The organism is Niallia sp. FSL W8-0177 (genome assembly GCF_038006285.1).
Classification (GTDB): domain Bacteria; phylum Bacillota; class Bacilli; order Bacillales; family Cytobacillaceae; genus Niallia; species Niallia circulans_A.
Genome location: NZ_JBBOUX010000001.1, coordinates 519,043 through 576,713 on the forward strand (window position 1 = coordinate 519,043; position 57,671 = coordinate 576,713).

Below are 57,671 nucleotides of genomic sequence, written 5' to 3' on the forward strand. Positions count from 1 at the left end.
ATCGCGAACACTTGTTGATCCAGCTTATCTCCTCGTTCTGCTATTAGGTCAATCATTCTGCGCAGGAGTTTCTTTTTGCCGCGAATTTTTTCAAGAGGAACTAATTTCCCGTCTTCAACATGTAATAAAGGTTTTATATTGAGTAATCCGCCAAGGAATGCAGAGGCCTTCGAAACACGTCCGCCTTTTGCTAAATATTCTAGATCTTCGACAGTAAATAAGTGCTCCATATGCTCGCATAAGAATTGGAGTCGTGGTATAATTTCACTTACGTCTTTACCTTGATCGCGGAGTTTCACTGCTTCTTGAACCACTAAACCAGCACCTAATGATGCACATTTGCTATCAATGATGGTTAAAGCAAAGTCGGGATATTCCTCCTTTACTTGCTCTGAAATCATTACTGCTGTTTGGTATGTTCCAGATAATTGCGAAGAAAAAGCAATATAAATACCTTTTTCATTATTTTGAGCTAATGTTGTAAAAACATCTTTAAATAAAGCTGGCGAAACTTGTGATGTTTTTGGAACTTGTCCACTGCGTATAGCATTATAAACAGTAGCTGGTTCAATCGTTTTTAAATCCTCGTATTCTTTACCGTCTAAGTTAACCTTTAGCGGTAATAGTGTAACCTCGTTCTTCTCATAATAGGATAGAGGTAAATCACTCGCACTATCTGCTAGGATTTTAAAAGTCATATTCATTCCACTTCTTTCTTTTTTTTATAAAAACATATGGTTATTGGAGTACGGTTATGATAAATAACGATAATCTCTTTGAAAATGCCTTGTTTTTTGAAAACAAGGCATACTTATTTGTAGTTTATAAAACTTTTAGAGAAAAAACAAATGAATAGTTAAAGTGAAAATAGTAAAAATTACTATATATCGTATTGGAGGACACTTATGTATTGGTTATTAACAAAAAAATTAATCGTTGTTATCTTTGGAGCGCTATTAAATGCGATTGCTATGAATTTTTTCTTGATACCTGCTGATGTATATGCCAGCGGTTTTGCAGGAGTGGCTCAGCTTATATCCAAAATTACGCCTATTTCTACAGGGCTTTTACTATTTATCCTGAATGTTCCAATTGCAATAGTTGGTTGGATTAAAGTCGGAAAATCATTTACCTTCTTTAGTTTTTTAAGTGTTGCTTTTATGTCTTTATTTATGGAAATCATTCCGGAAACAAGCTATTCCCATGATATATTGTTAAATGCTGTATTTGGCGGTGTCATTGCGGCTGTGGGGGTTGGATTAACGTTAAAGTGGGGTGCATCAACAGGAGGCATGGACATTATCGCTATGATTCTGTCCCGTGTACAGGATAAGCCTGTCGGTACTTATTTCTTTATTCTAAATGGAGCTATTATTATCACAGCAGGTGCTATGTTCGGATGGGAAAAAGCGTTATATACGCTCGTTAATCTATATGCAGCAACGAAAGTGATTGATACGATACATACAGCCCATCAAAAATTAACGGTAATGATTATTACGAAGAAAACAGCTGAGCTAAAAGTAGCAATCCATGAAAAATTAGTAAGAGGAATTACGATTTTGCCAGCAAGAGGAGCATTTTCCAATGAGCCAAAGGAAATGCTAATGATTGTCGTGACTCGTTATGAGCTATTTGATATCGAACGAATCATTAAAGAAGTGGATCCCCAAGCATTTACAAATGTTGTGCAAACAACAGCCGTACTAGGTTTCTTTAGAAAAGCTTAAAGGAGGAACGATATTGAAAAAAACGACTGTCGTATTCTTATGCATGTTAATTAGCAGCTTCCTGCCGTTTCTTACCATAACAGCAGCAGCTAACTCAGGAAAAGAGCAAGTCAAGATAGAAGATGTAACTGTTAGTGGTACAAGAGGGAATTATCTTGTGGAAGGAAAAGCAACTACGACAGGCACCATTTTTTATTCTGTCGAAGATGGTCACAATGAATTCATCGCAAACCAGAAATTACAAGTTAGTAATAACCAATTCTCACTGCAAATTCATATAGAGGAAAAAGATTTACCGACGAATGGAACAATCATTATATTTTTTTCTGAAGAGGGAAGAGATCCCTATTCCGTAGTGCTAGAAACATTTTCGTAATTGATATAAAAAAGCGAATTGCTACTCCGGAGTAAACTTTCGGTAATGAAAAAGCAGCCCCTAAAAGGCCGTTCTCCCAAGCATTTGTTTTTCTATCGCTTATGGAGGGTTCCTTCTTGGACTGCTTTTTTATTAGTGTGTCTGAATTTGCTCTAGCTCTTTTTGTAATGCAGCTAATTGGTGTTGTTCGGCTGATGTGGTATTTGCGTAAGCAGAGCTTATGGCATTTTTTGCTTTATCCACTAAGCCATCATTACCATTTCCATATTTAGCTGCCTCAACTGCTTGTCTGGCTTCTTGAAAAAGTCTATTTCCCATTTATTCTAATCCTCCATGAGACTGTCTTTCATTTGACATTTTATAGCTCTCAGCTTCAGCATATGTCATATGATAAGGGATACGTTCGGAATGCTTGGATACGGAATCTACTCCTTGTTGTACGAAGCGTTTCGATTTATTTCGTTTTCCCATTGATGATCCCTCCGAGTGTTAGAGTATAATTGGAAAGACAGAAAGAAGCATTGATTTTCCCGGAAACAGTAGTGACTGTTTCGCTTATAGTATGGACGATATTTTAGTCTTTAAAGACGGTAATGATAACCAGCTTTAGCGAACACGAAGATTTAAAGCTTCGTTTAAATATACAGCAATTCCGTCTTCTTCATTGGATAAAGTAACATCCTTAGCAAGGGTCTTTAGTTCATCAATCGCATTTCCCATAGCAACACCTTTACCGGCATACTCAATCATTTCAAAATCATTGTCTTCATCGCCGAATGCGATAATATTTCTTTGTGGGATTTGGTAGTAATCAGAAACTTTTTGTAAGCCAATCGCTTTATTTATTCCTAATTTAACAATTTCGATTACATGAAATGGATCTGCCCAGCGGCGATGTTCAATTAGATCGGCGTGAACTTCAGATAAATGCTTGCGAATGGCTGCAACATGTTCTTCCTCCGCATGAATAAGGATAGAAGTAGGTGCTGCTTCTAAAAATTCTAATAAATTTCCGACAGTTACTTTTGGATTTCCTAATGAAAAAATATCAATCAATTTCTCATCGTGATAATGATAATAAACCTCATCCATTACTTCCGCAATAATATTGTGAAATGAGTAATCATTGCAGGCGGCGACAATATCCCTTGCTGTTTGTATATCAAGGGGAGAATGATAAAAGCCCCAATCGGTATCCTTTGGATGATGAATAAAAGCTCCATTAAAGTTAACGATAGGAGTATGTAAATTTAATTCATGATAAATCGCTTCACTTGCGCGGAAGGGTCTTCCTGTTGCAATCATTACTTCATGACCATCCTCCATTGCTTTTTGGATGACTTTTTTGGTAAGAGGAGAAATAGTTTTATCGTCTTTTAATAACGTTCCGTCAAGGTCTAAGGCAATTAGATGTTTTTCTGTCATAATGTCTCCTTTAGTGTCAATATAGTAATTTTTATTCTAGCTTTAAGGGGCGTAATTTTCGAAAAAAAAGCCACTTCATGTTACACTTACTTATACATATAAAATATTATTACACTTTATTCGTTAATTCTACTTTCACTTATGTTAAGTTATGTAAAATCAATGATAGAGATAAATCCCTTTCTATTCTTTGCCGTTTTTTCGCTTATGGCATGATTAGGGGGAAATAACAGTCCTTAAAGTCCGATTGGTTTCCCTAATCATCAAAGAGGAAGTTATCCTTTATTTTACATGAATCATTTATTTTTTTCCAAAAAGGAGGGCTGAACGATGATTTTGGTTGAAAAATTACATATAGAGGAAATACCTGTACTGCATATTGTAAAAAAAGACCACTATGATCAAAAACGACCATATATTCAATTTACCCATGGCTTCACTAGTGCAAAGGAACACAATCTTCATTTCGCTTATCATTTAGCAGAGAAGGGGTTTCGTGTTGTATTGCCTGATTGTTTGTATCATGGAGAGCGAGACCAAGGATTATCAGCGATGGAATTAAACATGCATTTCTGGAATATCGTGATGAAAACGATTGAGGAAATAGAAGTGATAAAAGATTATTTCAGCGAAAAAGAGCTAATCGATGAACAATATATTGGGATTGTAGGAACAAGTATGGGGGGAATCGTTACATTAGGTGCATTAAGAAAGTATCCTTGGATTAATACGGCAGTAAGCTTGATGGGAATGCCATATTATGAGAAATTTGCCCATTATACCATTTCGGAAGTAAAGAAGAGGGGCTACGAGCTTCCATTAAGTGATTATGAAATTGAAGATTTAATTAAACAGTTAGAGGAATTGGACCTAAGTAAGGCACCAGAAATGTTACAAAAACGTCCTCTTATGTTCTGGCATGGTAAAAAAGATGAAGTTGTTCCTTATGCTTATTCCCACCAATTTTATGAGCATATAAAACCTTTATATAAAGATGCGCCAGATCGCCTAAAATACCTTTCTGAAGATAATACTGGCCATAAGGTAAGCAGAAGAGCCATGCTGAAAACGGTGGAATGGTTTGAGAAACATTTAGCAGAAGGATTAGTAAAAGCGTGATTCAAATCCTTTTTTTAAATCATAATTATTTGTTATAGTGTAACTATAAAGATAAAGCTTCCTTTTTAGAAGATAGATAAATACGTTTTACCATAAATAAAAATAAGGGGTGCCTTTGAATGAATGAAGAATTAAAAGACAGTATAATGGGTGCACTAGAGCTTGTTATCGATCCGGAGCTTGGAATTGATATTGTAAACTTAGGATTAGTTTATGACTTAGAACTGAATGATGAGGGATTATTGGTTGTAACCATGACGCTAACTGCAATGGGATGTCCGCTCGCAGGCGTTATTGTGGATCAAGTAAAAGCAGCTTTAACAGATATTCCAGAAGTTAAAGATACAGAAGTAAATATCGTTTGGTCGCCAGCTTGGACAAAAGATAGAATGTCCAGATATGCAAAAATTGCCTTAGGCGTACGATAAACCGTGAGTGAGGAAGAAGGGAAACCTTCTTTTTTTCTTTGTTTTTAATATACTGTATATTATGAAAAATGGTATGATAAAAAGATAAATGTGAAACTTTGGTGAATGTATAGGGAAAGGGAGTAAGCATGATATGAAGGATCTTTTAAATCGCCCATTGAGAGATTTGCGCATTAGTGTGATTGATCGTTGCAATTTAAGGTGTCAATACTGCATGCCGAAAGAAATTTTTGGTCCAGATTATCCCTTTCTTCCTCCAAGTGAATTATTAACTTATGATGAGATAGAAAGAATAGCTAGGATATTTGTAAAATTGGGAGTCGAGAAGATTAGGTTAACTGGTGGAGAACCATTGTTACGCAAGGACTTGCCAGTGCTAATTGCCAGACTTATTCAACTAGAAGGTCTAGAGGATATTGCATTGACTACAAATGGAATTTTTCTTCCTAAATATGCCCGTGATTTAAAGCAGGCTGGTCTTAAGCGAGTAAATATTAGTTTAGATAGTATAAATGATGAATTATTTGGTCAGATGAATGGACGCAATGTAGGGGTAGCTCCCGTAAAAAAAGGAATAGAGGCAGCGCAAAATGCTGGCTTAAGTATAAAAATAAACATGGTAATCAAAAAAGGAATGAACGATTCCGAAATAATTCCAATGGCAACCTATTGTAAAGAAAATGAGCTAGAACTTCGGTTTATTGAATATATGGATGTTGGCAGTACTAACGGATGGAAAATGAAGGATGTTATTACCAAAAAAGAAATATATGCGAAATTACAAGAGTCTTTTGAATTGGAGCCTGTAGAGGCTGATTATTTTGGGGAAGTAGCTAAAAAGTATAAATATAAGGATGCAAGTGTGCTGGTCGGCTTCATTACCTCCGTTTCCGAATCGTTTTGCTCTAGCTGTACAAGAGCGCGGCTCTCTGCAAATGGCCAACTATATACCTGTCTTTTTAATGGGAATGGCCATAATATTCGTGATTTTCTTAGAGAAGGAGCAGATGATCCAGCTTTAGAAGGCTTTATAAAAAACATTTGGGAACAAAGAAGGGATCGTTATTCCGATGAAAGAACGGAAGAAACAGTAAAACAGCGAAAAAAAGTCGAAATGTCTTATATAGGCGGATAAAATGTCGCAAATTAAATGACAAAATCAACAGAAGAGATTTGGAGGAATGGTGGAAGGATATACATCATTCTTTTTGGTTCATGGAAATAAGGAGTGAAAGTCGATGACAGTGGAAAATAGAGTTCCTATCCTAATAGAAGAGGCAATAAGCAGAGTGATGGAACACAAGAGAGAAGGAGAAAAGGAATATGTTTCAATCTATCATTGTAATGGCCGTTATTTAAGTGAAGATATAAAAGCAATACATGATGTGCCTAAATTTAATCGTTCCAGCTATGATGGATTTGCAATACGAGCAAAAGATACAAATGGAGCATCATGTGAAATGCCTGTTGAGTTTGAAATAATTGATGAAATTGGTGCTGGGCAAGTTTCGACCAAAAAAATAGGTGAGTACCAAGCAATCAGGATTATGACAGGAGCCATGTTACCACGTGATGCCGATGCAGTAGTTATGCTTGAGAAGACGGTAGAGCGGAAAAAAAATGGCCAAACATATATAAAAATAGATCATATGTTACGTAAAGGAGAAAATATCTCTTTTCAAGGAGAGGATGTAAAAAAGGGGGAAGTCTTATTAAAAAAAGGAACTAAAATCAATCCAGGAGTAGTGGCGGTTTTAGCAACATTTGGTATAGAACAAGTTCCAGTTGCCAAAAAACCAACTATAGGTTTATTTGCAACTGGAACGGAATTATTGGAAGTGCATGAGGAACTGGAGGAAGGAAAAATAAGGAACAGCAATGCCTATATGATACTAGCACAAATTGAACGAGCAGGAGCGGTTCCTCGCTATTTCGGCAAGTTGCCAGATGTCATGGAAACAAGTTTTGAAGCTATTCGCCAAAAAATAGATTCGGTTGATATGTTGATAACAACAGGTGGTGTTTCAGTTGGCGATTATGATTTATTGCCAGAAATTTACCGTAAGCTTGGAGCAGAAGTTCTTTTTAATAAAATTGCGATGAGGCCTGGCAGTGTCACTACGGTAGCGAATTTAAATGGAAAATTATTATTTGGACTTTCAGGGAACCCATCTGCTTGCTATGTTGGTTTTGAGTTATTTACAAATCCGATCATAAAAAGCCTTTTATTTATAGAAAACCCGCGCTTACCTATTGTGGACGCGGTATTAAAAGAGAATTTCCCAGATGCCAATTCCTTTACTCGACTTATTAGAAGTAAGGTATCTATTGTAAATGGAAAGATAGAAACTCGGACTAGCGGTATGGACAAATCAAATATTGTTAGTAGTTTGGCATCTGCCAATGGGCTTACAATTTTGCCAGGAGGGGAATCTGGATACAAATGTGGGGATATAGTAAAGGTAATACTGTTGGAAGAGGTTCAGAATCAATTATTATTGTAGATCGGAAAAAGAAGAGCATTTTCATCTAAGAGACTGCTCTTCTTTTTAATTTTTTTAAGGGATCATCCAAGAAAGTACATTGTGTTGCAGGAAAGTAATGAGACATACTATTAATAGTAGGAATACACTATGTTTTAAGGTAAAGCGTAGTAGCTCGGATTCTTTACCAGCAAGACCAACAGCTGCACAAGCTACAGCGATAGATTGTGGAGATATCATTTTTCCAGTAACTCCTCCACTTGAGTTAGCTGCAATAGCAAGGACAGGATCCATACCAACAGACATTGAAGTTACTTTTTGCAGATTTCCAAACATTAAATTGGCAGATGTGTCAGATCCAGTAATAAATACACCAAGCCACCCCAATACGGGAGAAAAAAATGGAAATAAAGCTCCTGTCTTAGCTAAGGTCATTCCAAGTGTTGTCGACATACCAGAGGCATTTGTTACATAGGCAAAACCGACTACAGATGAAATGGTTAAAATTGGAAATTTCAACTCATGAAGGGTCTCCTTTGCTGTTGCATACACATCTTTCCAAGAAAGGCGGGCAATATATTTTGTTACAATACAAGAAAATAAAATGGCAGTTCCGGCAGCTCCTAACACTTCTAATTTGAAAATAGCTGCAACTGCTTCACCAGTGCCATTAATAATTTTATTGTTAAGTAATGGAACTTCTGGCAGAAAAGTCAATCGTTCCCCCAACCCATTAATACCTTTTAAAATAAAATTTGTCCCTTCATAATGGCCAGTTAGTGCATTTTTTATAACAGGTATCCCCCAAAGGGAAATGAAAGCAGTTAATACTAAAAAAGGAGACCATGCATGAAAAATCTGACCAGGAGAGTATGTAGGATCTGGAGCTTTTTTTATCTCAGCTGAAGCGGCTGTTTCTAATTCAACTTTAAATCGGAAAATTGTTTTTGGTTTCCAGAACTTTAGTAAAATAACTAATGCAAATAAGGAAACTAACGCAGATAAAATATCAGGCAATTCAGGTCCGAGGAAGTTAGAAGATAAATATTGTGTAAGTGCAAATGATATACCTGATACTAAAATAGCAGGAAGTACTTCCCATACACGTTTAAAACCCGCCATAATAATGACAAGATAAAATGGAATGAATACGGAAATAAAAGGCAATTGTCGACCAACCATTTTTGATATTTCAAAAGCCGGAATACCAGTTGGTCCCTCAACAGCAGTAATTGGGATACCTATCGCTCCGAATGCAACAGGTGCCGTGTTAGCTAATAAACAGATGCCTGCAGCATATAATGGATTAAAGCCTAATCCAGCTAAAAGAGCAGCAGAAATAGCAACAGGTGCTCCAAAGCCAGCAGCGCCTTCTAAAAATGCCCCAAATGAGAAAGCTACAAGCAATGCTTGAAGTCTACGATCCTCTGTAATAGACAAAATAAAATTTCGTATGATAGAAAATTGTCCGCTTTTCACTGTTAATTTATATAAAAGCACTGACGTGACAATAATCCAGCCAATAGGTAATAAGCCATAAACAATGCCTTGGCTCGCAGACATAATACTCATTCCAACAGGCATATTGAAAGCGGTTACGGAAAGGAGTAAAGCAAGAAGCAGGGTTGTAATTCCAGCCATATGTCCCTTCATGCGTTTGATGGCAAGTGCCCAAAAAAAATATAAGATTGGAATTACGGCAGCTATCGCGGATAATGCTAAATTGTCGCCAACAGCAGTGAAGTCTTGAGTAAACGTCATTATTTCAGCCCCCTTAATTTTTTACTTACGATTTCTTTCTAATGAATGTTTGATCTAAATTATCAGATGAAGTAATCGTTATCATAAATAAATTGTAAAATATTAGGTCATCTGATGACTCGATGAACCTATTATAAAATGAGAGTTTTTAAAAAACAACATAAAATTGACAATATTATGTCTTTTTTTATGCAAAATGTAACTTTTAGCAGTATAATAACAATAAAAAGGATGAACGCGTTGGAGGTAGAACGATGGAATTTAAGCAGATCCGTCCAAAAAAAATTTATGAAGAAATTGCAGAAGCCTTGCATGAAGGAATTCGCTCAGGAGCTTTAAAGCCTGGAGAAAAGTTGGCATCTGTACAGCAGCTTGCCGAAAACTTCCAAGTAAGCCGTTCAGCCGTAAGGGAAGCACTTTCCGCATTAAAAGCTAAAGGGTTAATTGAAATGAAGCAAGGGGAAGGTACTTATGTGAAAAGGTTTGAAGCCGATCAAATTTCTTTTTCTTTTCCTACAGCAATTTTGATGAAGGAAAAAGATCTAAATCACCTCCTTGAAGTAAGAAGGATTATGGAGGTAGGTGCTGCAGCTGCAGCAGCGAATAAACGTACAAACGAAGATTTGCAAAAAATGAAACAGGCGCTAGAAGAAATGAAACAGGCAAATGGAGTAGAAGAATTAGGTGAAAAGTCAGATTTAAACTTCCATTTAGGCGTAGCAGCAGCTTCACAAAATCCTTTTCTGGTAAATTTATTGCTCAACGTTTCTGATATAATGCAGGAAGCAATGAAAGAAACAAGACGTTTATGGCTGTTTTCTAAACAAACAACAACGGAACGACTTTATGAGGAACATCTTACTATTTATGAGTCTATTTTAGAAAAAAACGCGGAAAAAGCGAGTGAGGCGATGCTTTATCATTTACAAAAGGTAGAAGCAGTGCTTCAAAAGTATTTTGCTGAAAAAGAACAGAAGGTATGATCCGCTATTGCAAAATTGATATTTGCATTTTTTATTCTTGCAAATTTTAGCGACAAAGTCTATATTAATGAAAGCGCTTCATGGAAATATTTATTTAAAATTACTGTAATGAGGATGGAACATAAAATATATAGGACTTGGTATAAACCGCTGTTTATTTAGACATACATAATCTCAAATGTCTCACTAATCCCAGCTGAGTATGCTTGTGTTCTGGTTGTTCCAACCTTCCAACTAATTCATTTTTCTAAAATCTACTAATTTTTAGGAAGTAGTCTAAATAAGCAAAATCAAATAGGGGGGAAGTATGTAACTCTTTTTATCTATTTATCGTGAGCCAGTCTTATTGTAAACAAGTCATCTGATGACCTGTTCATAGGAATATAAACATCAAATGGGTAGTACATTTATTCTTAAAAAGGGGGATATTTAGGATGAAAGTGACATTATTTGCTACATGTCTAGTTGATATGTTTCAAAGTGATGTGGGAAAAGCAACGGTGGAATTATTAGAAAGACTAGGATGTGAAATCGATTTTCCTGCGACACAAATATGCTGTGGCCAGCCATCTTATAATAGTGGGTATGTAAAGGAAACAAAGGAAGTGATGAAAACAATGATGAAATCCTTCCAAGATGCAGAATATATTGTCTGCCCTTCTGGTTCTTGTGCCTATATGTTCCATGAGTATCAGCATATTTTTAAAGGGGATCCAGTATGGGAGCCCATTGCAAAAGAACTTGCTGCTAAAACATTTGAACTAACACAGTTTATTGTTGATGTTTTAAAAGTGGAAGATGTGGGAGCAACTTTCAATGGGAAGGTCACCTATCATACATCCTGCCATATGACGAGATTACTAGGGGTAAAAGAGGCTCCTATTAAGCTATTAAAAAATGTAAAAGGAGTAGAGTATACTGAATTACCATTAAAAGAGAATTGCTGTGGTTTTGGAGGAACTTTTTCTGTGAAAATGGGGCAAATATCTGAGCAGATGGTGGACGAAAAGGTAGCTTGTGTAGAATCAACAAATGCCGAGTATGTAGTTAGTGCAGATGCAGGCTGCTTAATGAATATTGGGGGAAGAATTACTCGCAAGGGTAAACCAATTAAAGCTTTACATATAGCAGAAATTTTAAATAGTCGAGCCTAACAGGGGGATGAAAAGCTATGTCGATGAAAACAAGTTCACAAAAATTTAAAGATAGGGTGTCTACAGAACTAGGAAATGACTTTATGCGTGGAGCTGTCTCCAAAGCACAGCAAACGATTCAAACGAGAAAAAACAATGTGACAGAGGCAATGGGAAACTGGGAGGATTGGCGTTCGCACGGGGAAGAAATTCGCCAGCATGTTTTAGAAAATTTAGATTATTATTTATATGAATTAAGCGAACAGGTGGCAAAACGTGGCGGTCATGTCTATTTTGCTAAAACGGCAGAAGAGGCAAGTGCCTATATTGAACAAGTGGCAAGAGATAAAAACGTGAAAAAAGTAGTAAAAGCAAAGTCTATGGTAACGGAGGAAATCTCGTTAAATCAAAAGTTAGAAGAGGCAGGCTGTGAAGTAATTGAAACAGATTTAGGAGAATATATTCTGCAAGTAGATGACCATGATCCTCCATCTCATATTGTGGTTCCGGCCTTGCATAAAAATAAAGAACAAATCCGGGATGTATTCACAAAAAAATTAAACTATACAAATACTGAAAAGCCAGAAGAATTAGCATGGCATGCAAGACAAGTGCTTCGAAAACAATATTTAACGGCAGATATGGGAATTACAGGCTGCAATTTTGCTGTAGCAGAAACAGGCTCGATTACACTCGTAACAAATGAAGGTAACGCTGATTTAGTTGCAGCACTTCCGAAAACACAAGTTGTCGTAATGGGAATGGAGCGCATTGTTCCCACGTTTAATGAAATGGAAGTATTAGTGGGGATGTTGACAAGAAGTGCCGTTGGCCAAAAGCTTACAAGTTATGTAACAACATTAACGGGTCCAAAAGAAGCTGGGGATGTGGACGGACCAGAGGACTTTCATCTAGTGATTGTAGATAATGGTCGTTCAGATATTTTAGGTGGAGAGTTTCAATCTGTTCTCCAATGTATTCGCTGTGCAGCATGTGTAAATGTTTGCCCTGTATATAGACAGGTTGGTGGACATTCCTATGGCTCTATTTACTCTGGACCAATTGGAGCAGTACTTTCTCCACTATTAGGTGGATATGAAGAATATAAAGAGCTTCCCTATGCTTCTACTCTTTGTGCTGCATGTACAGATGAATGCCCAGTTAAAATCCCGCTTCATGAGCTGCTGCATAAGCATCGACAAGTAATAGTCGAAAAGGAAGGGAAAGCCCCAATCTCTGAAAAAATGATATTCAAAGCATTTGGCATCGGTGCTTCTTCGCCAAAGCTGTATAATATAGGCTCGAAAATCGCACCAGCTATGACGAAACCATTAGTAAAAGGAGACAAGATTACAAAAGGGATCGGAATGTTAAAAGAATGGACAGATATTCGTGATCTTCCTGCCCCAAATAAAGAGAGATTTCGTGATTGGTTCAAGAATCGAGAGAAGGAGGAGGAAAAATAATGACAGGAACAATCCATAACAGAGATGCTTTTCTTGAAACCATTGCATCGAGATTGGGCAGACAAAGAAAAATAAAACTTGAAAAGCCAAAATGGAATTATTGCCCACAAGAAGAAGTGCTTAAAGATGCGTCAAAGGATGAGTTAGTTGAAGTATTAAAATCCCAATGTACACTTATTCATACTGATTTAGTCATTACTTCACAAAAGGAATTGAACCATACACTTCATCATTTAATAAAAGAATTTGGTGGCGGGAAGATTGTTACTTGGAAAGATCCACGTTATCAGCAATATGGATTAGAACCACTATTAAAAGAGAAACTGCCTGATGAGAATATCGATGTCTTTGAATGGGATGCCTCCTTAGGAAAAGAAAATATTTCTAAAGCAGAACAAGCGAATATAGGGATTACCATAAGTGAACTTACGTTAGCGGAATCAGGTACTGTTGTTGTGTATAGTGGAAAAGATCGTGGCAGAACAGTTAGTTTTTTACCTATAAATAGTATTGTAATCGTTCCAAAAAGTACAATTGTGCCAAGAATGACGCAAGCAGCAAAAGTTTTACGGGAAAAAGTACAAAACGGAGAAGTACTCCCATCTTGTATTAATTATATCACGGGGCCAAGTAACTCAGCAGATATTGAAATGGATTTAGTAGTTGGTGTTCACGGACCTGTAAAAGCTGCCTATATTGTGGTAGAAGATCTATAGATAAGCATTTTGTGAAAATTTCTGACACCACGAGATAAAACCCTCATATGATGATGTTGTTAAATGAATTTCTATTGACGGAAATTTTAGGAAGAGAATGAGAGATTGATATTTGATTAGATTGTTTTTATAAATTTTGCTGTTTAGTGCCTGCAGTCTGAATACACTTCCCTTTCGACAGTCACTCGAGTATTTGCAAGAAGTAGAATGTCCCTTAAGTTTTTACAGGAGGCTAAGTGTATTTTGGCTGCTTTGTTTTTGATGAATTTTGTATTTTTATAAAAGGCATATATCGTGCAGGCTTAAAAATTTTTATGAAATTTCTGCAGATAATATCCTTTATTCTAATCATTTTCGTTTTGTTAAGTCTCTCTCATCGCTAATTATGGAAATGTTATCCTCAAATACCTTATTAATTATCAGAAAAATGAGAAAACTATTACTTTTATGAAAAAGTGTTGATTTTATATGAAGTAGTTTTTATAATAAGAGAATCTTAGGTTAATAAATATAAATAAAAATGATTAAATATACATTTATACTCGGAAGGAGGAAGTTATGAAAGTATCTATAATTGGTACAACAGGATATGGTGGTGCAGAATTAATCAGAATTTTGCATAGTCATCCTTCATTCACAATTAAGTCTGTACATACAACAAGAGATGAAGTCCCAGTATGGAATGAATATCCTCATTTATTTAATATAATGGACAACAAACTAGAACCAATTAATCCAGAAAAAATAGCAAAAGAATGCGATATTGTTTTTTTTGCTACTCCTACAGGTGTATCCGGAAAGCTCGTTCAAGAATTCGCAGATAAAGAGATTCAAATGGTTGATTTATCTGGGGATCTGCGCTTAAGGAGTACAGGTGATTATCAGACATGGTATAAAAAGGAGCCTGTTTCCACTGACCTTATTGATAGCTTTGTTTATGGGCTTTCTGAATGGAATAAAGAAAAAATTGCTACCAGCACGAGAATTTCCAATCCGGGATGTTATCCGACTGCCACCCTCTTAGGATTAGCACCCCTAGTAAAAGAAAACTTGATATTGCCAAATAGTATTATTGTGGATGCTAAATCTGGTATTTCAGGAGCGGGTAGGAGTCCCTCAAGAGCTAATATGTTTGCTGAGATGAGCGAAAATTTTAAAATTTATAAAGTGAATGAACATCAGCATATTCCAGAAATAGAACAACAATTAGCTGATTGGAATTCTGAATCGAAAGCTATTACTTTTTCTACCCATCTTATGCCGACAAGCAGAGGATTAATGGCAACCATATATGCTACCTTAAATAAAAGTGTCACAAATGAACAAATTCATGATTTATATACAGAAATTTATGCAAACAGTCCTTTTGTGCGGGTGAGACCACTTTTTACCTATCCTTCGATAAAAGAAGTTAAAGGCTCTAATTTTTGTGATATTGGAATAAATGTGGATGAACGGACTAGCAGGATAACGATCGTATCGGTTATTGATAATTTAATGAAAGGGGCTGCGGGTCAGGCTGTTCAAAACGCAAATATTATGAATGGCTATGAGGAAACAGCTGGTTTGCAGTTTCTGCCGCTTTACCCATAAGGAGGAGCCAACGTGCAGATTATGAATAATATTCAATCCCATATAGAGGAGATAAAGGATGGGAATATCGTATCACCAATTGGCTATAAAGCTGCCGGTGTCCATGCTGGACTTCGATACAATAAGAAAGATATTGGCGCAATAGTAAGTGCCGTTCCAGCAAATTGTGCCGCTGTATACACAGCAAGTCACTTTCAAGCTGCACCATTAAAAGTAACGCAGGAATCTATTGCCAAAGAAAAACGAATTCAAGCAATTGTCGTAAATAGTGCTTGTGCAAATGCATGTACAGGGGAAAAAGGCTTAAAGGATGCCTATGAAATGAGAAAGATCATGGCCAATTATCTTCAAATAAAGGAAGAATATGTGGCAGTTTCTTCAACAGGTGTGATTGGTGAATATCTGCAAATGGATAAAATGGAAAAAGGAATTAATCAATTAATCTTTCATTCTACTCCCCAAAATGCAGAAGCATTTCAAGAAGCCATTTTAACGACTGATACAGTAATGAAAAAATGTTGCTATTCTGCAACTATTGCGGGGGTAACTGTTACGATGGGAGGAACAGCAAAGGGATCTGGTATGATTCATCCTAATATGGCAACAATGCTTGGATTTATTACGACAGATGCAGCCATCCCATCGGAAGTTCTTCAAGCTGCGTTAAGTAAGGTGATTCCTACTACCTTTAATCAAATTACAGTAGACGGAGATACTTCTACAAATGATACAGTCCTTGTACTGGCAAATGGCATGGCAAAAAACGAACCTCTTACCGAAGAGCATCCGGATTATCCGGTCTTTTTGGAGCTTTTATCTATAACATGTGAGAGTCTGGCTAAACAGATTGCTAAAGATGGTGAAGGGGCAACAAAGCTAATTGAAGTAAAGGTTTCAGGAAGCAATAATGACGAAGAAGCACGCATTATTGCGAAACAAATAGTAGGCTCTAATTTAGTGAAAACTGCCATTTATGGATCAGATGCTAACTGGGGAAGAATTATCACCGCTATCGGTCAAACAAAAACAGCCGTTAATCCATCAAGAGTAGACATAGCGATTGGCGATATCCTTATGCTTAAGGAAAGTGAACCACAGTCGTTTTCAGAACAAACGGCAATCGAGTATTTAAACCAAGATTTTATTCAGATATTTGTAGATTTGCATAATGGCAAGGGCGAAGGAAAAGCCTGGGGCTGCGATTTATCTTATGATTATGTCAAGATAAATGCCAGCTACAGAACTTGAGGTGATACTGTAGTGAAAACCATTGTTATAAAATGTGGCGGAAGTGTAATCGATCAACTAACATCAGAATTTTTTACTAGTTTAAAAAGGTTAAAGAATAAAGGCTATCAACTAGTTTTCGTCCATGGAGGCGGTCCTGATATCAATGAAATGCTTGATTATTTTCAAGTGAAAGCTGCCTTTCACAATGGACTTCGTAAAACGACGAAAGAGGCGTTGGAAATAGTCGAAATGGTCCTGTCAGGCAAAACAAATCGTAAGCTTGTTCAGTTATTAAGAGAACATGATTTGAATGGGATTGGACTCAATGGAACGGATAATAATTGCATAAATGCTTCTCTTATTGATGAAGAAAAGCTTGGACTAGTCGGAGAGGTATCCCAAGTTAATATCAGGTTGCTTTCCTCCCTTTTAGAAGAAAATTTGATTCCCGTCCTAACACCATTAGGGATTACAGAAGACGGAAGAAAATTAAATATTAATGCAGATTATGTAGCATCGGCAGTTGCGAAGTATTTACATGCCGAACAATGCCTTTTTGTAACAGACGTGGCAGGAATTTTAATAGATGGAGAACTTCAAGCAAGAATGGCACAAGAGGAAATCACTCATTACATCAATACTGGACAGATCAATGGAGGCATGATTCCGAAGGTTACCTCTGCTATCGCAGCACTGGAAAGTGGGTTAAATAGTGTCATGATTATATCAGGAAAAAAACAGTTTTTTGATGGTGAAGAATTAATCGGAACAAAAATTGTTGTGAAAGAAGGGATTGTAGAATGAGTCATTTATTCCCAACCTACTCAAAATGGGAAATAGAGCCAGAATCTGCACAGGGGAGTTATTTGTATAGTAAAAATGGTGGCGTTTATTTAGATTTTACTTCAGGAATAGGAGTATGTAATTTAGGGCATTGCCATCCAGAAGTAAAAGATGCTGTTGAACAACAGTTAAATAAATTTTGGCATGTTTCGAATCTTTTTCCATTAGAAGTGCAGGAAAAGGCAGCAGAAATATTGACGAAGGCATCAGGGTTAGATCTTGTTTTCTTTGCGAATAGTGGGGCAGAGGCAAATGAGGCAGCCATTAAACTAGCTAGAAAAGCAACAGGAAAAACAAAAATTCTTACTTTCCAGCAATCCTTTCATGGCAGAACCTTTGCAACAATGTCAGCAACAGGTCAGGATAAAATAAAGCAAGGCTATGGACCGATGCTGGAGACATTTGAGTATATTCCATTTAACGATTTAAATGCATTAAAAGAACAATTAACAGAAGACGTAGCTGCCGTAATGCTTGAAATAGTGCAAGGAGAAGGCGGTATATATGTAGCTTCTCAAGAATTTTTACAAGGTGTTGAAGCAATTTGCAAAGAAAAGGGTGTCTTGCTGCTAATTGATGAAATTCAAACAGGAATGGGTAGAACAGGAAAAGCTTTTGCCTTTCAACACTTTGGTATTAAACCTGATATTATTAGTGTGGCAAAAGGAATGGCAAATGGAATTCCAACAGGAGCTATTGTGGCAGATGGAAAGCTAAAGGAGTTCTTTGGTCCAGGAAGCCATGGCACCACATTTGGAGGGAATCCTTTAGCGATGGCAGCAGCTGTTAAAACGATGGAAATAATCTTTGAACCAGCTTTCTTAGAAGAAGTAAAGAAAAAAAGTGAATGGGTATTTAGCCTTTTAAAAGAAAAATTAGCCGGAAATCAACATGTAAAGGACATTCGAGGTTTAGGATTGATGATTGGAATTGAATTGGATATACCCGTTGCTTCGATATTAGGAGAATTAAGAAAAGAAGGCTTAATCGTTTTAAATGCTGGGGAAAAGGTTATACGTTTATTGCCAAGTCTTAATACTTCCCAGGAAGATTTTATTAAGGGAATGGAAATAATACAAAAAAGTTTAAATATTCATGCAAAAGTAACAATCTAATATGTATTTTTTTGCATGATGATGTATAATTATAAGAAATAAAGAGTAACTATACATTCATTATAGAGGTGTTAACAAATGGAAGGTTATCTTCACTTAAGCAATGGTGTGAAATATAAAGGTGAGTTCGTTACAACTAGCGATGCCAAAGAAATAAAGGGAGAAATCGTATTTTTCACTGGAATGACAGGATATCAGGAAGTACTAACAGATCCCTCCTATAAAGATCAAATTATTGTTTTTACGTACCCGTTAATTGGAAACTATGGCATAAACAAAGAAGATTTTGAAAGTAAAAAGCCACATGTTGCAGGAGTTATTGTATATGAATCGAATAGTGACGCATTCCATTATCAAGCTGAATATTCCTTACAGCAATATTTAAATAAATGGAATATTCCAATGCTAGCACATGTTGATACCCGTTCTATTGTAAAAAATATAAGACAATCTGGTTCTATGCCTGCCGTTATCACAGGAGAAAAAGAGATTTCCATCCCTGCATTTTCTTTAAAGGAGGATGTCAAAGTAGCAAAGGTTTCGGAAATGAACTTTCAAACGTATGGACAGGGTGAATATCATATTGTCCTTGTTGATTTTGGAAAAAAGGAAAGTATGTTAACAGCATTATTAGAGCGTGAGTGTAAAGTCACGGTTGTTCCCTATAATACACCATTTACTAGCATTAAATCACTGCAGCCTGATGGCATTCTCTTATCAAATGGACCTGGGAATCCAAAGGAGTTAATCAGTATTTTACCAACGATTAAAGCGATGATTAAGCATTACCCAACTCTTGGTATTTGTTTAGGACATCAGCTTGCAGCATTAGCTTTAGGGGCAGAAACTACCAAACTATCATTTGGACATAGAGGAGCCAATCATCCTGTAATGGATCGGAAGAAAAAGAAAGTGATTATGTCCTCTCAAAATCATAGCTATGTAGTAAAAGAAGAAAGTCTATCTGCTACAGGTTGTGAAGCAAGATTTTATAATCTTCACGATGGATCAGTAGAAGGGCTGTCTCACAGCATTTATCCACTGCAAACGGTACAGTTTCATCCAGAGGCAAATCCAGGTCCTTCAGAAGGATGTTATATATTTGATGAATTTATAGAAAATGTTAAAGCAAATAATGGGAGAGTTTTCGCATATGCCTAAAGACACGACGATAAAAACCATACTTGTAATAGGATCAGGACCAATTGTAATTGGTCAGGCAGCTGAATTTGATTATGCTGGCACACAAGCATGCATGGCTTTGAAAGAAGAAGGATATAAAGTCATCCTTGTAAATAATAATCCGGCTACGATAATGACAGATGAAACTTTTGCTGATTCGATTTATTTTGAACCATTGACAGTAGATGTATTAGAAAAGGTTATTCAAAAAGAAAAGCCTGATGGAATTCTTGCTACTTTAGGAGGTCAAACGGGATTAAATCTGGCATTTCAATTAAGTGAACAAGGCATCTTAGAAAAGTATCAAGTGAAATTGCTGGGAAGCTCTATTGAATCAATCAAAAAGGGAGAAGATAGAGAAGCATTTAGAGAATTAATGTATCAATTAAATGAACCAGTACCAGAAAGTAAAATTGTGCATAAAGTCGATGAAGCGATAGAATTTGCAAATGAAATTGGCTTTCCTATCATTGTTCGTCCTGCCTATACCTTAGGTGGAACAGGCGGTGGTATCGCTGGGGATATGGAAGAATTCATTAGTCTAGTATCTGGCGGTTTGAAGGAAAGTGCCATTGGTCAATGCTTAGTGGAAAGAAGTATTGCTGGCTTTAAGGAAGTAGAATATGAGGTAATGCGTGATAGTATGAATACATGTATTACCATTTGCAATATGGAAAACATCGATCCAGTCGGAATTCACACGGGGGATAGTATCGTTATTGCTCCGTCTCAAACATTAACAGATGTAGAATATCAAATGCTTCGTTCTGCTTCTATTAAAATCATTTCCGCCCTAGGAATTATAGGTGGATGCAATATCCAATTTGCATTAGATCCGAACAGTAAGAAATATTATTTAATTGAAGTAAATCCAAGGGTGAGTAGATCATCCGCCCTTGCATCAAAAGCTACTGGGTATCCGATTGCTAGAATGGCTGCAAAACTGGCAGTTGGTTATTGTCTCAATGAGCTAATTAATCCAGTAACAGGAGATACATTTGCAAGCTTTGAACCGGCATTAGATTATGTCGTAGTAAAAATACCAAAGTGGCCATTTGATAAATTTCCTACTGTATCAAGAAAACTCGGCACGCAAATGAAGGCGACAGGAGAAGTAATGGGAATAGACCGCAACCTGGAGCGGGCCTTGCTAAAAGCAATCCATTCTCTTGAGATAAAAGGAAATGATTTAATTCTTCGAGAATTAAAAGATATGTCAGTGGAAGTATTATACGAGAAAATGCTGGAACAAACGGATGAAAGATTTTTTATCATTTTAGAACTAATTAGGAAAGAGGAACCAATTGCTAAAATACATGATTTAACAAAAATCGATTTATTCTTCCTTCATCGATTTAAAAGATTGATTGAGATGGAGAAAGAAATATTCCATACTTCCCTCCAAACAGTAACAAAAGAGAGTTTGCTGCAATGGAAAGAAAAAGGGTTTAGTGATGCTTTCTTAGCAAATGCGTGGAATTGCTTTGAAAAAGAGGTAAGAGAAAAACGCAAACAGTTACAAGTGATGCCTATTTATAAAATGGTTGATACTTGTGCAGCAGAATTTAAAGCAAAAACTAATTACTACTATTCCAGCTATTATGGTGAAAATGAGCAAAATAAAAGTGCTAAACGAAAAGTACTTGTTATCGGCAGTGGTCCCATCAGAATTGGTCAAGGAATAGAGTTCGACTATTGCTCGGTTCATGGCGTATTTGCCTTAAAAGATGAAGGTCTGGAAACAATCCTTATTAATAATAATCCAGAGACCGTGAGTACAGATTTTGCCACGGCAGATCGTTTGTATTTTGAACCATTAAGCGTGGAAGATATTATGAATGTTATCGAATCAGAAGGGATAGAAGATGTCATTGTCCAATTAGGAGGTCAAACTGCTCTTAATGTAGCAAAAGAACTGGAATCCTATGGTGTCCATATACTTGGAACAAACAGTGACACAATCGATGTTTTAGAAGATAGAGATTTATTTTATAAGCTATTGGAAGAAGAAGATATTCCTCATATCCAAGGAGATAACGCAGAAAATGAGCAGCAGATTATTGCTTCAGTCAAGAAGATAGGCTATCCAGTTCTTATCCGTCCATCTTATGTGATTGGCGGCAAGGGAATGGAACGGATAAATAATGAAGCAGAATTACAATCCTATTTACGAACGGATGTACCTTACCCTGTCCTTGTTGATCAGTTTATGGAAGCTTCAGAAGCAGAGTTGGACTTAGCAACAGATGGAATCGATATTTGTGTCCCGACGATTATGGAACATATCGAGAAAACGGGCGTACATTCGGGAGATAGTTTATCTATATTGCCTGCTAAAAATTTGTCAGTAAGCGTAAAAGAAAAAATGATCACTTACGCAAAAAAAATTGTTCAGCATACAGGCTATAAAGGACTAATGAACATCCAGTATATTATCAATAAAGAAGAGGTATATGTATTGGAAGTAAATCCTCGCGCTAGTCGAACAGTACCGATTGTAAGCAAAGTAACTGGTGTACCATTAGTACAAATTGCGACAAAAATATTGCTTGGGAAATATACATTGACTGAAAAAGAAAAAACATATTCGGATGATATAGAATTTACTTGTATTAAGTATCCTGTTTATTCCAATTATGCTTTAAAAGGGCTAGATTCTAAATTGGGACCAGAAATGCGTTCTACAGGAGAAGGCATTGCACTTGCAGAAACGGTAGAAGATGCGTTGAGAAAAGTATTTCACCCTACTTTAAAGAAAATGCCAAAACAGGAGATGAAAATTGTTTTAAAAACAACAGAAGATCTAGCAGATCTTTATGAAAAAGCAGACCAAGTCCAATTATCAGTTGAAATCGCTGATAGCCAGACTGTCGAATCGTTATTAGCAGATAAGAGTACAGTTGCCTTTTATAATCCAACAAACTTACAAGAAGATCGACAATCTCGCGAATTAGCAACGAGAAATCGTATTATTACCTTCACGCAAAAAGAAAGTCTCGAAGCATTTATTTCCTCTTTTAAAGGAAAAGACATAACCGTTCATTCGATTCAGGAATGGCATACAAATATAAGAAAAGGAGTGAGTACAGTATGATGATTACATCTAATCTAGATTTAAAGGGAAAAGATTTATTAACATTGGCTGACTATTCAAAAGAAACAATCCTTGAATTATTAGATAAGGCGAAGGCAATAAAAGAATCACACTTAAAGGGAGAAATAATAGCCCCTCTAAAAGGAAAGACATTAGGAATGATTTTTGAGAAATCATCAACGCGAACAAGAGTCTCCTTTGAAGCGGGGATGACTCAGCTCGGAGGGCATGCACTATATTTAAATAGTCGAGATCTGCAAATTGGCAGAGGGGAAACTATATCAGACACCGCAAAAGTGTTATCCCAATATGTAGATGCCATTATGATACGTACTTTTTCTCATGATATTGTCGAAGAATTAGCAGAGCATGCAACCATACCTATTATCAACGGATTAACGGACTTATATCATCCATGTCAAGCATTAGCAGATTTACTTACTTTATTGGAAGTAAAAGGGAGTTTGGAAGGTCTAAAGCTTGCGTATATCGGGGACGGAAATAATGTGGCTCATTCTTTACTTATCGCTTGCTCGAAAGTAGGAGTCGATATTTCCATTGCGACACCACCAAATTATGAAGTCGATAAAAAAGTGGCGGAACTTGCCTATTCTTTTGCAAAAATAAGTGGCAGTAAAATTGTCCTTACTCATAATCCTATAGAAGCTGTTCGGGAGGCCGATGCTATCTACTCAGATGTATGGACCAGTATGGGGCAAGAAGCGGAAAATGAGCAGCGTTTAAAAGATTTCCAAGGCTTTCAAATTAATGCAGAATTAGTGAGCCATGCAAAATCGGATTACATTTTTTTACACTGTTTACCAGCCCATCGTGAAGAAGAAGTAACATCAGAAATTATCGATGGAAGTCATTCCTACGTCTTTCAGCAGGCCGGCAATAGATTACATGCACAAAAGGCATTATTGGTGGAAATTTTAAAATAATTTTTGTGAAGACTGTTAACAGATACATGTTTGTTAACAGTCTTTTTAGTTTTTTTTATAGGTATGTACTTATAGCATGCTCGAATGAAAATGTATTTATCTAATAAAAAGCCAGTCATTATTTTCCGTAATGTTCACTTTGAAAAAAGGTAATACTAATAAGCAGTTAAGTAACACGTTTTTTGCTTCGTGTTTACTTAGCATTTGAATTGGTAATGGATAAAGGAGGAGTTTATTTTGGGTCAAAATAGACAGTTTCGTCCAGGGCAAAAGGCACCAAACAATGGATTGTATATAGAAATTGGTGAAACCGGAAGTAACGTAAATAATCCTCAAATGCTAAAACTGAAAGCTGGAGACCGCTTTCCAGAAACATCGAATCATAATCGATTATGGACATATCAAAGAAAACCATAATAAGGTAACCCCAATATTATACGATGATACCAATACTCGTATAATGATTTAAAAAGGGATTTCTCTAAAGAGTCTGCTTCATGATGATTATCTCCTTGAGATCATTGTTTTGAATATACTCTTTGTCCAAGAGAGATCCCTTTACATATGGATAAATTATACTATAATAAAAACAAAGGTCAAAAAAGGTCAAAAAAGGAGTCTTGTAAAATGAACGTAGAGCAGATGACAGAAAGAGTCCAATTAGCCATAACTGAAGCACAATCCCTTGCAAGAAAAGAAAGTCATCAAGAAATAGATGATATTCATTTATTTATGGCAATTCTTCATCAACAGGATAATTTAATGACGGCCATTTTAAACAAGTTACAAAAAGATCCAAATAGAGTGAGCGATAAATTAGCGGAAGAATTAAAGAAAAAGCCACAAGTATCATTTAGTGGTTCTCAACAAGGTACGGTATATATAACTGCTGGTTTGCAGCAGCTTTTAATGAAAGCAGAAGAAGAGATGCGGGAATGGGAAGATGAATACTTATCTGTAGAGCATCTTATACTGTCAGCCTATAAAGTAGAATCCTCTGCAATAGGAAGAATATTGAAAGAGGAAGATATTTCATTAGCGGAAATAAAGAAAGTAATAAAAGAGATAAGGGGGACACAGAGAGTGACAAGCAAAAATCCCGAAGCGACATATGAAGTACTTAGTAAATATGGACGAGACTTAGTAGAAGAAGTAAAGTTGGGCAAGCTTGACCCAGTGATTGGTCGTGATAATGAAATTCGTAATGTAATCCGTATACTATCAAGAAAGACCAAAAATAATCCTGTTTTAATTGGGGAACCGGGAGTGGGAAAAACGGCTATTGTAGAAGGTTTAGCACAAAGGATCGTTCGAAAAGATGTCCCAGAAGGCCTAAAAGATAAAACTATTTTTTCTTTAGATATGGGGGCATTAGTAGCAGGAGCCAAATTTAGAGGCGAATTTGAAGAACGTTTAAAAGCTGTTTTACAAGAAGTAAAAAATAGTGATGGCAGAATCATTTTATTTATTGATGAATTGCATACAATTGTCGGGGCAGGAAAAACAGATGGTGCAATGGATGCAGGAAATATGCTTAAACCGATGCTGGCAAGAGGAGAGCTTCACTGTATTGGTGCCACAACATTAGATGAACATCGTCAATATATTGAAAAAGATCCTGCACTTGAACGCCGCTTTCAGCAGGTTTTAGTCTCAGAGCCGACAGTGGAAGATACGATTGCTATACTAAGAGGACTCAAAGAAAGATTTGAAATTCATCATGGTGTAAATATTCAAGATCGTTCTATTATTGCAGCTGCAACTTTATCGGACAGGTATATAACAGAACGCTTCTTGCCGGATAAAGCTATCGATTTAATAGACGAAGCTTGCGCGATGATTCGTACAGAAATCGATTCGATGCCAATTGAAATAGATGAACTAACAAGAAAAATTATGCAGCTTGAAATTGAGGAAGCGGCATTGCATGGAGAAGAGGATGAGCAAAGTAAAGCGAGACTTGCGGTTATTGCAAAGGAATTAGCTAATCACAGAGAACGTTCTAATGTCTTAAAAGCAAAATGGCAGCAGGAAAAGGATGCTTTACAATCCATCCATGAGAAAAAAGAACAGCTTGAACGAAAAAAGAGAGAGTTAGAGGATGCAGAAAATAATTATGATTTAAATAAAGCAGCTGAGCTAAGACATGGCAGCATTCCAAAATTAGAAAAAGAAATTAAGGAGATGGAAGAAAAGACAAAACAAGGACAAGAGAACCGTCTCCTTCGAGAAGAAGTGACAGAAGAGGAAATTGCCAATATTGTTGCAAGGTGGACTGGGATTCCTGTATCCAAGCTAGTGGAGAAAGAGAGAGAAAAATTATTACGCTTAGAAGCAATTCTGCAAGAAAGAGTGGTTGGCCAAGCAGAGGCAGTGCAGTTAGTCAGTGATGCAGTATTAAGAGCGAGAGCAGGAATAAAAGACCCAAACAGACCAATTGGCTCCTTCTTATTTTTGGGACCTACAGGTGTTGGGAAAACGGAACTTGCAAAAACCTTAGCGGCAACGCTTTTTGATAGTGAAGAGCAAATGATTCGTATCGATATGTCCGAGTATATGGAAAAACATGCTGTGTCTCGTTTAATCGGTGCTCCTCCAGGATATATAGGCTATGAAGAAGGGGGACAATTAACAGAAGCAATCAGAAGAAAACCATATTCTGTTGTCCTATTAGATGAAGTAGAGAAAGCTCATCCAGAAGTATTCAATATTCTGCTTCAAGTTCTTGATGATGGCAGGATTACAGATTCGAGAGGACGAACAGTGGACTTTAAAAATACAGTCATCATCATGACATCCAATATTGGTTCCCATCTTTTATTAGAAACGGGAGAAGCAGAGGAAATACCCGAAGTAATAAGAGAAGGCGTTATGAATCAATTAAATGGACATTTTAGACCAGAATTTTTAAACAGAATTGATGAAGTTATTTTATTCAAACCATTATCACTCGGAAATATTAAAGATATAGTATCCAAGCTAGTTGTTCAATTACAAGCACGCCTTACAGATCAGCATATCACTATTGATATGACGGAAAAGGCGAAAGAATTTGTTGCAAGAAATGGATTTGATCCAAAATTTGGAGCAAGACCACTTCGTAGATATTTACAGAAAACAATTGAAACACTGCTGGCAAAAGATATAATTGCTGGTAAAGTAAAAGAAAATGATCATGTCTTAATTGATGAAGAAGAGGAACAAATAATTTTAAAACATACTTTGTAATTTTCGACTATTAAGTGTTTGTAACAGCCTGAATACAATTGGACAAACGAGTAAATATTTGTATTCAGGCATGTTTTTATGGCTGCAATAAAAAAGGTGATTAAACAAAATACACGAATAGTATTCCCCTATTAGTGCATATATTTAATCACCCACTCTTACAATATACAGATTTTTAATGAGAACCTTTTTCATGAGCAGGTTCATCTGGAATAATTGCTGATAAAATGAAAACTAGTACGGAAAAGACAGCTGTCAGAATTAGCCCCATTGAAAAATTAAAAGGAACCCCATTCATTGAACCCACAACATAAACTAACATTTGAGCAAGTAAAAATGTCCAAAAAATTGTCATTATGTAACGCAACCGAAATCACCTCTTTATAGCTTGCTTATCATAACCATCTTACCACATCGAAGCTAAATAATAAATGTGAATGATAGAGCTTTCTTAAATTCTTCACTTTTTCCATTATAAATAGTATTTCCGATTCTGTTAATATGTCATTCCTTTAACAGAAATAGATAAAAAATCTGATTATTTTCTGAGATGACTCCGCATTTCTTCTTGAAATATAGGCAAACTCCCTTACGTTTTAATAAAAGAGACATACATTATTAGAAGGAAAATGCTAAAAAGGAGTTTTTAAGATGGAGAACCGGAACTTCCTGTTAGATACCGAATGGAACATGATACATTATCCTCATCGACCTAATGGTTTCGGTATCTTAATAATTGGAGACGAAAGAAATTATGTAACCGACAGTAATAGTTTTTGGAACCAAAATGAAGGAAAGCGGAATTTAATTGAATCGTTACGGGATAATGGATATACGATATTTTATTCCAATCTATATGGAAAGAACTGGGGCAGTGAAAAAGCTTTGCAATTGGCGAAAAGATTATATGAACATATTATTCGAACAGAAATATTAAACCAGAGAATTCATATAATTGCTGAAGGAATGGGGGCACTGACAGCGATCCAATTAATGATGGAGATGAAAGACAATATTCGATCTGTTGTTTTGTTAAACCCAATTTTATCTTTAAAAGAACATTTAGATAGAGAGAAAGAGCATAAGTTTTTTATAAAAAAGTTAACGAATGAGATAAGTATCGCTTTTAATACGAATAAGCAGGAGTTATTCGAAATGGTAAAGGAGAAAAAGGAGTATCAGTTAGATGAGGCAGACATCCCAACAAAAATTATTCACATTTTGCATAACGGTAGATCCTATTACCAATCAAATGGATTAAAAAAAGCTTCTGTAATTTGGGAAGAAAAAGACCTGCCTATTTTTGTTTCTTATGTATTACCGGAGAAAAGGAGTGCCATTCCGAAACAAATTGCTACGTTTTTTAAAAAATATGAAAAGTCGCTTTGAGAGAAAAGATGGTGTCCAAGTAGCATAGGCTATATTAGGCACCATCTTTTTTGAATTTTTCATAGAAGAATGGGTACTAAATCAAGCTTTTATTAAGCATATGAAATAATTGTCTTTTTTATTGCATATGATACATTAAGTAATTTTAATGGGAGGCTTTTTCATGAAGAAAGCTGTAATATTTGGCGTTTATCAGTTTGTGGGCTTTCATATATGCTCCGCATTATTAGAAGAAGGAGAGAAAATAATCGGCATCTCCTATCCGGAAGTTTCGATAGAAGATTTAGAAGATAAGAAAATGGAAATTGGGCGCAATGCGAATTTTAGTGAGAAAAGCTTGGATAAGCTCCCTTTTATTCTCCAAGATTCAAATGTACAACATATATATTTTGACCTTTATACATTAAAACAAATATCAATATACGAAAAGGTCCAAAGTCTGTTTTCAAATTTTCGAGACAAAGAAAAGAGCTGCGGTAAAAAGTTGATTTTTTTAGTGAATATTACTTCTATAGAGTCAGAAAGAGAGTTTGCAACCTTTTTAAAAGATAATTTAGTTGACCATGATATACAAGTAATTCATCTACCAACACTTTATGGTCCGTGGCAGCCAAATGATTTTTTATTTCAACAGATTGTAGAGGGAAAAGAGAAGAACGATATTCAGTTAAATGTACGCGAGTATACAATGGATGCAATTTTTATTGAAGATGCGGTAAGGGAAGTAGTAAAAATGACAACGAAAGGAAAAAATAATGATATTCTATTAAAGAGTAAGGAAATAAACCATTGGCAAAGATGCTTAGAACAATTACAATGGGATATACCAAAAACAAATAAGACTTTGCAATTATCTCGAAATTTACAAGAAGTAATCATTGAAAACAAAGGGACGATAGAGGATAACATAGAAAAGCAAAAAAGGCATTACTTATTTAATAGAATTTAGCAGTATTATAGGAGTAAATACAATGAAAAGTGCATGGATGAACATTCGTAAATCAATAATTAGGGGAAAGCTTTTTTTTATCCTTCCTCTAATGGCGTGTGTTCTTTTCCTTTTTCTATTCTTTAATAGTTCACTGGAGAAACAAGGGAAAATAGAAAAAGTTGGTCTTCTTGTAGTTGGAACAGTAAATGATCAGGCATGGGGGACGCAAGGATATAAAGGATTATTAAATATACATACGAAACTTGGGGTAGATGTGTTTTATAAAGAGTCTATTGATTCTTACACAGTTGCAGAAAGAGCAGTGAAGGAATTACAGGGAAAAGGGGTCAATTTAATTTTTGGCCACGGCGGAAACTTTGTGCAGTATTTTAACATTCTTTCTCATAAATTTCCCTCCATCCATTTTGTTAGTTTAAATGGAAGAGAACCTGCAACACAACCGAATACAAGTAATATTAGACTAGAGAATTATCCGATGGGCTTTTTTGGCGGGATGGTTGCTGGACATATGACAAGAACAAATAAGGTTGGGGTTATTGGTGCATACGAATGGCAAGAGGAAGCCACTGGTTTTGAAGCAGGCGTCCACTATATCAATAAGGATGTAGATGTCTTGAAAGAATTCGTTAATGATTGGGATAACCGTGAAAAGGCAATGAACCTGTTAGATAAGGAGATCAGTCAACATGTAGACGTGGTTTATCCAGTTGGTGATAGTTTTCATGTGGGGATCCTGGAAAAAATGAAAGAAAATGGTTTATACGCGATTGGATATATTTCAGATCAGTCCACTATTGGGAAGTATGCTGTCTTAACAAGCACCATTCAAGATATCCCCAAGCTTTATGGGCAAATTGCTCAAGCATTTGATGAAGGCAAACTAAAGTCTGGAAATCGCTCCTGTGGGATTAGAGATGATACCATTTTTCTAGGGAAATATAGCCCCAATGTAGATAAAGAGTTTATAGAACGATTGGAAAAAGACTTAGACCGCTATAAGAATACAGGCAAGTTGCCAGATGAAATTAAATTAAAATAGAAAATCAAAAACAATTTATCGAAAGAAAGCTTGATATCTTTTGAAAGATTGTTTTTTTTTGAACAAAAAAATTAAAAAAATGACTAGGAATACTCGCAGCTTTAGCTGAAATGGAAGGAAATCATACATTTTTAAATTAATACAGGAGTCTGCACAATTATGTGCAAATAAAGGTATTAATGTAATAAAGAATGAGCTTTATACTAAAAAACATAGAAATGAAAACGCTTAATAATGAGGAGGGAAATTTAAATGAATAATTCATGGTTAGACCTGGAAGGGAAAGTTGCCATTGTAACAGGTGGATCTTCTGGGATTGGTTTTGCTATTGCAAAAGAGTTAGTTAATAATGGTGCGAAGGTGATTATCTCTGATTTAGTAGGAGAAGAGGGACAGCAAGCAGACGGTTCTTTTCTTATTAAATGTGATGTCACCAATAAAGAAAGTATTGATCGAATGATTAATAAAGTTGTTGAACAATATGGAAAGATTGACATTTTAGTTAATAATGCTGGTGTGAACTTACCAAGATTGCTAGTTGATATAAAAGGAGAAAAACCACAATATGAATTAAATGAAAAAGACTTTGACTTTATGGTTGCGGTTAATCAAAAAGGTCCATATCTTTGTGCACAAGCGGCAGCAAAGGAAATGCTGAAGCAAGGTAAAGGGGTAATTATTAATGTTGCTTCTGAAGCTGGTCAAGAAGGATCGGCAGGTCAGAGTTGTTATTCTGCTACCAAAGGAGCGCTAATCTCATTTTCTCGCGCATGGGCAAAAGAGTTAGGGACATATAATATTCGCGTAGTTGCTATTGCTCCAGGAATATTAGAGAAAACAGGTTTACGCACGAGTGCTTACAATGAAGCTTTAGCTTATACTCGAGGTGTTACTGTAGACGATCTATCAACTGATTACAGTAAATCAATTCCGATTGGCAGGGAGGGGAAATTAAAAGAGGTTGGTGATTTAGTATCCTATCTTGCTTCAGATAGAGCTAGTTATATTACAGGGACAACCTTTAATATATCAGGTGGAAAATCACGTGGCTAATAACTAACCATTTAATGAATAAATCAGTTAATATACCAATGCTTTATGATATATTTAGTGAATTGAATATAAGCATAGTTCATATATGAACAACAGGATATAAGGGTGTGGTAATTAAATGGCTGATTTAAATTCCAGTAGTCGCATAGGGAAAATTAAGAATTAACAGCTAAAAAAATGTATTGTCCTTTAGATTATCTTGCGCAACAAATGGGGATAAGTGCAAGAACAGTTCGGCTAGTTATTAAGCAATTTAATAAAGAATTAGAAGGAATAGCTGAATTGATTAATGAAAGAGGGAAAGGTTTTTTTTTGAAAATCCACAATCAGGAAAAGCTTAATAGGGTTATAGAGCAGTTTAATAAACTCTCTCAAATGGTTGATTCACCTCAAAGAAGAATCGCAACTGTTATCGATATGTTATTGAATGATGATGGAATAATAACTATGGATGAAATGGCCTTTGAGCTAAATTTAGGAAGAACAACATTAGTGAATGAATTAAAAAAAGCTTCAGTGGCTCTTGAAACGTATAATCTTGCCATCAAAGGAAAACAGAACAAGGGAATGTACTTAAAAGGTAGAGAAATAGATTTGCGATTTTTTATACTGGATAATTTATTTCCATATCTTTTCACCGAAGATTCATTGGATAAAGATATTAAAGAAGCAATTATAGAAGTGGCCAATCATTATGACTTTGAGATAAGTACGAAAGATAGATTACTTCATTCTATTATTATTATGCTTGATCGTTTTTTAAAAGGTCACTCTATAAAAGAAATGGATGATAACTACCATAAGATAGTAAATTCACCTGATTTCAATATAGCCTTAGAAATAGGCAAAGTTCTTGAAAGGAAATTATCTATAAACCTACCTAGATGTGAGATTCTTTTTATTGCAATGCCAATCGTCGGGAGAAGGACACCAATTAATAGTCATTCCATTGAAGGTATTATAGTAACAAAGGAAATCACGAATCTTTTGGATAATAGCATCACTTATTTAGGGTTTAATTTAAATAAGGTAAAAGAAAGTGGAGATTTTTATAAGGATTTACAATATCATCTTACTTTTATGATAAATCGATTAATGTTTAATATCCAGTTGAAAAATCCTTTATTAGAAGATATCAAAGGAAAGTACCCCTTGGCATATCAAATGTCAGAAATAGTTGGAGAAAGTATTTTCAAAGAATATGGAATGAAAGTTTCAGAAGAAGAACTAGGATATATCGCATTATACTTTGGTATTTTCATTGAGAATAACAAGGACAATCTAAAGAAATTAGAACAGGTAGTAGTGGTATGTGGAACTGGTAGAGGGACAGCAAAAATTGTCGCAATGCAGCTGAAAAAAATACTCGACCCCCATACTAAAATAGATATCTTTTCTGAAAATGAATTAAGTAAGAATACATTAGATAAGTATGATATTGTCTTTTCGACAGTTAATATACCCTATGCCATTCAAACGCCGTTAGTTATCCTTAATGAAATCTTTGATGAGAAAAAGGTTCTGCAACAAATCGAACATATTAGTTACTTAGATAAATTTAAAATAAAAGAAAATAGTAGTACAAGTTTCCATTCTGTTATTAAACTACTGCTAAATAAACAAAAATTCTTTATTTTAGATAAATCGTTAAGTTACTCAGAAAATCTAAATTGGATGGTTGATCAGCTAACTTTAAATGGTTATGTGGATGATGGCTTCAAACAGCGCTTGCAAATAAGAGAAGAAAAAGGGTCGATGATATTTGATAAATATATTGCACTTCCACATACCCTCAATTATCAGTCAGACAAAATAGAGCTGGCGGTAGGGATTTTTCCAGAAACAGTCTGGCAGGATAATCATGCGTTAAAGTTAGTGTTTTTGTTAGCTTTACCAGAACATACAGAATATGATGCTAGTTTATTAGTGAAAATTTATGATGAAATTATTAATATATCTTCTAATACAAAATTAGTGAATAAATTAATTCAAGTTAAAAAATATGAAGATTTATGTCTTTATCTCGAGGATGGAATAGAGAAGGATATTTAGGATGTGAATGAATGGAACTAATTATAATTATGCTTTTAATAGCAGGAGCATTTGTTATTCAAATGGGATTGGGATTTTTACAGATTAAACATTTTACTAAAGGTTATTCGGAACTAAGAAGAATGGGAAAAGTAGCGATTGGGAAGAAACCTGGTCGGATTAAAGCAGGCACAATTGTTTTGTTTGCAATCAATAAAAATGGCAGAATCCTTGCCGCAAAAAAAATGCAAGGAGTCACCGTAATGGCGAAATTTCGAGATTTGCCAGGTTTTCTTGATAAGAATATTAGAAATTTAAAAGAAGAAGATTTAAAGAATTGCAATAAATTACTAAGAGATGCAATTTTAGATGCCTCGAATAATTACAAGATAATTATGAATGGTGGAGTCGTGCCAGAAAAAGATAGTTTCTTTAAAAGAATGATGATACGAGCAGAAAATGCCGTTTCATTTAAAAAATAAGAAGAGGTGTAATTCATGGATTATATCATAAAGTTTGCTGAAGGATTTAGAAATTTATTTGATACAGGAGCAGAGACGTTCATTTCCTGGATGACAGGTATAGTTCCAGTAGTGTTATTACTACTGGTAGCGATGAATACTATCATTCAATTAATAGGTGAAAATCGCATTAATCGTTTAGCGTCGGCTTCTTCCAAAAATCCATTATTAAGATATTTAGTTTTGCCATTATTAGGGACATTTATGTTAGGTAATCCAATGGGATTATCGTTAGGAAGATTTTTACCAGAGAAATATAAACCTAGTTATTATGCATCTGCATCTTACTTCTGTCACACAAGTAATGGACTATTTCCTCATATTAATCCAGGAGAGCTATTTATTTTCCTAGGAATTGCTGCAGGAATAGAACAATTAGGCTTTAGCACGGCTGATTTAGCGGTTAGGTACTTCCTTGTGGGATTAGTTATGAATTTCTTCGCAGGTTGGATTACGGATTTTACAACGAAAATGGTAGAAAAACAGCAAGGAATAAAATTAAATTCCGAAGTGAATTTAAATCATTAAGATGGAGGATACCGATATGGCACATTATCGAACGATAAAAATAAAAAAAGGGAATGGTGGATTTGGTGGTCCGCTGATAGTTACTCCAACGGAGCAAAGAAATAAAATTGTATATATTACTGGTGGAGGAGCAAAGCCAGATATAGTTGATAAAATTGTGGAATTAACAGGAGTGGAGGCGGTTAATGGATTTAAAACCTCTGTACCTGATGAGCAAATTGCCATTGCAATTATTGATTGTGGTGGGACATTAAGATGTGGGATTTATCCACAAAAAAGAATACCAACGATTAATATAATGCCTACAGGGAAAAGTGGTCCTTTAGCAAAATTTATCACAGAAGATATTTATGTGTCTGCGGTAGGATTAAATCAAATTGAACTTATGGAAAACGAAGCTGTCTTGGAGAATGCGAGTTCAGTAGATAAGGAAGATAATATACCTAAGAAAGAATATAAATATAGTACAGACAAAAAAATCTCTCAAACATTGGCTGAAAATCATAAACAAGGACTTCTTACAAAAATAGGGCTTGGAGCAGGGAAAGTAATCAGTACTTTTTATCAAGCTGGTCGTGAAGCAGTTCAAACATTAATTAATACAATTATTCCATTTATGGCATTTGTATCATTATTAATTGGTATCATTCAAGGTTCCGGAATTGGAAGCGTATTCGCTAATTTAATGTCTCCATTAGCAGGAAACATTATCGGTCTCTTATTAATCGGTTTAATATGCTCTTTACCATTTCTATCACCGTTATTAGGACCTGGGGCGGTAATTGCCCAAATTATCGGAACTTTAATAGGTGTTGAAATTGGTAAGGGGAATATCCCACCGAACTTAGCGTTACCTGCAGTTTTTGCTATAAATACACAATGTGCAGCAGATTTTATTCCTGTCGGGTTAGGTCTAGCAGAGGCAGAAGCAGAAACAGTAGAAGTAGGGGTACCGTCCGTATTATATTCAAGATTTTTAATAGGGGTACCACGAGTATTCGTTGCTTGGTTAGCAAGTTTTGGATTATATAGTAATTAAGAAAGAGGATAATAAAACAACTAATGGAGGCGAATGGCATCTCAATATGCCGGTTAAGATGAAAACAATTTACGAAAACACAATTAATAGTATAGGGTCATTAGCCACAAGCTTTGTAGAAGAAAAGATGATCATTCTCTTTGGAGAGGGAGCACCTAAAGAATTAGCAGAATTTTGCTACGGAATTGAAGTAGTTGGTGTCAAGGATAGGATAAAAACAGGTCAGAAAGTAATGATAAATAATGAATCATATGAAATAACATCTGTTGGCGAAATTGTAGAACAAAATTTAACATCTATGGGACATATTACTTTACGCTTTAATGGGGCCACAACTCCTGAACTTCCTGGTACTCTTTATATAGAAGATAAAGACATGCCAGTTTTAGAAATTGGTACGAAAATACGAATTGTTTCCGAGTAAAAGATTCGATAGGAGATTTCCAATTAGAATTTATAAACATTGCAATGAGTTAAGTAAAAATAAGGTGCATGTTGATAATGAATTGGGGATCTTCTATTTTTAATTTTTTGCTAAATTTTTTTAAAAGAAAAGAGGAGAATCTTTCCATGAGACTATATATTGATTCAGCAAATTATGAGCAAATTGAAAGAATAAATGAATATTATCCCATTTCTGGTGTGACTACTAATCCTTCTATTCTCGTAAAGGAAAAAAAGCCCTATATTCAAGTTCTTCAAGATATTCGGAAAATAATAGGAGAAGAGAAAGAGCTTTTTATTCAAGTTATCGCAGATAATGCAAGTGAAATAGTAAAGGAAGCTGAGTATTTCCAAACAAGGATTTCAGGGAAGATAATTATAAAAATTCCTGTTACGGAAGAAGGGATAAAAGCAATAAAAGCGTTGACTGCTAAAAAAATACCAACGTTAGCCACAACGATATATACTCCATTTCAAGCATTAATCGCGGCAAAAGCAGGTGCAAAGTATGTTGCTCCTTATGTTAATCGGATTGATGATTTATCTGGAGATGGCATTCGTGTAGTGAGTGAAATAATTACTCTGTTTACCACACATAAAATTAGTACAGAGGTGTTAGCGGCAAGTTTTAAAAACGTACAACAGGTCTATGAAGCATGTTTAACTGGAGCTCATACTATAACTGTAGCTCCTGAAATAATTGAAAAATTAATTGATTTTCCAGCAACTACTAGAGATGTTAGGGTCTTTCAGAGTCAGTGGAAGGATACGTTTGGAAAGGGTGGAAATCCCCTTCTTAAGTAAATGAATGGGAGCGAAACAAATATGGAAACGAACAAAATTGTATTTTTTGATTTAGACGGAACACTTCTGACGAGTGAGCTTACTGTGTCAGATAGTTCTATTGCGGCAATTAAAAAATTAATGGAAAACGAGATTGAGCCTATTATAGCTACAGGTAGAACATTAATGGAAATAGGATATATATTAGAAGCAACAGGTATTAATTCAGTAGTTGCTATGAATGGACAGTATGTAGTGTATAAAGGAACAACGATTTATGAAAATCCATTAGAAGTAAGTGTAGTAAAAGAACTTCATCTGGATACAATTAAAAATAGGCATGAAATGGCGTTCTATAATGCGGAAAAGATTTGTATTACAAATGAGGGTTCAACTTTAATTAGGAAGAATTATGAAAGAGTAGGTGGGAAATATCCTCCTATAAATGAATGCTTGTACAATCAAGAACCCGTTCATTTAATGTTAATTTTTTGTGAACCGGATGAAGAAGTCTATTATCAGGAGAAGTTCCCACATTTTCAGTTTATAAGAAATTCACCTTATGGATGTGATATTTACCCCAAAGGAAAGTCAAAGGCAACGGGCATAAAGTATTTGTTAACTCATTTAAATTGTTCTGTTGAGAATACGTATGCATTTGGAGACGGATTAAATGATTTAGAAATGTTTGAGCTCGTTAAATATCCAGTTGCAATGGGAAACGCATTTGATATTGTGAAAAAATCAGCCAGCTATGTTACAACTAGTAACGATGAGGATGGTATTGTAAATGGATTGCAATTATGTGGAATCATTTGATCCGTTAGTAAAAATTAAAAATAATAAAAGAGGATGGATTAACAAGTAATGATATCTTGCAAAGTTAATCCATCCATTTTTTTATAAATGGGGTAATTTTCTTAAAAATAGGCTTTAAGTCATTTGCCGATGTCATAAACATATCAACGTTTTTAATCAGAAGCTCCATGTCAATTTGATTTAAAAAATTTGCTACCGCATCAATATTTACATTTTCATCTTTTTCTTCCACTTGCTTTGTATTTCCGCCACTTCTTCCAAGAATCCAATCATCCCCTTTCTCTCTTCTGTTGTAGGATGGTTCCTTGTCGTTATGCTGAGAATGTTCAATCTGTTGCTTTTTTCTAACGGATTGACGGTTTGTACCAAACATAAACATGGAAAAGTGATCAATTTCAATTTCTTCCTCTTCTATTTTTTCCTTGTCTTTTTCATCATAGAATTCATCTTTAAAATCCTCCACAATATTTCCTCCTATTTCACGATCATGGAATGATGCTCTTAATATGCTATGATAAATATCAAGGAATGCTTAGACCAATGTAATAGAAAGTAAAATATGTTGCAAAAGGGTAGAGGAATTTGATAAAATTAGTACCAAGTCATAATAATTGATAATAATATATATTGTATGAATACTATTTTCTTTTTTCTTGAATAACAGTTAGGAGAAACGAAGAAAATGGTAAGCTTCTTTGTTTGTGAATTACAAAAGGCACCGATTTAAACTCAACCAGACTGGCATTGATTGTAGCAATCATTCTAATAAGATTTTATGAAAAGACTGTTCATATTAACAGTCATAAACGAAACATATACCGGATAACCGGTGACTATAAAGGAGCTGAAAGCTTTGGGAACAGGAATAATTGGTATTGGCCGTGAACTTCCAGAGAAAATTTTAACAAACTTTGATTTAGAAAAAATGGTTGATACGAATGATGAATGGATTAGAACAAGAACTGGGATAGAAGAACGAAGAATTGCAGACGACAATACAGATACATCTGATATTGCATTAGCTGCAGCACAGAAAGCAATTGATGATGCTGGTATTCATCCAGAAGATATTGATATGATTATGGTGGCAACTGTTACGCCAGATCAATCATTCCCTTCTGTTGCCTGTATGATTCAAGAGAAACTAGGAGCTAAAAAAGCAGCAGCGATGGATTTAAGTGCTGCATGTGCAGGTTTTATGTATGGGATGATAACTGCAAAACAATTTATTGATACAGGAGTTTATAAATATATACTAGTAGTTGGGGTAGAAAAGCTTTCTAAAATTACGAACTGGGAAGATCGCAATACTGCTGTTCTTTTTGGTGACGGTGCAGGAGCTGCTGTATTAGGGAAAGTTTCTGAAGGAAGAGGCATTCTTTCTTTTGAACTAGGGGCAGATGGTTCTGGTGGAAAACATCTTTATTTAGATGAGGAAGACTATATTTACATGAATGGTAGAGAAGTTTTTAAATTTGCTGTTCGCCAAATGGGAGAAAGCAGTGAGAATGTTTTGGTGAAAGCTGGTTTATCTAAAGAAGACGTAGACTTCCTTATTCCACACCAAGCTAATATTCGCATTATGGAAGCATCTAGACAAAGATTGAATTTACCGGAAGAAAAACTATCGAAGACAGTTCATAAATATGGAAATACAAGTGCTGCATCTATACCGATTTCATTGGTGGAAGAATTAGAGGCTGGTAAAATCAAAGATGATGATGTACTTGTAATGGTTGGTTTTGGTGGAGGTCTGACTTGGGGCGCGATTGCAATGCGCTGGGGTAGATAATAAATTACTTCCTATATAAATAGAACATACTTTTTAAGTTGATGATAATTACAAAAAAGGAGAAAAAGTCATGAGTACAAATAAAAGAGTAGTTGTTACTGGTATTGGTGCTGTAACACCGCTTGGTAATGATGCAATAACTACCTGGAAAAATATTGTTGCTGGAGTTTCTGGGATTGGACCATTAACTAGAATAAATGCAGATGAATATCCAGCTAAAGTTGCTGCAGAAGTGAAGGACTTTAATCCAGAGGATTTTATGGATAAAAAAGATGCTAGAAAAATGGATCGCTTTACACAATATGCAGTCGCAGCTTCCTTGATGGCTGTAAAGGATGCCGAATTGCAAATTACGGATGAAAACGCACCGCGTGTTGGGGTTTGGATTGGGTCTGGTATTGGTGGAATGGAGACTTTCGAAAATCAATATGAAACTTTCCAAAAAAGAGGATATAAACGTGTAAGTCCTTTCTTCGTACCAATGTTAATTCCAGATATGGCATCAGGACAGGTATCGATTACATTAGGAGCAAGAGGCGTGAATTCTTGTACGGTTACTGCTTGTGCAACGGGTACAAACTCAATCGGAGATGCCTTTAAAGTAATTCAGCGTGGCGATGCTGATGCGATGATTACTGGGGGGGCAGAAGCGCCGATTACTAAAATGTCAGTAGCAGGCTTCTGTGCAAATACTGCGTTATCTTTCAATCCAGATCCAAAAACAGCAAGCAGACCATTTGATGCAAATCGTGATGGCTTTGTTATCGGAGAAGGAGCAGGAATCGTTGTTCTTGAAGAATTAGAGCATGCATTAGCGAGAGGTGCTAAAATCTATGCAGAAATAGTTGGGTATGGTTCGACTGGAGATGCTTATCATATTACTTCCCCTGCACCAGGAGGCGAAGGTGGAGCAAGAGCAATGAAAATGGCAATCAATGATGCAGGACTTACTCCAGAAGATGTTTCATATATTAATGCACATGGTACAAGTACTGCTTATAACGATAAGTTTGAAACAATGGCAGTCAAAGAAGTATTTGGAGACTATGCTTATAAAGTACCAATGAGTTCGACCAAATCAATGACAGGTCACTTACTAGGTGCAGCAGGGGGAATTGAAGCTATTTTTAGCGTATTAGCAATAAAAGATAGCATCGTGCCACCAACAATAAATTTTGAAACAGCAGATCCAGATTGTGATCTAGACTATGTTATCAATACACATAGAAAACAAGAAGTAAATGTAGCAATGAGTAATTCCCTAGGATTCGGCGGTCATAACGCTACAATTGTGTTTAAAAAATATCAATAATTCATGGATTTTGTTTGAAAGAGCATTTAATAAAAAAACTGCTAAGCTTCATTTATTAATCGAGGCTTAGCAGTTTTTTATTGTTAAAATAAAACCTCCTTTATTTATAATGATTTTAAATTAATATTGACTATTATTATAAAGTGTATATAATTAAAACTATAATTCTATTATTTAACATAGAAAATTCGGAATGAATCAATTTATAAAGAAAACGCTTTCTTTAGAAGGAGAACTAGCATATCACGTAGAAAGGAAGAATTCTATGCTTAGTATAGAAAGAGCTAAAAACCTCTTAAAAGAAAAAAATATACGTTTAACACCACAACGGCTAGAATTAATTAATATACTTTCTAAAGACAACAAGCATTGGACAGTAGATGAAATTTACCATGTCCTAAATGAGAATATGCCTTCGGTTAGTATTACAACTGTTTATAATAATGTTCATTTATTTACGGAATTACAATTATTAAAAGAAATACAATTCGGAGAAGGATTAAGTAAATATGAATGGAAGAAAGAGGAGCATTATCATATTGTCTGTAGCGATTGCGGAGAAATAGTTGATATTTGGTATCCTATGTTAAGGGAGGTAGAGGCATTTGCGAAATCCATATCTAAATTCCATATCAGTTCCCACAGCCTCCAATTTTATGGAACCTGTGAGCAGTGTTCAAAAGCATGAACGAAAACAAGAAACTATTTGTTTAGAATGTAAACAACCAATCAAAAAATTAAAGCATTCCATCCGATGTGGATGTGGAAGTAGAATATTGAAAGATTTTCAGAAATAAAGCTAAATATACAAATTTATTTTGATTACAAAGAAAAAGGATAGACAAAGGAGAACTGGGAGTGCGTTCTTCATTGTCTATCCTTTTTTGTATAGGGAGGTTTTGAAAAGCCTGACTGCTATCAAGGTTAAATAGTAAGTCGTTTAGTATCAATACGCTGCCAGCTCTGGAACCTCTAATTTCGAAATCCATATACTGTTTAAATGAATAGGAAAAAAAGAATGAAGAGGGGAAATAGCGGTGGGGGTAATCAAAACAAATAAATGGTTAGAAGATAATTTTTATGAACCAACTACAATATGTGAACATTTTCAATCAGCATTTGATGGAGATAAGCCTCAAAATATATATCGATATTTAATGAGATTTGGGATGTATAAGCCATCAAGACATTCGAGACAAGCATTTGAGAAGATGAAGGAACAAGATACGTGGAGTAAAGTAGAACGGATTTTTTTTAAGTATAAGAAAAAATGGAAGGGGCCAGATATACCTATATACGTATTTCCTTTTCAGTCTTCTTGGAGAGGAGACGAAAATAAATCTGGTGTATCGTTTCCTGATCAACTTTTCTTATTTATTGATGATGTCGAAAATGAAAAAGAGCTAGAAGCCCTTTTTATTCATGAATATCATCATGTATGCCGAATTCATTACCAAAAAAAAGCTATAGAGGATTATACCTTACTAGATTCCATCATAATGGAAGGGTTAGCGGAGCTTGCGGTGAAAGAAAACTGCGGAGAAGCCTATAATGCTAATTGGTGTCACTTGTATGATGAAGAAGAAATAAAGCAATTTTGGGAGACAGAGCTTAAGGAACATTTACATGTAAAGAAAACAGAAGAGAAACATGATGATTTATTGTATGGTTATAGACGCTATCCCCGTCTTATTGGCTATAATACAGGTTTTTATCTTGTGAATTCTTTACATTCCAAGCAAAAAATCTTAGAAAAAGATCATTTCACAATTAATAGTGAAGCTTTTTTGTAATACTATACTACTATTTGAATGACGAGTTTAGCAGAATAGCTCGTCTATTTTTTATGGGAACATTGAAAGGGGATCTCCTCTTTATAAAAAAGAAAAAGACATGTTAGCGAAAGTTTGTACATATTATGTTAATAGGTTATAAAAATGATTTTTCAATTTTTAGGATGAACTTTAGCAATATATTTAAAGAGAAAAATGATATTCCGCTATATGTATACCTATTACTAGGGAAACTGGAACATAAAGAGAAAATCGACATAAAAAAAATAATCCTTTGAAAATAGGAATAAATTTACTAAGCTCTGACAATACTTATGGACAAACAGTTGTTGAAGTGAGGGATAAAATATGCAGTATCTTCATGATGTTTGGGTAAATTGGTTTGAAGGGGAAGAAAACGGATATAATGTATGTCACTTTCATGAATGGAGAAAAGATGATGGTGTTGAATTATTGGACCAAGTTCCACTTTTGAAAGTAGATTCATGCTTATACAATTACATAGAAAATGACTTGGCAGAAATACCACGACAATTATTAGAAGAGATTTATCAGAAGGCATATCTACGGAAGAATCATGAACGAATTCAATTAGATTATTGTTTTGTTGTTTCTGATGGGATTGGTCTTTTAGTAGTAGATACAATCGGATACTCTGTTCCCATTCGAAAAAGCCGAATGATACCTAGACAAGAACAATTGGCCTATGAATTGCTTGAAAATCAAGAAACGATTTATTATAACTTTCAAAACACGGAAGAGCAAAAGGAGTTCCATATACTATCACCTGATCCTCATGTGATGAATGGATTAACAAGAAAAGAAAGGCAATTAAAGCAATTACTGTTTATGGCATTAGATCAACTACATTCTTCTGAAAACGTAGCAGAAGTTCGTTATTGGTATACAGAATGGAGCCCAGAACGCTATTTTGAAATTCAGCATTTAGATTTTGAGCATGCATGGAATGAACTATATGAGTGTACAAAATACGGATGGTCTAAAAAGCATGAACAGTTTTGTGAGAATATTATAAAAGGTCAGCCCTTTTTTGAAAAGCTTTGGGAAATGGAGCATGGTCCGAAAGTAAATTAATAATAACCAATTTAATAAAATTTATAGGATAAAAAAGCCTGCCACTTAAGTATCCTAGCACTAAGTTAAACCCAAACACTCTGAGGAGATAGCAAGTATATTTCCTGTGATTGTTTGGGTTTTATTCGTCATTTTGCGAATTTCATCAGGATAGGGTAACGGAGAAGGCAGCTTTGTATCCATTTTGCGAAATTTCATTAGGAAAAGGTAACAGAGAAGGCTTCTCTGTTATAAAGACAAATTGACCCTGATATAATTTTTCTCACACATCCCATAAATTCGTGTCAACTGTAATTCCCCATCTGCTATCTTCACCCTACTGATTTGGAGCATAAAAAAACGATGAAGTTAACCATCGTTTTGATAAGGGAGGGGCTTAACGACGTTTACGTCCTAATCCCATTGCGTTTTCCATTTTTTTAATCATTTTCCCTGCCACTTTATTTGCTTTTGCCGCACCTTCGTCTAAAATGTCATCTAATTCAGTTGAATTCATTAGCTCATTGTATTTTTCTTGAATTGGTTTTAATGCATCCACTACAACGTTGGCTAAGTCAGACTTGAAATCTCCATATCCTTTTCCTTCGTACTTTTCTTCAAGGCTTTGGATACTTTCCCCTGAAAGAATAGAATAAATTGATAAAAGGTTGGAAACCCCTGGTTTATTTTCTCGATCGAATTTAACGATACCTTCAGAGTCTGTTACCGCACTTTTAATCTTCTTCGTAATCTGTGCTGGCTCGTCCAATAAAGTGATGGTTGCCTTATTATTTGTATCAGATTTACTCATTTTCTTTGTAGGATCCTGTAATGACATAATGCGAGCTCCTACTTTTGGAATGCGTACTTCAGGAATAGTAAGAATATCATTATATTTTTTATTAAAACGCTCGGCTAGATCACGAGTTAATTCAAGATGTTGTTTTTGATCTTCTCCAACTGGAACAATATCTGTACTATATAGAAGGATATCTGCAGCCATTAATGGTGGATAGGTTAATAATGCAGCAGAAACAGCATCTTTGCCAGTTGATTTGTCTTTGAATTGTGTCATTCTTTCTAATTCGCCGATATAAGAAATACACTGCATCACCCAAGCTCCTTGGGCATGGGCTGGTACTTCTGATTGAATAAATAAAGTCGCTTTATTAGGGTCAATTCCTACAGCTAAGTACAGAGCTGCTAAGCTGCGAATATTGTTTCGAAGTACCATGCGATCTTGAGGCACTGTAATGGCATGTTGATCCACAATACAGAAGAAACAATTGTATTCATCTTGCAGCTCCACGAATTGACTTAATGCACCTATATAATTCCCTAATGTAATGGTGCCGCTTGGTTGAATCCCAGAAAAGATAGTTTTCATCAAATACTTCCTCCAATATGTATTCTAGACCCTTGATTAGTTTATGGATGTTTCTAATCAAGCGGTTTATTCTATTTAATAGTTTATTTTAGAGCTATGTTTATCTGCAAGAGAAACGTTTTTCTTCAAGCAAATACGATAGTACTGTTAAAAATAGAATCTAGAAACTTAATTATCAATATCATTATTATAACCATTTTAGCATGATTAGTTGATATGCAAAGGCTGTTTTCTTAAAGTTTGCCAATTTTAATAAAAAAGAATAGATGCAACTAATGATGCGAGGAATAAATTTGAATTCTGATAAATTTATATTAATATAATTATTCTGTAGATTTATATATTTCAGATTTGTTTTTATTCTACAAAATTCTACAAAATTCCACAAAGTTCTTGCGTGTTGAATAATCCAACTATATAATTGTCATTGCGAATGGATTAGGTAGTAATATTTCAGACTATTTAAAAACATGTAAGAATACATAAATAATTTGTAATGAATGAAATAATTATTCCTATATAATATTTTGTGCGTTTTATCGTGCTCTATTTTAATTGGAAACTGTCATTTATTCTAATTGACTGACTATTTAGGCAATGATTGCTTGTGTATTCTGAGGTTTAGAGTGGGAAAGCTATTTTCGAAGTTCCATTTGAGGAAATTATTAAGGGGGTAATTACATGAGAAAAAGAATGCTTGTACTAATGAGTTTAGTGCTTATACTCAGTGCTTTTCTTGCTGCATGTGGTAATAACAAAGGTGTTAGTGATAAAGCATCACAAAATCTTCGTTTAAATATTGTTTCAGAGCCACCAACATTACATCCAGCATTAGCTACAGATTCAACATCTGGTGGAGTGTTAATTCAAACTTTTGAAGGGTTAACTCGAATTGATAAAGATGGAGTTCCGCAGCCAGCTATGGCAGAAAAAATCGATATATCAGATGACCAGTTAACTTACACGTTCAAAATCCGCGAAGATGCAAAATGGACAAATGGTGATCCAGTAACGGCAGCAGACTTTGAATATGCTTGGAAATGGGCACTTAATCCTCAAAATCAATCACAGTATGCTTATCAACTATATGCCATTAAAGGTGCTGAAGCAGCAAACAATGGTAAAGGTAGTCTTGATGATGTTGCTATTAAAACAGTAGATGAAAAAACGTTAGAAGTAACATTAGTAAACCCAACGCCATATTTCTTACAATTGCTAGCTTTCTATACTTATTTCCCAGTTAATAAAAAAGTTGCAGAAGCAAATCCAGATTGGTATAAAAATGCTGGAGATGATTATGTAACGAATGGTCCTTTCAAAATGACGGAATGGAATCATAGTGAGTCTATCCTTTTAGAAAAGAACGAAGACTATTGGGATGCAGACAAAGTTAAATTAGAAACAGTAGAAATGACAATGGTAGAAGATCCAACAACAGAATTAAGCATGTTTGATAACGATGAATTAGATTGGGCTGGCTTACCTTTTGGTGCATTACCTACTGATTCTATTAAAGCTTTAAAAGATAAAGGTGACCTAAATATCAAAGCGATAGCAGGTACTTATTGGTATAAATTTAATACAAATGAAAAGCCATTTAACAATGAAAATATTCGTAAAGCTTTAACATATGCGATAGATCGTAAAGCAATTGTTGAGCAAATTACACAAGGTGGACAAATTCCAGCAACAGCAGTTGTTCCTCCAACCATGTTTTCAGAAAACGAAAAAGGTTATTTTAAAGATAAAGATATCAAAGCAGCAAAAGCAGCTCTGGAAAAAGGTTTAAAAGAGGAAGGCTATGCAAGTGTAAAAGACTTACCAAAAATCACATTATCATATAATACCGGTGAAGCGCATGCTAAGATTGCACAAGCGGTTCAAGATATGTGGAAGAAAAATCTTGGAATTAATGTAGAGCTAGATAATGAAGAATGGCAAGTTTATCTAGAGAAAATTGATTCTGGTGACTACCAGGTTGGACGTATGTCATGGTCTGGTGACTATAATGACGCATTTAATTTCCTAGAATTATACCGTGATGCAAACGGAGGAAATAACGATACTGGGTGGGAAAATCCAGAATACAAAAAACTTCTTGATGCTTCACAAAAAGAGACAGATGAGGTAAAACGCAAACAATTATTACAAGATGCAGAAACTATTTTAATGAACGAACTTCCGATTGCACCTGTTTATTTCTATACAAATACATGGGTACAAAAAGATAATCTGAAAGATGTAGTCATTTCAGGTTTAGGAGAAGCACAGTTAAAATGGGCACATTTTGAATAATACAATGGTTCGCTTTGTTCATTCATCATGCTTTAGGCAATTCGAATTTTTATGAAAGTACAAAGCTAAAGAGAAAAAAGAGGCTGCCTTATTTAACGAGTGATACTTTCTTAGTAAGCTCGTTTCCTAGGGCATCCTCTTCCTTGCTAATTGGCATTGTTTTAGAAAAAAATGGAGGTAAAACCATGATAAAGTACTTAACAAAACGTTTGCTGTTTATGGCGTTATCCTTATGGTTAATCATTACAGCTACGTTTTTCTTCATGAGGATGGCACCAGGTAACCCATTTACATCGGAAAAGAAAATGCCGCCTGCAATTGAAGCAAATTTAAATGCCCATTATGGACTTGATCAGCCTTGGTATGTTCAATATGGAGAGTATTTGCTAAGAGTTGTTCAATGGGATTTTGGTCCATCTTTTAAATATAAGAGCCAAACAGTGAATCAATTAATCAATGAAGGATTCCCAGTATCATTAGTCTTGGGTGTAGAAGCAATTTTTATCGCCTTGGCCATTGGTGTTACATTAGGTGTAATTGCTGCTTTAAGACATAATAAATGGCAAGATTATCTGGCAATGATTGTTGCTGTATTAGGAATATCAGTACCTTCGTTTATTATGGCAGCTTTTTTGCAATATATTTTGGCAATGAAGCTAGGGATATTCCCTGTAGCAAGATGGGGAACATTTATGCAAAGTGTTCTGCCAGCAATCGCATTAGCAGCTGGTCCTACAGCATTTATTGCTCGATTAACTAGATCTTCTATGCTAGAAGTATTAAGCAATGATTATATTAAAACAGCAAAAGCAAAAGGAATAAGCGGCTTTAATATTACAGTGAAGCACGCCATCCGTAATGCGATTCTTCCGGTTGTTTCATACATGGGGCCATTATCGGCTGGGATTGTTACAGGTAGTTTTGTTATTGAGAAAATTTTTGGTATTCCAGGTCTTGGATCACAGTTTGTTAAAAGCATAAATAACCGTGATTATACAGCGATTATGGGCGTAACAGTTTTCTATAGTATTATCCTGTTAGTATCTGTTCTTCTTGTCGACTTATTGTACGGATTAATAGATCCTCGAATTAAACTATCGGGCGGGAAGAAAGGAGCGTAAAGATGCAAGAAATTTCGAAAGATAAATTTGAAATAGTCGGCAACAGTACCATAGAATCAGAGAAAATATCAAAAGCAAGTCTGTCTTTTTGGAAAGATGTTTTTACTCGTTTTAAGAAAAATAAACTTGCGGTTTTTGGACTTGTTCTTTTAATTCTTTTAATTGTTATGTCTTTAATAGGGCCGTTATTAACTCCGTATAATTATTATGAGAATGATTATACAAAAACGAATCAGCCTCCAAGTGCAGAACATTATTTTGGAACAGATGATCTTGGCCGAGATATGTTTGCGCGGATTTGGTATGGTGCGAAAATATCACTATTTATTGGGGTAGCCGCAGCATTGATTGATTTAGTTATCGGCGTAATCTGGGGAGGGATTGCAGGTTATAAAGGTGGCAAAACCGATGAAGTAATGATGCGTATAGCGGACGTATTATATGGTATTCCTTATCTTTTACTAGTAATTCTTTTAATGGTTGTTCTTGGCCAGGGAATATGGACGATGATTCTGGCAATGAGTATTACTGGCTGGATTAATATGGCGAGAATGGTTCGAGGACAAGTATTATCCTTAAAGAGCCAAGAATATATTCTTGCTTCCAGAACGCTAGGAGCAAGTGTTTCAAGAATTATGAGCAAGCATTTAGTCCCAAATGCAATGGGGCCAATTCTTGTGACATTAACTTTAACTGTACCTAATGCTATTTTTACAGAGGCATTTTTAAGCTATCTTGGATTAGGATTAACTCCTCCATTAGCCAGCTGGGGAACGATGGCTAATGATGGAATCGGAGCACTGCAATATTATCCATGGCGATTATTTTTCCCTGCCATGTTTATCTGTTTAACAATATTTGCCTTTAATGTTATTGGCGATGGAATCCGAGATGCTCTTGATCCAAGACTACGTAAGTAAGGAGTGAGATACATGGAAAAATTATTAGAAGTAAAGGATTTACAAGTCTCATTCCATACGTATGGAGGAGAAGTGCAGGCAGTTCGTGGAGTATCCTTTGATTTATACAAAGGAGAAACATTAGCTATTGTTGGTGAATCTGGATCAGGTAAAAGTGTTACGTCCCAAACATTAATGAAATTAATCCCGATGCCTCCTGGCCATATTAAAGGTGGACAAATTTTATTTGATGGAGAAGATATTGTTCAAAAAACAGATAAAGAGATGGAAAGTATCCGTGGGAAGGAAATGAGTATGATCTTCCAAGATCCTATGACATCTTTGAATCCGACTATGCGTATTGGTACACAAATCATGGAAGTACTGATAAAACATCAGCAAATGAACAAGGAAAAGGCAAAAAAGAAAGCAATTGAATTGTTAAGTTTAGTTGGAATTCCTAAACCAGAGAAAAGAGTGGATCAATATCCGCATGAATTTTCTGGTGGGATGAGACAACGTGCGATGATTGCTATTGCTTTAGCGGCTAATCCACATCTATTAATTGCAGATGAACCAACAACAGCTTTAGATGTTACGATTCAAGCGCAAATTTTAGATTTAATGAAAGATTTGCAAGAGAAAATGAATACAAGCATTATCTTCATTACCCATGATTTAGGGGTAGTGGCAAATGTGGCTGATCGTGTTGCTGTAATGTATGCTGGCCAAATTGTTGAAATGGGAACAGTTGATGAAATTTTTTACGATCCTAGACATCCTTATACATGGGGGCTTCTTGCATCTATGCCAAGTTTAGACAATGATAATGAAGATGAGCTTGCTGCTATTCCAGGAACACCTCCAGATTTAACGAATCCTCCTGTAGGAGATGCATTTGCTGCGAGAAATCCATTCGCATTAGCAATTGATTTTGAACAAGAGCCGCCAGTGTATCAAGTGTCTGAAACACATTTTGTGAAATCGTGGTTACTGCATCCGAATGCGCCAGCAGTAGAACCAGCAGCTTCAGTTAAAGAAAGAATAAGAACGTTACCCTCTAACTTTGAAACACCAGTATTAGTAAAGGGGGATAAATAAAATGGCAGAAAAGTTATTAGAAATAAAAAATCTGAAGCAGTATTTCAATGTCGATACTCCTAATGTTGTCAAAGCAGTAGATGATATTACCTTTGATATTTTCAAAGGAGAAACATTAGGTTTAGTAGGCGAATCTGGCTGTGGGAAATCTACAACTGGTAGAACAATTATCCGCCTTTATGATGCAACAGGCGGTCAAGTTTTATTTAATGGAGAAGATGTTCATGGAAGAAAATCAAGAGCGGAATTAAAGAAATTTCATCGTAAAATGCAAATGATTTTCCAAGACCCGTATGCTTCTTTAAATCCTCGAATGACCGTTGCTGATATAATTGCAGAAGGCATTGATATTCACGGTTTAGCGAAAAACAAAAAAGAGAGAATGGAAAAAGTATATGAGCTGCTTCATACAGTTGGTTTAAATAAAGAGCATGCCAATCGTTATCCGCATGAGTTCTCAGGCGGTCAAAGACAAAGAATTGGAATTGCGCGTGCATTAGCTGTAGATCCAGACTTTATTATTGCTGATGAACCAATTTCTGCATTAGATGTTTCTATTCAAGCACAGGTAGTAAACTTGATGAAGAAGCTTCAAAAGGAAAAGGGTTTAACCTATCTATTTATTGCCCATGATTTATCCATGGTGAAATATATTAGTGATCGTATTGGTGTGATGTATTTCGGGAAATTAGTGGAAATAGCGCCTGCAGATGAATTATACAATAATCCGATTCATCCATATACACAGTCGTTATTGTCAGCGATTCCTCTGCCAGATCCAGAAACAGAGCGAACAAGAAAAAGAACGGTTTATGATCCAGCGGTTCATCAATATCAAGAGGGTGAAGAGCTTAAAATGAGAGAAATTAAACCAGGACATTTCGTTTATTGCTCTGAAAGTGAATATAAAAAATATAAAATACAATGAGAGAATAAGTAAATCCCAAGCCGGCAATCCTTGATTGTCGGCTTTTTAGAATGGTTGCCTACGCACAGTTGGGAAATTGCTAGATTATGCTTGATTGTGTTTGTTACAATAAAAGGGATACATCATGGATAGAGTCTCAATAGATAATAGATACTGTATGTAGATGGGAGTTTTCACGATGAAAAAGAAAATATTATCCATTGGATTAAGTATATATTTGTTGATCCCCAATATTGCATTTGCAAAAGGGGAAAAGGTAATTCCTAAACAACCAACTAAACAAGTAGAAATTATGGTTAAACATTTGCCAGCTTCTTTACCTAGAATGAAGACTAACCTTAATTTTACATATCCGGATGCTGTGAGAGGTATTTATGTAAACAGTCAATCCATTGAAGGAAACAAATGGAGTCAATTAATGGAATTAGTGAAAACGACAGATTTGAATGCTATGGTAATTGATTATAAAGAAGATCATGGTAATTTGACTTTTATGCCGGAAGAGGATTCGCCTTATAGAGAAATTGGCAGCCAATCGATAAAAAATATGACAGTGCTTTTACAGGAGCTTGAAAAGGAAAAAATTTATCCGATTGCGCGAATTGTTGTCTTTAAAGATTCTATATTAGCTAAGGAAAAACCCGAATGGTCTTTTGTCCAAGGAGAGAAGGTTTGGACGAATGGGAGAGGAGAAGCGTTTGTTAACCCGTTTGAAAAAAAGGTCTGGGATTATAACATTAATATTGCTATCGAAGCAGCTAAAATGGGGTTTCAAGAGATACAGTTTGATTACGTGCGTTTTCCAGAGGGATTTGAAAATAAAGGAGATATACTAAGCTATACGAAAGGAGATTATCATAAATTAAATAAGAGTGAAGGGGAGAAACGAGTAGAAGCAGTTACGGACTTTGTCCAATATGCAAAAGAAAAATTAAAGCCATATAATGTGAAGGTTTCTGTTGATATATTTGGATATACAGCAACCTTAGAAGAAGCTCCTGGAATTGGCCAGAATTTTTCAAAAATAAGCAAACATGTCGATGTTATTTCTTCTATGATCTATCCAAGTCACTGGACAAATTATTTTGGGATTGAAAAGCCCGATTTATTCCCCTATGAACTTGTAAGGGAGTATATGAAAGTAGAAAAGCAAAAATTAAATCAATTAGAGAATCCACCTATTTCAAGACCATGGCTACAGGATTTTACAGCTGCCTGGCTGGGCAAAGATAATTATCAAGTATATGGAAAAGAAGAGGTTCAAAAACAAATTGAAGCTTTGAATGATCAAGGAGTTAATGAGTTTTTATTATGGAATGCTGGGAATAATTATACGAAGAATGTCGATTACACACCGAAAAATAAAGAGGATAAAGGAGATTAAATTAGATGCATTGGTACGATAAGTTAAATCAATATTTTCCTGTGGAAGAAATGAAATCACAAGAGCATATGGAAGCATTACTAAAAGACTTTCCAGAATATTATCATAAGGATGAAGGGAAGTATCATGTGTTAATGTATGTGGAAGCAGAGGATTTTGTTTTTGTCGATTATTTATTTGTCTCTGACGAAGCAAGAGGGCAGGGGCTTGGTCATCAATTAGTGGAAAAACTGAAAAAAAAGGGAAAACCGATTATTTTGGAAGTGGAACCGATAAATTATAAAGATAGTGATACGAAAAAACGGCTAAAATTTTACCGGCGAGAAGACTTTAAGCATGCAACCTCTATTGGTTATAGACGTTTATCCCTAGCAACTAGGGAAGTGAATGCAATGGAAATTCTCTACTGGGCACCTAATAATGAAGGAGAAGATGTCGTTTATCAAGCATTGGTAAGAACATATAATAAAATTCACACATATAAAGATTTACAGTTTTACGGAGAATCATATGAACCAGTTGATGAGGTAGTCCAACTAAATTTGGAACAAAAACGAAAAAATTTATTCGATGAAATTTGATTAAAGTGTAATAAAACAGCTACCCTCAAGGTGACAGCCCTCCTACAAAATGAGCGGTCACCTTGTAACGAAGATAACTGCTGACGATAAGCTGCCATATATAAAGAAGAGTTTTATTAAAATCTTTTTATATTTTCATTAAAATCTCCTTAATTGAGAATAGATAGAGGTTTAATAGAAAGAAATATTGGGTATATAATCAGAAAATATATATTTAGACCAAATATATTAACAGATGAGATAATTTTTTGAAACTTTTTTGGTTTTCAAACGTCTATAATGATAAGTAATAAAATAACTGAAGGATTCGTACTTTCATAACGAGTTTTTCTTACATAAAGGAGGAGAATCACAGCAAATACCTATAGCAGCTTATATACAGAATTTAATGATACTTGTGGATAAATTTTTTAAAACATATACCATAAAGCAAACAATTAGTGTATAATAATTAATATAAATTACTTGATTGAATTAATTATAATTTAAGAATTAGCAAGAAAATAACTCAAGTTATTTATAATCATAATGAATGTAGTTAATTACATGTCTAAATAAAGGGAGCGTGAATTTGTAAAATGGTAACATTATACACTTCACCAAGTTGTACATCCTGCAGAAAAGCAAAAGCATGGTTAGAGGAACATGAAATCGCATATAAAGAAAGAAATATATTTTCTGAACCGCTTTCTATTGAGGAAATTAAAGAAATTCTTCGTATGACGGAAGATGGAACAGATGAAATTATTTCAACAAGAAGTAAAACTTTTCAAAAGTTAAATGTGAATTTAGAAACAATGCCATTACAAGATTTGTTTGGTATTATTCAAAATAATCCAGGTCTATTAAGACGTCCAATAATCATTGACGAAAAAAGACTACAAGTAGGATACAATGAAGATGAAATTCGCAGATTCTTACCAAGAAAAGTTCGTACTTTCCAGTTAAGAGAAGCACAAAGATTAGTTAACTAATTAAGAAGAACGTATAAAAAAATCTGGCTTAAGGCGGTACTAAATGAAAATTTGGTATCGTTCAGTCAGGTTTTTCTTTTTTATATAGTAACCAAGAAAAAACAGAGGCTTTCCTAGTTACTTAAGGTAGAAACCAATCTAACTTGATTAGATAGTCTGGTTATAGTGTTAGTAATTGTCTGGACTTTTTAGTTTGAAATAATTTCTATGAGGTAATACTACTAAATATAATGATACAGGAATATGGTATAAAAAAGAACTAATTGCTGACTTCGAATAAGCCTTCATTTATTTAGATAATTGAAAATTGTGAATGCTTTTTGAATAGGCATTTAATGGTTTTTTCCATTCCCAAGATATTTTAATTCCATTTATACTGCTTTTGTCATAAAATATAAAGTACAAGGTACAATACAAGGAAAAATAAAAATTTTATTTCAGAAAATTTACTTGTAAGAAATAAAACAATCTGTATGGGGGTCTCTTGTCCCTTCCATCATAGTCTGAAGGGAGTGTTAGCGTATGGAAATTGAAAGAATTAATGATCATACAGTAAAGTTTTATATTTCGTATATTGATATAGAAGAACGTGGGTTTAAGCGTGAGGAGATTTGGTATAATCGGGAACGCAGTGAAGAGTTATTTTGGGAAATGATGGATGAAGTGCATCAAGAAGAAGACTTCATATTTGATGGACCATTATGGATTCAAGTTCAAGCTCTAGAAAAAGGGTTGGAAATCTTAGTTACAAAAGCGCAGCTTTCGAAAGATGGACAGAAGTTTGAAATTTCTATTCCAGAGGATAAGCTAAAGGATTTACCAATTGATGAACGTTTTGAAGATTTAATGGATCAACATTTTACGATTAAAGAGGGAGAAGAAGAGTACGATGAAAGTCTCGAGTTCCTCTTAACGTTCAATGATTTTGAGGATATTATTTCTTTATCTAAGATGCAGGGGCTAGAAGGGATCGATACGAAGCTTTATAATTACAATGGAAAATATTACTTATTTGTGCAATTTCTTGATGAAGAAATTGCAGAAGAGGAAGTAGAAAATGCATTGAGCATTTTACTTGAATATGCTCAAGAAGATTCTAAAATGACCATTCATGTTCTCCAAGAATATGGTAAAGTTATTATTGAGAATGAAGTCTTTATGGAATTAAGAAAGTACTTCCATTAAATAGTATCTGTGCCAATCATATACTAAAAAGTTAAAGAAACTCTACAATGTTCGGTCATAGCCTTTCATTGTAGAGTTTCTTGGCGTTTTGTGAGAAAAAGTAGAATATTTAAGTGCTGATCCTTCTGAATTATATAGAGACTTCTCCGGAGAGTGTAAATTTTAATCCAAAATAAATAGACTAATTCTCCCTTAATAGATTGATTATCGGGCGCCTGTGGAGTAATTTATGGTAATTATGGGTATATATATAGGAATAAAAGAGATAATTCTAAGCTTAATGTAAGTATATTGGGAGAATGGCGGTGTCTATTATGAATCATACTGCTAGATTAGGCTTGTTTTTTATCGTAGCGGTTCTGTTTGTTTATGTGTTTAATTTATTTTTCTCTATACAGGGAGGAATTTACGGACAATTAAGTTTAGTGATCAGTTTATCAGTTGTTTTTATCGGCTTGGTCATTTTCTTTGAAAATCGACATCCTACACAAACATTAACCTGGTTAATCGTCTTGGGGAGTTTTCCAATTATCGGGTTTGTCTTTTATCTATTCTTTGGCAGGAACTATCGAAAAGAAAGAATTTATCGTAAAAAATACTTTCTAGATAAAGAAGCATTCCTGAAGATCGAACAAGCAATTAGTTCGAGAAGAGAAGAAAAGAGAAAGATACTTGATGGACATCAACGGAACTTATTTCACCTAGCTGAGAAGCTTGGAAATACGCCTATTTCCTTCGGTACCTCAACAGAGATATTAACAGATGGAGAGGAAACATTTTCAGCTATTTTGAAAGAACTGAAGAAAGCAAAACATCATATCCACCTAGAATATTACATTGTAAGAGATGATGCCATTGGTCAGGAGATAAAGGATGTATTAGTTGAAAAGGCCAGAGCTGGGGTGCAAGTGCGTTTTTTATATGATGCAGTTGGTTCTTGGAAGTTATCGAAAAAATTTTGTTCAGAGATGAAAGAGGCAGGGATTGAAGTTATCGCTTTTGGTCCAGTTAAAATGCCTTTTTTTAATAGTAAGTTTAATTTTCGAAACCATCGTAAAATTATTATAATAGATGGCAATATTGGTTTTGTTGGCGGGCTTAATATTGGCGATGAATATTTGGGAAGAAATCCTTCCATTGGATACTGGAGGGATACTCATTTATTAGTAAAAGGAAATGCTGTAAGATCCTTGCAATTAATTTTTCTACAAGATTGGTACTATATGACGAACCATAGCTTTTTGACAGAGGAATATTTAACGCCTATTTCAGAGGAAAATTCGCATGGTGGGGTACAATTGATTGCGGGGGGACCTGACAATGAATGGAGCGTCATCAAAAGTATCTTTTTTAGCATGATTACTACGGCTAAAGAATCGATTTGGATTGCTACTCCTTATTTTATTCCAGATGAAGATATATTTTCTGCTATTAAAATTGCTTCATTAAGTGGAGTGGATGTACGTATTCTCGTTCCTAGTAAACCGGATAAAAGAATTGTTTTCCATGCTTCCCGCTCTTATTTTCCAGAATTACTAGAGTCGGGAGTCAGGGTCTTTGAATATAACCGCGGATTTATGCATAGTAAAATTATCATTGTAGATGGAGAAATTGCTTCCATTGGGACATGTAATATGGATATGAGAAGCTTTCATTTAAATTTTGAAGTTAGCGCTTTTTTATATAAAACAAGAAGTACCGAAAAGCTCGTAAAAGACTATCTAGAGGATATAAATCAATCAATCGAATTAGAAGAAGAGACCTTTAATAAGAGGCATTATGGCTATAGAATGCTTGAATCGACTTCCAGATTATTATCACCGTTATTATAAAGTGTTTTGATTCCATCTAAAGAGCGCGTATTTATGCTTATTTAAGATAATGAGCAAAAGCGAGCTCTTTTTTCGTATGGGACATTCTCTAAGAAAGAAGGAACAGAAATTGAAATAAAAAAGAAGTTTAAGAAGGGGATTCTAATCATAAACAAGAATAGGTATAGAATAAATTGAAAAGGAGGAAATTTCTTTGTTTACAGCCATGACAGAAGCTGGCGAAATAATCAACTTATTCACTAGGAAGGAGAAAGATGATTTAAAAGGCTTACGGCAAACTCCATTGTATTGTCCAGAATGTAAGGGACGTGTTCTCTTAAAAATGGGAGAAAAAAAGATTACACATTTTGCCCATGAAAGGAAAGCGTGTTGTTCAAGTAATGGAGAGGCGGAGTCTACTTATCATTTACAAGGAAAGTTGCAATTATATCAAAAATTAGTTGAATTGAATCTTCATCCCCTATTAGAGCCTTATTATCCAGAAATAAAGCAACGGGCAGATATTAGTTTTGTCTTTCGTAATAAGCAGTATGTAATTGAATATCAATGTGCTGTGATTTCTCCAC

General features: G+C 35.0%; 54 protein-coding genes (2 of these 54 only partly in view). 46 read left to right on the forward strand and 8 right to left on the reverse strand.

The genetic code is table 11. The features are described 5' to 3' along the window. Window positions 1–698: the 5' portion of a DegV family protein gene (locus NST77_RS02535; RefSeq protein WP_095330044.1), read on the reverse strand. The gene continues 163 nt to the left of window position 1, outside the view; the window shows 698 of its 861 coding nt (coding positions 1–698); the start codon lies at window positions 696–698; the stop codon falls past the left edge of the window. Between the two features lie 207 nt (window positions 699–905). On the opposite strand from NST77_RS02535, the gene NST77_RS02540 reads away from it, so the two are divergent. Both NST77_RS02540 and NST77_RS02545 read left to right on the forward strand, forming a co-directional pair. Further along, window positions 906–1,730 (forward strand): YitT family protein, encoded by an 825-nt coding sequence (locus tag NST77_RS02540; RefSeq protein ID WP_095330043.1) that lies wholly within the window; start codon window positions 906–908, stop codon window positions 1,728–1,730. Window positions 1,731–1,743: 13 nt separating this feature from the next. Continuing rightward, entirely contained in the window at window positions 1,744–2,106 is a 363-nt protein-coding gene (locus NST77_RS02545) for a hypothetical protein (protein ID WP_095330042.1), read from the forward strand. A 132-nt stretch (window positions 2,107–2,238) separates the two neighbouring features. On the opposite strand, the gene NST77_RS02550 is transcribed toward NST77_RS02545, so the two are convergent. The 3 genes from NST77_RS02550 to NST77_RS02560 all read right to left on the reverse strand — a co-directional run bounded on the left by NST77_RS02550 (window position 2,239) and on the right by NST77_RS02560 (window position 3,531). Then, complete coding sequence (locus NST77_RS02550; protein ID WP_095258823.1) at window positions 2,239–2,424, reverse strand: DUF3813 domain-containing protein; 186 nt, start codon at window positions 2,422–2,424, stop codon at window positions 2,239–2,241. After that, window positions 2,425–2,577: a hypothetical protein gene (locus NST77_RS02555; protein ID WP_162837581.1), complete on the reverse strand. Its 153-nt coding sequence runs from the start codon at window positions 2,575–2,577 to the stop codon at window positions 2,425–2,427. Between the two features lie 135 nt (window positions 2,578–2,712). Beyond that, complete coding sequence (locus NST77_RS02560) at window positions 2,713–3,531, reverse strand: Cof-type HAD-IIB family hydrolase (RefSeq protein ID WP_095330041.1); 819 nt, start codon at window positions 3,529–3,531, stop codon at window positions 2,713–2,715. Between the two features lie 330 nt (window positions 3,532–3,861). Here NST77_RS02560 and NST77_RS02565 point away from each other — a divergent pair, with 330 nt between their 5' ends. The 4 genes from NST77_RS02565 to NST77_RS02580 all read left to right on the forward strand — a co-directional run bounded on the left by NST77_RS02565 (window position 3,862) and on the right by NST77_RS02580 (window position 7,582). Continuing rightward, window positions 3,862–4,650 carry an alpha/beta fold hydrolase gene (locus NST77_RS02565; protein WP_095330040.1) on the forward strand — a complete coding sequence of 263 codons (789 nt, stop codon included), beginning with the start codon at window positions 3,862–3,864 and terminating at the stop codon, window positions 4,648–4,650. Between the two features lie 119 nt (window positions 4,651–4,769). Then, a complete protein-coding gene (locus tag NST77_RS02570) occupies window positions 4,770–5,078 on the forward strand; it encodes a metal-sulfur cluster assembly factor (RefSeq protein WP_095330039.1) in 309 nt (102 codons plus the stop codon). A gap of 133 nt (window positions 5,079–5,211) precedes the next feature. Beyond that, window positions 5,212–6,213, forward strand: coding sequence for a GTP 3',8-cyclase MoaA (gene moaA, locus NST77_RS02575; RefSeq protein ID WP_095330038.1), 1,002 nt, complete (start codon window positions 5,212–5,214; stop codon window positions 6,211–6,213). A 103-nt stretch (window positions 6,214–6,316) separates the two neighbouring features. Further along, entirely contained in the window at window positions 6,317–7,582 is a 1,266-nt protein-coding gene (locus NST77_RS02580; protein ID WP_171509442.1) for a molybdopterin molybdotransferase MoeA, read from the forward strand. Window positions 7,583–7,636: 54 nt separating this feature from the next. Here NST77_RS02580 and NST77_RS02585 read toward each other — a convergent pair whose 3' ends face one another. Beyond that, on the reverse strand, window positions 7,637–9,322 hold the full coding sequence (locus tag NST77_RS02585; RefSeq protein WP_341122711.1) for an L-lactate permease: 1,686 nt from the start codon (window positions 9,320–9,322) through the stop codon (window positions 7,637–7,639). 254 nt (window positions 9,323–9,576) lie between these two features. On the opposite strand from NST77_RS02585, the gene NST77_RS02590 reads away from it, so the two are divergent. The 13 genes from NST77_RS02590 (at window position 9,577) to clpB (ending at window position 26,849) form a co-directional block, all read left to right on the forward strand. Continuing rightward, on the forward strand, window positions 9,577–10,305 hold the full coding sequence (locus NST77_RS02590) for a FadR/GntR family transcriptional regulator (protein WP_341122712.1): 729 nt from the start codon (window positions 9,577–9,579) through the stop codon (window positions 10,303–10,305). A gap of 434 nt (window positions 10,306–10,739) precedes the next feature. Then, complete coding sequence (locus NST77_RS02595) at window positions 10,740–11,459, forward strand: (Fe-S)-binding protein (protein ID WP_123257239.1); 720 nt, start codon at window positions 10,740–10,742, stop codon at window positions 11,457–11,459. A 17-nt stretch (window positions 11,460–11,476) separates the two neighbouring features. Further along, window positions 11,477–12,904 carry a LutB/LldF family L-lactate oxidation iron-sulfur protein gene (locus tag NST77_RS02600; RefSeq protein WP_341122713.1) on the forward strand — a complete coding sequence of 476 codons (1,428 nt, stop codon included), beginning with the start codon at window positions 11,477–11,479 and terminating at the stop codon, window positions 12,902–12,904. Continuing rightward, entirely contained in the window at window positions 12,904–13,620 is a 717-nt protein-coding gene (locus NST77_RS02605) for a LutC/YkgG family protein (RefSeq protein WP_095330032.1), read from the forward strand. The genes NST77_RS02600 and NST77_RS02605 overlap by 1 nt, the downstream gene beginning before the upstream one ends. Window positions 13,621–14,178: 558 nt before the next feature. Next, the gene (argC, locus tag NST77_RS02610; RefSeq protein ID WP_095330031.1) at window positions 14,179–15,213 is read left to right on the forward strand and encodes an N-acetyl-gamma-glutamyl-phosphate reductase; all 1,035 of its coding nucleotides are present in this window, start codon (window positions 14,179–14,181) and stop codon (window positions 15,211–15,213) included. A gap of 12 nt (window positions 15,214–15,225) precedes the next feature. Continuing rightward, the gene (gene argJ / locus NST77_RS02615; protein ID WP_283959615.1) at window positions 15,226–16,461 is read left to right on the forward strand and encodes a bifunctional ornithine acetyltransferase/N-acetylglutamate synthase; all 1,236 of its coding nucleotides are present in this window, start codon (window positions 15,226–15,228) and stop codon (window positions 16,459–16,461) included. Window positions 16,462–16,473: 12 nt separating this feature from the next. Further along, entirely contained in the window at window positions 16,474–17,247 is a 774-nt protein-coding gene (argB, locus tag NST77_RS02620) for an acetylglutamate kinase (protein WP_095330029.1), read from the forward strand. Then, window positions 17,244–18,401 (forward strand): acetylornithine transaminase, encoded by a 1,158-nt coding sequence (locus tag NST77_RS02625; RefSeq protein WP_171509444.1) that lies wholly within the window; start codon window positions 17,244–17,246, stop codon window positions 18,399–18,401. The genes argB and NST77_RS02625 overlap by 4 nt, the downstream gene beginning before the upstream one ends. 78 nt (window positions 18,402–18,479) lie before the next feature. Further along, a complete protein-coding gene (locus NST77_RS02630) occupies window positions 18,480–19,562 on the forward strand; it encodes a carbamoyl phosphate synthase small subunit (RefSeq protein ID WP_095330027.1) in 1,083 nt (360 codons plus the stop codon). After that, a complete protein-coding gene (locus NST77_RS02635; RefSeq protein ID WP_095330026.1) occupies window positions 19,555–22,677 on the forward strand; it encodes a carbamoyl phosphate synthase large subunit in 3,123 nt (1,040 codons plus the stop codon). The genes NST77_RS02630 and NST77_RS02635 overlap by 8 nt, the downstream gene beginning before the upstream one ends. Beyond that, window positions 22,674–23,621 (forward strand): ornithine carbamoyltransferase, encoded by a 948-nt coding sequence (gene argF, locus NST77_RS02640; protein ID WP_123257241.1) that lies wholly within the window; start codon window positions 22,674–22,676, stop codon window positions 23,619–23,621. Before NST77_RS02635 ends, argF begins: the two co-directional genes overlap by 4 nt. Before the next feature lie 237 nt (window positions 23,622–23,858). Beyond that, a complete protein-coding gene (locus NST77_RS02645; protein ID WP_047942478.1) occupies window positions 23,859–24,038 on the forward strand; it encodes a YjzC family protein in 180 nt (59 codons plus the stop codon). A gap of 210 nt (window positions 24,039–24,248) precedes the next feature. Next, window positions 24,249–26,849: an ATP-dependent chaperone ClpB gene (gene clpB, locus NST77_RS02650; protein WP_095330024.1), complete on the forward strand. Its 2,601-nt coding sequence runs from the start codon at window positions 24,249–24,251 to the stop codon at window positions 26,847–26,849. Window positions 26,850–27,024: 175 nt separating this feature from the next. Here clpB and NST77_RS02655 read toward each other — a convergent pair whose 3' ends face one another. Then, window positions 27,025–27,204: a YjzD family protein gene (locus NST77_RS02655; RefSeq protein WP_235844452.1), complete on the reverse strand. Its 180-nt coding sequence runs from the start codon at window positions 27,202–27,204 to the stop codon at window positions 27,025–27,027. 296 nt (window positions 27,205–27,500) lie between these two features. Between NST77_RS02655 and NST77_RS02660 the strand changes: the two genes are divergently transcribed. The 11 genes from NST77_RS02660 to NST77_RS02710 all read left to right on the forward strand — a co-directional run bounded on the left by NST77_RS02660 (window position 27,501) and on the right by NST77_RS02710 (window position 37,447). After that, window positions 27,501–28,238, forward strand: a complete 738-nt coding sequence (locus tag NST77_RS02660) for a hydrolase (protein ID WP_095330023.1) — start codon at window positions 27,501–27,503, stop codon at window positions 28,236–28,238. A gap of 163 nt (window positions 28,239–28,401) precedes the next feature. Then, window positions 28,402–29,187 (forward strand): hypothetical protein, encoded by a 786-nt coding sequence (locus NST77_RS02665; protein ID WP_123257243.1) that lies wholly within the window; start codon window positions 28,402–28,404, stop codon window positions 29,185–29,187. Window positions 29,188–29,209: 22 nt separating this feature from the next. After that, window positions 29,210–30,229: a BMP family ABC transporter substrate-binding protein gene (locus NST77_RS02670; RefSeq protein WP_249937919.1), complete on the forward strand. Its 1,020-nt coding sequence runs from the start codon at window positions 29,210–29,212 to the stop codon at window positions 30,227–30,229. Between the two features lie 252 nt (window positions 30,230–30,481). Then, on the forward strand, window positions 30,482–31,282 hold the full coding sequence (locus NST77_RS02675; RefSeq protein WP_123257244.1) for an SDR family oxidoreductase: 801 nt from the start codon (window positions 30,482–30,484) through the stop codon (window positions 31,280–31,282). Between the two features lie 177 nt (window positions 31,283–31,459). After that, window positions 31,460–33,334: a BglG family transcription antiterminator gene (locus tag NST77_RS02680; protein WP_341122714.1), complete on the forward strand. Its 1,875-nt coding sequence runs from the start codon at window positions 31,460–31,462 to the stop codon at window positions 33,332–33,334. An 11-nt stretch (window positions 33,335–33,345) separates the two neighbouring features. Next, on the forward strand, window positions 33,346–33,795 hold the full coding sequence (locus tag NST77_RS02685; RefSeq protein ID WP_171509445.1) for a transcriptional regulator GutM: 450 nt from the start codon (window positions 33,346–33,348) through the stop codon (window positions 33,793–33,795). Window positions 33,796–33,810: 15 nt separating this feature from the next. Continuing rightward, window positions 33,811–34,362: a PTS glucitol/sorbitol transporter subunit IIC gene (srlA, locus tag NST77_RS02690; protein ID WP_095330020.1), complete on the forward strand. Its 552-nt coding sequence runs from the start codon at window positions 33,811–33,813 to the stop codon at window positions 34,360–34,362. Window positions 34,363–34,378: 16 nt separating this feature from the next. Beyond that, entirely contained in the window at window positions 34,379–35,401 is a 1,023-nt protein-coding gene (gene srlE, locus NST77_RS02695) for a PTS glucitol/sorbitol transporter subunit IIB (protein WP_123257246.1), read from the forward strand. After that, complete coding sequence (locus NST77_RS02700; RefSeq protein WP_249937920.1) at window positions 35,382–35,825, forward strand: PTS glucitol/sorbitol transporter subunit IIA; 444 nt, start codon at window positions 35,382–35,384, stop codon at window positions 35,823–35,825. The genes srlE and NST77_RS02700 overlap by 20 nt, the downstream gene beginning before the upstream one ends. Window positions 35,826–35,971: 146 nt before the next feature. After that, window positions 35,972–36,649 (forward strand): transaldolase family protein, encoded by a 678-nt coding sequence (locus tag NST77_RS02705; RefSeq protein WP_123259087.1) that lies wholly within the window; start codon window positions 35,972–35,974, stop codon window positions 36,647–36,649. 21 nt (window positions 36,650–36,670) lie between these two features. Next, entirely contained in the window at window positions 36,671–37,447 is a 777-nt protein-coding gene (locus tag NST77_RS02710; RefSeq protein WP_171509446.1) for a Cof-type HAD-IIB family hydrolase, read from the forward strand. Window positions 37,448–37,511: 64 nt separating this feature from the next. Here NST77_RS02710 and NST77_RS02715 read toward each other — a convergent pair whose 3' ends face one another. Further along, on the reverse strand, window positions 37,512–37,910 hold the full coding sequence (locus NST77_RS02715) for a hypothetical protein (protein WP_095330018.1): 399 nt from the start codon (window positions 37,908–37,910) through the stop codon (window positions 37,512–37,514). A gap of 390 nt (window positions 37,911–38,300) precedes the next feature. Between NST77_RS02715 and NST77_RS02720 the strand changes: the two genes are divergently transcribed. From NST77_RS02720 to NST77_RS02740, 5 genes are all read left to right on the forward strand, one after another. Next, window positions 38,301–39,239 (forward strand): beta-ketoacyl-ACP synthase III, encoded by a 939-nt coding sequence (locus NST77_RS02720; protein ID WP_095330017.1) that lies wholly within the window; start codon window positions 38,301–38,303, stop codon window positions 39,237–39,239. Window positions 39,240–39,309: 70 nt separating this feature from the next. Continuing rightward, on the forward strand, window positions 39,310–40,551 hold the full coding sequence (fabF, locus tag NST77_RS02725) for a beta-ketoacyl-ACP synthase II (RefSeq protein ID WP_047942462.1): 1,242 nt from the start codon (window positions 39,310–39,312) through the stop codon (window positions 40,549–40,551). 193 nt (window positions 40,552–40,744) lie between these two features. Then, window positions 40,745–41,239 carry a Fur family transcriptional regulator gene (locus tag NST77_RS02730; RefSeq protein WP_144545296.1) on the forward strand — a complete coding sequence of 165 codons (495 nt, stop codon included), beginning with the start codon at window positions 40,745–40,747 and terminating at the stop codon, window positions 41,237–41,239. Between the two features lie 349 nt (window positions 41,240–41,588). Next, window positions 41,589–42,344: a DUF2268 domain-containing protein gene (locus NST77_RS02735; protein ID WP_235850257.1), complete on the forward strand. Its 756-nt coding sequence runs from the start codon at window positions 41,589–41,591 to the stop codon at window positions 42,342–42,344. Window positions 42,345–42,692: 348 nt separating this feature from the next. After that, window positions 42,693–43,439: a YjbA family protein gene (locus NST77_RS02740; RefSeq protein WP_123259782.1), complete on the forward strand. Its 747-nt coding sequence runs from the start codon at window positions 42,693–42,695 to the stop codon at window positions 43,437–43,439. Window positions 43,440–43,815: 376 nt separating this feature from the next. On the opposite strand, the gene trpS is transcribed toward NST77_RS02740, so the two are convergent. Next, window positions 43,816–44,805, reverse strand: a complete 990-nt coding sequence (trpS, locus tag NST77_RS02745) for a tryptophan--tRNA ligase (RefSeq protein WP_095330015.1) — start codon at window positions 44,803–44,805, stop codon at window positions 43,816–43,818. A 681-nt stretch (window positions 44,806–45,486) separates the two neighbouring features. On the opposite strand from trpS, the gene NST77_RS02750 reads away from it, so the two are divergent. The 11 genes from NST77_RS02750 to NST77_RS02800 all read left to right on the forward strand — a co-directional run. Next, window positions 45,487–47,100 (forward strand): peptide ABC transporter substrate-binding protein, encoded by a 1,614-nt coding sequence (locus NST77_RS02750; protein ID WP_341122715.1) that lies wholly within the window; start codon window positions 45,487–45,489, stop codon window positions 47,098–47,100. Window positions 47,101–47,285: 185 nt separating this feature from the next. Further along, window positions 47,286–48,221, forward strand: a complete 936-nt coding sequence (locus tag NST77_RS02755) for an ABC transporter permease (RefSeq protein WP_095330013.1) — start codon at window positions 47,286–47,288, stop codon at window positions 48,219–48,221. A gap of 2 nt (window positions 48,222–48,223) precedes the next feature. After that, window positions 48,224–49,141 (forward strand): ABC transporter permease, encoded by a 918-nt coding sequence (locus NST77_RS02760; protein ID WP_095330012.1) that lies wholly within the window; start codon window positions 48,224–48,226, stop codon window positions 49,139–49,141. A gap of 12 nt (window positions 49,142–49,153) precedes the next feature. Continuing rightward, window positions 49,154–50,221 carry an ABC transporter ATP-binding protein gene (locus tag NST77_RS02765; RefSeq protein ID WP_341122716.1) on the forward strand — a complete coding sequence of 356 codons (1,068 nt, stop codon included), beginning with the start codon at window positions 49,154–49,156 and terminating at the stop codon, window positions 50,219–50,221. A 1-nt stretch (window position 50,222) separates the two neighbouring features. Beyond that, on the forward strand, window positions 50,223–51,149 hold the full coding sequence (locus tag NST77_RS02770) for an ABC transporter ATP-binding protein (protein ID WP_341122717.1): 927 nt from the start codon (window positions 50,223–50,225) through the stop codon (window positions 51,147–51,149). Between the two features lie 178 nt (window positions 51,150–51,327). Next, a complete protein-coding gene (locus NST77_RS02775) occupies window positions 51,328–52,533 on the forward strand; it encodes a putative glycoside hydrolase (RefSeq protein WP_341122718.1) in 1,206 nt (401 codons plus the stop codon). A 5-nt stretch (window positions 52,534–52,538) separates the two neighbouring features. After that, window positions 52,539–53,114, forward strand: a complete 576-nt coding sequence (locus tag NST77_RS02780) for a GNAT family N-acetyltransferase (RefSeq protein WP_095330008.1) — start codon at window positions 52,539–52,541, stop codon at window positions 53,112–53,114. Window positions 53,115–53,692: 578 nt separating this feature from the next. Next, the gene (gene spxA, locus NST77_RS02785) at window positions 53,693–54,088 is read left to right on the forward strand and encodes a transcriptional regulator SpxA (RefSeq protein WP_016204317.1); all 396 of its coding nucleotides are present in this window, start codon (window positions 53,693–53,695) and stop codon (window positions 54,086–54,088) included. Window positions 54,089–54,610: 522 nt separating this feature from the next. Then, complete coding sequence (gene mecA, locus NST77_RS02790) at window positions 54,611–55,273, forward strand: adaptor protein MecA (RefSeq protein WP_095330007.1); 663 nt, start codon at window positions 54,611–54,613, stop codon at window positions 55,271–55,273. A gap of 314 nt (window positions 55,274–55,587) precedes the next feature. Further along, a complete protein-coding gene (gene cls / locus NST77_RS02795) occupies window positions 55,588–57,105 on the forward strand; it encodes a cardiolipin synthase (protein WP_163187688.1) in 1,518 nt (505 codons plus the stop codon). Between the two features lie 193 nt (window positions 57,106–57,298). After that, a protein-coding gene (locus NST77_RS02800) for a competence protein CoiA (RefSeq protein WP_341122719.1) crosses the window boundary here: on the forward strand, window positions 57,299–57,671 show its beginning. It continues 803 nt past the right edge of the window; only the first 373 of its 1,176 coding nucleotides appear in the window; the start codon lies at window positions 57,299–57,301; the stop codon falls past the right edge of the window.

Coding starts and splice junctions, on each gene's coding strand:
- NST77_RS02540 (WP_095330043.1), top strand. CDS start 906: ATGTATTGGTTATTAACAAAAAAATTAATCGTTGTTATCTTTGGAGCG.
- NST77_RS02550 (WP_095258823.1), bottom strand. CDS start 2,424: ATGGGAAATAGACTTTTTCAAGAAGCCAGACAAGCAGTTGAGGCAGCT.
- NST77_RS02555 (WP_162837581.1), bottom strand. CDS start 2,577: ATGGGAAAACGAAATAAATCGAAACGCTTCGTACAACAAGGAGTAGAT.
- NST77_RS02560 (WP_095330041.1), bottom strand. CDS start 3,531: ATGACAGAAAAACATCTAATTGCCTTAGACCTTGACGGAACGTTATTA.
- NST77_RS02565 (WP_095330040.1), top strand. CDS start 3,862: ATGATTTTGGTTGAAAAATTACATATAGAGGAAATACCTGTACTGCAT.
- NST77_RS02570 (WP_095330039.1), top strand. CDS start 4,770: ATGAATGAAGAATTAAAAGACAGTATAATGGGTGCACTAGAGCTTGTT.
- moaA (WP_095330038.1), top strand. CDS start 5,212: ATGAAGGATCTTTTAAATCGCCCATTGAGAGATTTGCGCATTAGTGTG.
- NST77_RS02580 (WP_171509442.1), top strand. CDS start 6,317: ATGACAGTGGAAAATAGAGTTCCTATCCTAATAGAAGAGGCAATAAGC.
- NST77_RS02585 (WP_341122711.1), bottom strand. CDS start 9,322: ATGACGTTTACTCAAGACTTCACTGCTGTTGGCGACAATTTAGCATTA.
- NST77_RS02590 (WP_341122712.1), top strand. CDS start 9,577: ATGGAATTTAAGCAGATCCGTCCAAAAAAAATTTATGAAGAAATTGCA.
- NST77_RS02595 (WP_123257239.1), top strand. CDS start 10,740: ATGAAAGTGACATTATTTGCTACATGTCTAGTTGATATGTTTCAAAGT.
- NST77_RS02600 (WP_341122713.1), top strand. CDS start 11,477: ATGTCGATGAAAACAAGTTCACAAAAATTTAAAGATAGGGTGTCTACA.
- NST77_RS02605 (WP_095330032.1), top strand. CDS start 12,904: ATGACAGGAACAATCCATAACAGAGATGCTTTTCTTGAAACCATTGCA.
- argC (WP_095330031.1), top strand. CDS start 14,179: ATGAAAGTATCTATAATTGGTACAACAGGATATGGTGGTGCAGAATTA.
- NST77_RS02625 (WP_171509444.1), top strand. CDS start 17,244: ATGAGTCATTTATTCCCAACCTACTCAAAATGGGAAATAGAGCCAGAA.
- NST77_RS02630 (WP_095330027.1), top strand. CDS start 18,480: ATGGAAGGTTATCTTCACTTAAGCAATGGTGTGAAATATAAAGGTGAG.
- NST77_RS02635 (WP_095330026.1), top strand. CDS start 19,555: ATGCCTAAAGACACGACGATAAAAACCATACTTGTAATAGGATCAGGA.
- argF (WP_123257241.1), top strand. CDS start 22,674: ATGATGATTACATCTAATCTAGATTTAAAGGGAAAAGATTTATTAACA.
- clpB (WP_095330024.1), top strand. CDS start 24,249: ATGAACGTAGAGCAGATGACAGAAAGAGTCCAATTAGCCATAACTGAA.
- NST77_RS02655 (WP_235844452.1), bottom strand. CDS start 27,204: ATGACAATTTTTTGGACATTTTTACTTGCTCAAATGTTAGTTTATGTT.
- NST77_RS02660 (WP_095330023.1), top strand. CDS start 27,501: ATGGAGAACCGGAACTTCCTGTTAGATACCGAATGGAACATGATACAT.
- NST77_RS02665 (WP_123257243.1), top strand. CDS start 28,402: ATGAAGAAAGCTGTAATATTTGGCGTTTATCAGTTTGTGGGCTTTCAT.
- NST77_RS02670 (WP_249937919.1), top strand. CDS start 29,210: ATGAAAAGTGCATGGATGAACATTCGTAAATCAATAATTAGGGGAAAG.
- NST77_RS02675 (WP_123257244.1), top strand. CDS start 30,482: ATGAATAATTCATGGTTAGACCTGGAAGGGAAAGTTGCCATTGTAACA.
- NST77_RS02680 (WP_341122714.1), top strand. CDS start 31,460: ATGTATTGTCCTTTAGATTATCTTGCGCAACAAATGGGGATAAGTGCA.
- NST77_RS02685 (WP_171509445.1), top strand. CDS start 33,346: ATGGAACTAATTATAATTATGCTTTTAATAGCAGGAGCATTTGTTATT.
- srlA (WP_095330020.1), top strand. CDS start 33,811: ATGGATTATATCATAAAGTTTGCTGAAGGATTTAGAAATTTATTTGAT.
- srlE (WP_123257246.1), top strand. CDS start 34,379: ATGGCACATTATCGAACGATAAAAATAAAAAAAGGGAATGGTGGATTT.
- NST77_RS02705 (WP_123259087.1), top strand. CDS start 35,972: ATGAGACTATATATTGATTCAGCAAATTATGAGCAAATTGAAAGAATA.
- NST77_RS02710 (WP_171509446.1), top strand. CDS start 36,671: ATGGAAACGAACAAAATTGTATTTTTTGATTTAGACGGAACACTTCTG.
- fabF (WP_047942462.1), top strand. CDS start 39,310: ATGAGTACAAATAAAAGAGTAGTTGTTACTGGTATTGGTGCTGTAACA.
- NST77_RS02730 (WP_144545296.1), top strand. CDS start 40,745: ATGAATCAATTTATAAAGAAAACGCTTTCTTTAGAAGGAGAACTAGCA.
- NST77_RS02740 (WP_123259782.1), top strand. CDS start 42,693: ATGCAGTATCTTCATGATGTTTGGGTAAATTGGTTTGAAGGGGAAGAA.
- trpS (WP_095330015.1), bottom strand. CDS start 44,805: ATGAAAACTATCTTTTCTGGGATTCAACCAAGCGGCACCATTACATTA.
- NST77_RS02750 (WP_341122715.1), top strand. CDS start 45,487: ATGAGAAAAAGAATGCTTGTACTAATGAGTTTAGTGCTTATACTCAGT.
- NST77_RS02755 (WP_095330013.1), top strand. CDS start 47,286: ATGATAAAGTACTTAACAAAACGTTTGCTGTTTATGGCGTTATCCTTA.
- NST77_RS02760 (WP_095330012.1), top strand. CDS start 48,224: ATGCAAGAAATTTCGAAAGATAAATTTGAAATAGTCGGCAACAGTACC.
- NST77_RS02765 (WP_341122716.1), top strand. CDS start 49,154: ATGGAAAAATTATTAGAAGTAAAGGATTTACAAGTCTCATTCCATACG.
- NST77_RS02770 (WP_341122717.1), top strand. CDS start 50,223: ATGGCAGAAAAGTTATTAGAAATAAAAAATCTGAAGCAGTATTTCAAT.
- NST77_RS02775 (WP_341122718.1), top strand. CDS start 51,328: ATGAAAAAGAAAATATTATCCATTGGATTAAGTATATATTTGTTGATC.
- NST77_RS02780 (WP_095330008.1), top strand. CDS start 52,539: ATGCATTGGTACGATAAGTTAAATCAATATTTTCCTGTGGAAGAAATG.
- spxA (WP_016204317.1), top strand. CDS start 53,693: ATGGTAACATTATACACTTCACCAAGTTGTACATCCTGCAGAAAAGCA.
- mecA (WP_095330007.1), top strand. CDS start 54,611: ATGGAAATTGAAAGAATTAATGATCATACAGTAAAGTTTTATATTTCG.
- cls (WP_163187688.1), top strand. CDS start 55,588: ATGAATCATACTGCTAGATTAGGCTTGTTTTTTATCGTAGCGGTTCTG.